The following is a 57,671-nucleotide window of genomic DNA, read 5'->3' as shown; positions in this document are numbered from 1 at the left end:
ACAATGTTGTTGTGTTGCGTGTGAGCAATTTTCAACAGATGTGCCAGCAAAACCACATACCGCGTTAAAACTTTGTTTGCTTGTTAATAAAGGCGCCTTTAAGTTTGGGAAGGAATATATAAACTGGGTGTAATGATTATTATCAACATGCACATCAGGAGCACAACCAATTAATCTAACAAGATCAGTAAGGGAACAGGAAGCATGAGGAGGAGGAAATGGGATATGTGTCTTTATTCTATCAGGTACGTGTAATTCGAAAAATATACTTTTATAGTGTACCTCTGAAAAGTTCTGTGGGTCTGGGGATATTATTGTGAAATCTAATTTGCATAATAGCTTTTCATTTTTACCTTTATAAGGTATTATAATGTTTGTATTACTAGTACACGCTAAGCTTTTTGTAGTTTCTGCTCTTTTAAATGTTATGATTATGTCTTTGGTAGTTGCTTTACTCATATCGATTTCTTGGTGTTCCTTAAAAACTAGTTTAAGAAATTTCAGAGGCATAGCACAACATCCTTCTTCAAGATTATAATGGTTAACTAGCGCATGTATTATACTTATATTAGGAATTAAAGACTGAGACTTATTAAATATATGTTCAAGGATTGCAGCTGTTGTTATTCTATTATGGAATATACGACAACATTCTTTATCCTGAATATTAAGTGTTGCTTTTATGCTTTCAATGTGGTTTTTTGCTATATTCATGATTGCCTTTTCATGATTGTTAAGTGATTGATATGAGTTGTCTGGTATTGAATTTGCTACTATTTGTGATAATTTACCATAATTCTTGAGTGATGGTGCTGGCACAACTACTATCTCATTAATTTTGAGGAGTGGAATATTTCTAAACTCTCTGTCAGGTGTAATATCTCTTATAATAGGAGCATTTAAGCTCTCGTTAGAAATGCCACACATTAATTCGAGTAATTCTGCCTGTGGCATCTTAATATTTGAATTAGTTGGTATAATATCATCGTATGGTGTAGCAGCAGATGATGGACTAGTAGTTTGTATAGCAGGGGGTACATCATCTAGTATAGGATAAATATTTTCTATATCTATTAATAAAGGCGCCTGTAAGTTTGGGAAGGAGTATGTAAGTTGTGTGCAATAATAATTACCATGCTTCACAAGAGTATGAGTAGTTAATCTAGCGGAATCAGCATTGGCTATACAGGAATTATTAGTAGAAGAAGGAGATGTAATATCTATATTCATTCTACTAGGTATGAATAATATTGAGCTTATATTTTCATAGCATACGCATGAAAAATTTTGTGAATCTGATGATGTTATTGTGAAATCTAATTTGCATGATAGTTTTTCATTTTTACCTTTATAAGGTATTATAATGTTTGTATTGATAGTACACGCTAAGCTTTTTGTAGTCTTTGCTCTTTTAAATGTTATGACTATGTCTTTGGTAGTTGCTTTACTGGTATCGATTTCTTGGCATTCCTTAAAAACTAGTTTGAGAAATTTCAGAGGCATATAACAACGTTGTCCTCCTGCGGGATTATAATGGTTAACTAGCTCATGTATTATACTTATATTAGGAGTTAAAGACTGAGACTTATTAAATATATGTTCAAGGATTGCAGCTGTTGTTATTCTATTATGGAATATACGACAACATTCTTTATCCTGAATATTAAGTGTTGCTTTTATGCTTTCAATGTGTTTTTTTGCTATATTCATGATTGTCTTTTCATGATTGTTAAGTGATTGATATGAGTTGTCTGGTATTGAATTTGCTACTATTTGTGATAATTTATCATAATTCTCGAGTGATGATGCTGGCACAACTGTTATCTCATTAATTTCGAGGAGTGGAATATTTCTAAACTCTCTGTCGGGTGTAATACCTCTTATAATAGGAGCATTTGAGCTCTCGTTAGAAATGCCACATATTAATTCGAGTAATTCTGCCTGTGGTAGGTTAATATTATTAATTGGTATAATATTATCGTGTGATGTAACATTGCCTTGTATAGCTGGAGGTTGTTCATCATCAGGTAGTGTAGCAGGAACTTGTTGTCTTTGTCGTAAATATTTAAATAAACTAAACGCTAGCAATATAATAAAGATTAATAGTAATGATACTAAGCTAGAAATTTTTATTGTAGAACTATGTGTCATGGCTATTACACCTAAGATTTTAATATAATATTAAGATTCTATTACAAAGAAGTAATCTTTATTAATAACAATGCATATTCTATAGAATTCTTACAAAGAAGTCCATAATATTTATTAATTATTTGTTAAAATAATTAAAGATTATTAAACTATAAATTAAGAAATATTGTATTAATTAATATTTTCCTATAGTATGCTTGAGATCTACTTATGCATCTGAGTAGGAATTTTTTTATTATGGTGATATGAAATATTGGAATAGCTGGCTTGTGTATAATGTCTTGTTAGATTATTAATATTGAAACTTGTGTTTAAGAAAATATATTCTAAAATTAAGGTATAATTGGTTATACTAATATCAGTGTTATGCTGATTTTAGTGTCTCCAATCTTAAATTGTAATAGTATCTATTTAAAAATTGTGACATATTAATTATTTGGCTTTATATAACATGTAAGATATTTTAATTTATTAAAAGAATATTACAGTAGTAAAAGTAAAAAAGCAACAAAATAACCCATTGTAGCTAATATAGGTATGTGAACAATATACAGAGTCTGATATCACCTAATGGAAGGAGCAATATATTATTTCTGTGCAACTTTAGACAACAATATTGATTAAGTTTATTAACAATGTTGTTGTGTTGTGTGCAAGTAATGTTGAATGGATGTACCAGAAGAATCATATACTGCCTTAAAATTTTGTTTATTTATTAATGAAGGTATCTGTGGTGAGTGTGGTAAGGAATATATAAGTGAGATTTTGTAATTATTATAATACTTATGAGTTAATGCAGCTGAATCAACACAAAATTTATCGGAATTAGCAGGGGAGAGAGGCGTGATATAATTGTCCATTGTATCAGGTACGCATAATTTTAAAGTCATATTTTTGTGGCATACGCCTGAAAAATTCTGTGAATCTGGTGATGTAATGGTAAAGTCTAAACTGCATAATAGTTTTTCATCTCTACCTTTATAAGGTATTATAACGTTTGCAGAAATATAATAATTTAAGCTTGTATACGTTGCTTTGTTAAGTGTTACCGATATATCTTCAATCTTTGCTTGATTCATATCGATTTCTTGGCATTTCTTAAAAATTTCTTTAACGAATCTTAAGGGCATAGAATAATATCCTGCAGAATTACAATAGCTGACTAACTCATGTATTATATTTGTGTTAGGGATTAAAGAATCAGAATTCTGAAACACATGTTCAAGGATTGCAGCTGTTGTTGCTCTGCCATAAAATAAATCATGACATTTTTCTGTATCATCTACATTAAGTGTTGCTTTTATACTTTTAATGTGTTTTTTTGCTAGAGTTAGGATTGTCTGTTCATATAGTGTAAGTGAGTCATATGATGTTGTTTGTGTGTCATTCTGTACCATTTTTGATAATCTATCATAGTCCTTGGAGAATGATTCTGGTATAATCTTAGTATGATTAACTATGAAACTTTTAACCTTTCCAAAATCTCCGTTGGATAGTATAGCACCTCTTATAATACCAGCATCTAGGTTCTCATTAGAAATGCCACACATTAATTTGGGTAATTTTTCCTGTGATATGTGAATATTTGTATCAAGTAGTACAGGTGGTTGCTGTTTTTTTAATAGTTGGTGTTTTTTTAATAAACGTCGTAAAGATACAAGGACTAGCGATGTAATAAGTATGAAGAATAAGGATACTAAAGTGAAAATTTGTATTGTAGGACCAAATGTCATGATTATTATACCTTATTAAAGTTTATTATAATATTAATATCTGTTAAAAATAAATATTAATATTATGATTAATGTCATGGTTTTTACAAGAAAAAAATTACGATATTTATATAAAAATTAACCATTTGTGTGAATCTTTGTTAATATTAGCTCAAAAATTACTGTAACTCTATTAACTATAAACTAGGATATAGTATGTCGATTCACTTATATAATAGTGTTTTTGTAGTAGCAAGAAATGGGATAGATTTACTACTACTTCTGATTGTTATATAGTAATTATATTGTATTATGTGGTGAGTATTAGGTGATTATTTTAGTAAACTAGCATAGCAAAATTACAACCTTTTGGTATGTCATTAATAACAGATCCTATACTAATTTCTTAGGAATAAAATATGTATTTTTAGATATAAGTTGTTATTTGCTTGGTTAAAGATAAAATAATCTTTCTAATATTATTAGATACATTGTATATGGACAGATTTTAACTATCTTGTGGATATTGTTTATTTTGTTACGTGTATTGAAGGTGAGGTTATAGAGTTTTTATTGGTACTTGTATAACATATGGATGTCAGTCTGTTATTAGTATATGATTGAGCATCTTATATTTTAATGCATTGTATCAATTTTTATAAAAAATATTTATGCTTCATGTGTTATTTATACGTAAGTTGTGCGAGACACATTTAAATGTTGTGCTATTTTAGAGAAATGTAAATACTATATAAGGGAACGTAGTGGAAACTTGATTCCATCATATTTGTATTTGTAGGTGTTAAGGTCATATGTATAATAGTTGTTGACGGTGTAAAGAGTGGTTTTTTATAGATCTGGTAATGTTTTCTATAGGCTTTTTTATAACGAATGTCGTGTATTGGATATTGAGTTTATTGAAATAATGAGGTAGTGTTTTCTTATTATAACATTTTTTTATTATGCTCTATTAAAAGAACATATTTTAATGAAATATGCTAATATATTTGGTATGTGTATACAAATATTATTCTATAGAACCTTATGGGTACTGAGATAAATGATAAGTGTTTGTCATCAATGCAGATAATGTAATGGCGGCAATGATTAGCAATTTTATTATTGTATGATTTGTCTAAATATTAATTAACGAGATATAAAAGAAATTTTTTTGTATACTTAAAATGTAATCATCAAATGCTAAAGTTTTATTGGATTGTTTTTTGATGTTTGACATATTTTGTAAGTACTTATTTGTCTGTAGTATGTATAATAAGGGTAGTGTGATATTACAGATATTTGTGGAAAAATATATGACACTCATAGTATGAATGCTATAAGCAATACTTGTGTTATTTGTAATATTGTAGACTTGTCAATTCTATGGGACAATAATTATATTTATAAAGTAGTATGCGTAAAGTTATGCAGGTGTCTTATAAGATTTGTATATTATTTTTTATTCTACCTTTAAATAGTGATCTGGCTTTTATGTCTGATAAGTAGTATTCTAGAACAGAGTATATCAGGGGTAATTTCGTCTTGATCGTTATAGTATAATGGCACAGTCAGGATCTTTTCTTATAAAAGAAGAACATGTATTTCTTATATTACATTTTTCTTTTGTAACATAATGTTTCATGCTATCAGGTAGAAATAAGGTAAAGCTTGTGTCGCTATATAATATAAATTTATCATTTGTTTTTTGGTTCTTTGCTGGTGCATATAAAAATGGAAGGCAATGTTAAAATGATGTACCTTATTAGGTTCTATGGTTGTACACAATGACATACTAGTAATCATGGTAATAGCCTATTAGGTTATAGTTGTATATTGTAAATTCTATCATGTGATCTATAGGTTTAATAATATGAGTAAGAGTTTGACCTGTATTCAAAATATAATCTAATATTTTAGCTCCTACCTGTTCAATATATCTCTTGGTGAAAGTGATTAACTATTTCATGTATGATATCTAGATTAATTATTGATTTGTTTAATACTTGAAACATATAATCTAAAGTTGCAGCTAAAGCGATTCTAGAATGCTGTGATTTAAGATTATTATATGTTGTTTGTGTGCCTAGCAATTGTAATATATATTGGAAATGTTTATTAATATATGTGTTAGATGTATTTTGTGATTGATAAAATGCTAGTATTTTAGGAAATTGTTTAAATAGGTTGTCATTTAAATTAGGCATAACTATAGCTAATTTATTGCTAAGAATCTTGTTTGATAAGCGTGTTGTGTTTAGTTGTTTATTGTTTGATGTATCAAATATTGTTTGTATAAAATCTCTAGAGATACTGGGTAATTCTGTGTCAAAAAATACTTCATGAGTTTTCTTTCGAATATTATGAAAGAATAAGAAGGCAATTATTAGTATTATTAATGCAATAATACCAATTATAATTAATACGTTATTCATGTTCTATGTTATGTGTGGTCTATACTTATTACAACATAATTATTTAAATAATTTAATCTTTTTCTATAAATTTTTATAATATAGAATTATCATAAGGTACATTTGTATGGTTAAGTAATGTTTTTATACAAGTAAAACTTGTTAATAAATGTTATATTATTAAGCTTAAACATACATCATTGATGGTTGAATATACTATAATTTTTACTATATTTATAGCTTTATAGATCTCTTATAGTATTTAGACCTTACTATAAGAGATATAATCAATGGTTCATTTGTATATGGAATTTTAAGTAAGATAATGAGGATGTAATATAGATCCTCATAAGTATCAAACTTTTGTTACAAAGAGCGGGATTCAGTTTGGGGTTGTATTTTTGTTTCATGTATTTCTGCAGAAACATTCAATGGCTTATTTTGTTGTTGTTTAGAATCTTTATTTGAATTGCCTGTGGGTTTGCGTATATCCTCCTCTGATGGGTGTGGGCGAATAAATGTGCTGCGAGTTTGGTATTGACTTTTCTGTTTTTGCTTATGCTTTTCTTTTTGATTTTCTATGTCAGGTATTGTTACTGGTGAACATTTATAATTTGGTAAACTATGTCCTATTATCAATGTATTATGGTTACGCGTTATTTTATACGGTGTTACTTTTTGAAAAGGAGTACCAGTACAAAATGCCCGTATTCTGTGGATGGCATTACTAATAGGAGCAAACATATTTGACAGTCTGATGGTGTTGATAGAAAACACCCTTGATGCTACATTTTGTGGTATTTCAAGTGATATTTTGGAGTTACTGTATGTTATTATATCTTCTTTTGAAGTAATGTCAAGGTATAGTGTTGTATTTACCGTAGATATGGGGGTGCCATTTTTCACACCTCTAAAGGTCAGTTGTTCTGTATGCACTAGTGCTAAATTTGATTCTGATATGATTTCAATTTTAGTCTCAAACGTGTCCATAGCTGGAACAATCGGACTATTAAGATGCATTCTGGCCTGTATATCTTTCCCCAGCAGCTGTAGTAGTTCTAGTGATGATCCATATAGAGATGCTTGATTTATCATCGTTACACATTCGTCTATAAGAGGTCCACTGATGTTTTGATTTGAGATCTCCTGAAATTTTAAAGCAAGTATTTCGTGTAAAGTTTTACGATACTCCTTGTCTTTCAGTGTTTCATTGGCATTAACCACCTGAGAAAACTTAGCATCTTGCCCGTTTATTACTATCTGATTTCTTGGAAGGTCTTTCCAAGCTGCGTGACCACTTGTGCAGTCAACATACTGTGTATTTCTGAACTGACTTACGTTAAAACTCCCTAGAGCTTTTATAAATGATGGGGTAGTAAACCTTTGAAAGCTGTTTCTTAGTTGAGTTAACATCTAAAGCTCTTATGTAATAACGAAATGTAAGTAGTATAAATATAATTCTTTAATGATTAATGAATTAGTACAACTTTCTAATTGTATTACATGCATTGAATATATGCAATACAAAATATATTGAAATAGTTTGTAATTATTCCTACTAATGTATATTATATAGTTTATATAATTTGTATACTGTTGAAGTTTAATACAATGCTGCTGATTATTCGTAGTGAATAATTAGGAAATAACTTGCCATTCTGTCGTGAGAATGTAAAACATGTATTGAAAATGGCTTTAAATATTAATTAATAATAGCTTGAAATGTTTTTTATGACTTGTACATGTTCTGCAGGTAATTCCTTGATAAATCTTGATATTTTCATTTGTTGACGCCAATTGTTGATGTCTCTTACTGCTACACATGATATGAATAGTTGCTGACGTGCTCGTGTAATTCCAACATAAGCTAATCTTCTTTCTTCTTCTAATGCATCTCCTGTCCTATCTTGTAAAGATTTTTCATGTGGGAATACTCCTTCTTCCCACCCAGGTAAAAAAACTACGGGAAATTCTAATCCTTTTGCTGCATGCAGTGTCATGATATAAGTGTAGTTATCATTGTAATTTAAAGAATCTGTTTCTGTAACAAGACTGATATGTTCTAAAAATTCGTTTACATCATTAAAACTTAATAATGCGGAAAAAAGTTCTTTTATATTTTCTACTCTTGCTAGGCCATTTTCACCTTCATTTTCTAACATATCTATGTACCCTGAATCATAGGCTATCATTTTAACAGTGTTTGATATTGAATCAGATGATAAAGATTCTTTCCAAGAGTTAATCTTACTTAGTAAATTAGTTAAGGATCTAGATGCTTTATCAGGCAATTGATTATCCGAGATTAAGATTTTTGCTGCATTTAAAAAATAGGTATTATTTTGTTTGGCACATAGATATATTTTATTGAGTGTTGATGCTCCTATATGTCGTTTAGGTTTGTTAATTATTCTTTCAAAGGCGATATCATTATTAGGATTGACCGTGATTTTTAAGTAAGCAATGATATCACGGATTTCTTTCTATAATATTATAGTTGATATGTTATTCATGTCCTTGTAGTCTGTGTTTGTTATAGCATAATTATTAAACAATTTAGTCTTTTTTATGAATTTTGACAATATAGAATTATCATGAGGTACATTTGTATGGTTAAGTAATGTTTTTATACAAGTAAAACTTGTTAATAAATGTTATATTATTAAGCTTAAACATACATCATTGATGGTTGAATATACTATAATTTTTACTATATTTATAGCTTTATAGATCTCTTATAGTATTTAGACCTTACTATAAGAGAGAGATATAATCAATGGTTCATTTGTATATGGAATTTTAAGTAAGATAATGAGGATGTAATATAGATCCTCATAAGTATCAAACTTTTGTTACAAAGAGCGGGATTCAGTATTAAATTGTTTTTGGGGTTGTATTTTTGTTTCATGTATTTCTGCAGAAACATTCAATGGCTTATTTTGTTGTTGTTTAGAATCTTTATTTGAATTGCCTGTGGGTTTGCGTATATCCTCCTCTGATGGGTGTGGGCGAATAAATGTGCTGCGAGTTTGGTATTGACTTTTCTGTTTTTGCTTATGCTTTTCTTTTTGATTTTCTATGTCAGGTATTGTTACTGGGATGCATCTGTAATGTGGTAACTTATGTGTTATTATCGATGCATTGTTAGTACGTATTATTTCATATGGTGTTATTTTCTGAAAAGGAACACCAGTAAACAATGACCGTATTCTGCTGACGGCATTACTCAAGGGAACAAGCATATTTGCCATTCTTATGCTATTGATAGGCAATAAAGTTGGTGCTACTTTTTGTGGTATTTCAAGTGATATTGTGGGGTTACTGTATGTTACTGTATTGTACTGATCTGAACTCATATTAAAGCATATCGTTGTGCTGAGTTTAGATATGGGGTAGCCAGTGCTCATGTCTCTAAGGGTCAGTTGTTCTGTATGCTCTACTGTTAAATTTGAGCCTGATATGGTTTCAATTTTAGTATTATACGCATGTACAACCGGAACAACCAGAGTATTAAGATGCATTCTGGCCTGCATATCTTTCCCCAGTAGCTGTAGTACTTTTATTGATGATCCATATAGAGATGCTTGATTTAGTATCGTTACACATTCGTCTATAAGAGGTCCACTGACGTTTTGATTTGAGATCTCCTGAAATTTTGAATTAAATATTTCGTGTAAAACTTTACGATACCTATTATTTTCCGGTGTTTTATAGGCATTAATTGCCTGAGCAAAATTAGCATCTTTCCCATTTATTTTTATCTGACTTCTTGGAAGGTCTGCCCAAGCTATCTGGCCGCTTTCACAGTCAGGATAATGTGTGTTTCTAGCATGATGCAGGTCAAAATTTCTTAAAGCTCTAATAAATGACGGGATCCTGAGTCTTTGCCAAGTGTTTCTTAGTTGAGTTAACATCTGAAGTTCTATGTAATAACGAAATGTAAGTAATATAAATATAATTCTTTAATGATTAATGAATTAGTACAACTTTCTAGTTGTATTACATGCATTGAATATATGCAATACAAAATATATTGAAATAGTTTGTAATTATTCCTACTAATGTATATTATATAGTTTATATAATTTGTATACTGTTGAAGTTTAATACAATGCTGCTGATTATTCGTAGTGAATAATTAGGAAATAACTTGCCATTCTGTCGTGAGAATGTAAAACATGTATTGAAAATGGCTTTAAATATTAATTAATAATAGCTTGAAATGTTTTTTATGACTTGTACATGTTCTGCAGGTAATTCCTTGATAAATCTTGATATTTTCATTTGTTGACGCCAATTGTTGATGTCTCTTACTGCTACACATGATATGAATAGTTGCTGACGTGCTCGTGTAATTCCAACATAAGCTAATCTTCTTTCTTCTTCTAATGCATCTCCTGTCCTATCTTGTAAAGATTTTTCATGTGGGAATACTCCTTCTTCCCACCCAGGTAAAAAAACTACGGGAAATTCTAATCCTTTTGCTGCATGCAGTGTCATGATATAAGTGTAGTTATCATTGTAATTTAAAGAATCTGTTTCTGTAACAAGACTGATATGTTCTAAAAATTCGTTTACATCATTAAAACTTAATAATGCGGAAAAAAGTTCTTTTATATTTTCTACTCTTGCTAGGCCATTTTCACCTTCATTTTCTAACATATCTATGTACCCTGAATCATAGGCTATCATTTTAACAGTGTTTGATATTGAATCAGATGATAAAGATTCTTTCCAAGAGTTAATCTTACTTAGTAAATTAGTTAAGGATCTAGATGCTTTATCAGGCAATTGATTATCCGAGATTAAGATTTTTGCTGCATTTAAAAAATAGGTATTATTTTGTTTGGCACATAGATATATTTTATTGAGTGTTGATGCTCCTATATGTCGTTTAGGTTTGTTAATTATTCTTTCAAAGGCGATATCATTATTAGGATTGACCGTGATTTTTAAGTAAGCAATGATATCACGGATTTCTTGCCTATCATAAAATCTTGTACCACCGATTATTTTATATGGTATGCTATACTTGATAAAGTATTCCTCAAATATTCTTGTTTGAAATCCTGCTCTTACTAAAACAGCTGTTTCATTGAATTGGTAATTATGTAAATTCTTAATATATTCACATATGTACTGTGCTTCTGCTTTACTATCCCAAAATTTCATCAAATTGACTTTTTGCCCCTTCTCATTTGTTGTCCATAACTTCTTTCCTAACCTTGATTTATTGTTATTTATTATTGCTGTGGCAACGTCTAGAATATGAGATGTTGATCTATAGTTGCACTCTAGTCGCACAATTTTTGCATTTGGAAAATCGTCAGAAAATTTTAAAATGTTTCCTACTTCTGCTCCACGCCAACTGTATATTGATTGGTCATCATCTCCAACACAGCATAAGTTTTTATATTTTTGAGCTAATAATCTTAACCATAAATATTGGATTGTATTTATATCTTGATATTCATCGACCATTATATATTTAAATTGTTCTTGGTAATGGGATAAGATATTATGTTGTGTGGTAAATATTTGAATGTTGTATAGTAGTAGATCTCCAAAATCGACACAATTTAAGAATTTTAATCTCTCTTGATAGATGTGATATGTGCTTAGTGCTACTGTATTAATGGGTTTATATAATTCTGTTTCAGTTATGTTACTTGGCATTAGGCCTCTATCTTTCCATCTTTGTATTTTGTTTAAGATGATTTTATAAGCGTCTGATGCATATTCAGGATGCATGTCATTGACAATATTTTTTATTACTTGTAATTGGTCATCTGTGTTAATGATTGTAAAATCATTTTTTAATCCAACTGTTTCAGCATGTTGTCTTAAAATTTTTGCTGCTATTGCATGAAAAGTTCCTAACCAGATGTTATATACAGGAGTTAACTCACTAATTCTAGCAAGCATTTCATTTGCTGCTTTATTAGTAAATGTTACTGCTAAAATTTGGCTAGGTAATGCAAAATTATTATTGATGATATATGCTATTCTTGAAGTGACAGTTCTAGTTTTTCCTGTACCTGCTCCAGCTAGTATTAAAATAGGACCATTTATATTAATAACAGCTTGCTTTTGGTCTTCATTAAGTGAAGTTATGTAATCTTCCATAATGCAATAAATTCATCATCATTTGGATTATATTATATTTTTTTTCTTATGCAGTCAAAGTAAGATCTTAATATTATATAATTTGAGAAACGATTTTCTAATGTAATAATGTAATGCAACAGTAGTGTATTGAAGTCTATTTGCTAAAAAATACTAATGGTGGAAATTTGATATTTTTAGTAGAAATTATATGTTTTAATTGTGGTATATGTGTTTTCCTAGATTAATTAATATTTTTATTGTGTAACTCTAGTTTGAACTAATAAGTTATTGTATCTACATTTAAATTTCAATTTTAGGTGGTGTACAACGTTACTGTGCGAACGAATGTTTGATGTGTTATATCTAAATTAGATTTGTTGTTGGAATAGCAATACTGGTTATTTGTTTTATAAACAATTACTTGACCTTGATATGCTTGAGAATTAAGATGTACAATGTGTTTGTTTTTAGGGTTAGTTAATAAATATTAGATGAGTGATGTCAATAATATCATACCAGTTTCTATAGAACAAGAATTAGAGGATTCTTATCTATCTTATGCGATGAGCGTTATAGTTAGTCGGGCAATTCCTGATATACGGGATGGATTAAAGCCTGTTCATAGAAGAATCTTATATTCTATGTATAAATCTGGTTATGATTATGGTAAGCCGTATAAAAAAGCAGCACGTGTTGTTGGTGATGTGATGGGGAAGTATCATCCTCATGCAGATGCAGCAATTTATGATTCATTAGTGAGAATGGCTCAAGACTTCTCATTATTATTGCCGTTGATCGATAGCCAAGGTAATTTTGGGTCGATAGACGGTGACCCTCCAGCTTCTATGCGTTATACAGAAGCTAGATTAGCAAAAGCTGCACACTTTTTATTGAATGATATAGATGAGGATACTGTAGATTTTGGGCCTAATTATGATGAAAATGAAGTAGAACCTGTAGTATTGCCGGCAGAATTTCCTAATATATTGGTCAATGGGGCTGGTGGGGTTGCTGTTGGTATGTCGACTAATATTCCTTCTCATAATTTAGGAGAAGTAGTAGATGCTTGTATAGCTTATATAGATAATCCTGAGATTACTTTTGATGAGTTAATTAATATAGTTCGTGGTCCTGATTTCCCTACTGGTGGTACTATTTTAGGAGATGCTGGTATACGTTCTGCGTTTATGACGGGGAAGGGAACAATTATTGTTCAAGGCAAAACTCATCTGGAAGAATTACCATCTGGCAAACAAGCAATAATTATTGATGAAATCCCATATCAGGTGAACAAGGCAAAGCTTATTGAGCGTATCCATGAATTAGTAAAAGAAAAAAAAATAGAAGGAATATTAGATTTAAGAGATGAATCTAATAAAATGGGGATACGAGTTGCAATTGAATTAAAAAAGCAGGTATCTCATCAGGTTATTTTAAATCAGATCTTAGGCTTAACTCCATTGAGAACGAGTTTTAGTATTAATACGCTCGTATTAGATAATAATAAGCCGAAGGTAATGTCTTTATTGGAGATCATATCGACATTTGTTGAGTATAGAAAGGAGGTTTTAACACGTCGTACCCAGTTTAGGTTAAGGAAAGTTCGAGAAAAAGCTCATTTATATATAGGCATGTACATTGCTGTATTAAATATTGATAAGGTTATTGCTATTATTAGATCATCTCGTGATACAGCAGAAGCTGCTAAGAAGTTACTTGAGTGTAAATGGGATGCTTTAGCATCTGTGAGGGAGATGATAGAACTTGTTGCTGATAGTAAAAGTATTGTGGTTGAGAATGTATGTCAGTTGACGGGTGTACAGGTAAAGTCAATCTTGGAAATGAAGTTACAACGTCTCACAAATTTAGAGAAAGAGAAGTTAGAACTTGACTTGAAGTCAATGGTATCATTGATTAGACAATATACTGAACTGCTTAAAAACAAAGAATCATTACTTGAACTGATTAAAGATGGGTTGAAGGAAGTCAAGGCAAAATTAGCTGTCCCTAGAAGGACTGCTATAGATTATTCACATTTTGAGACCGATATCGAAGATCTTATCCCAAAAGAAGATATGGTAGTCACAGTAACTATGAGTGGTTATATTAAACGGGCTAAACTTTCAAATTATCGTGCTCAAAAAAGGGGTGGAAAAGGAAGAATAGGACAAGCTATTAAGGAAGAAGATGTTATCACTAATCTCTTTGTAGTTAATACTCATACTAGTGTACTATTCTTTTCTAATATTGGTAAAGTATACAAGTTAAAAGTTTATAAACTTCCGTTAGGTGAACCTACATCACGTGGGAGGTCACTGGTAAATATTTTTCCGCTTAGTGAAAATGAGTCAATAACTAGTGTAATGCCTTTGCCTGATAATGTAGAAGATACGGAAACATTAAACATTGTTTTTGCAACTGCATCAGGGAATTTAAGACGTAATGCACTTTCAGATTTTCAATATGTACCTAGTAATGGTAAAATAGCTATGGTGCTTGATGAAGGAGATGCTTTAATATCTGTAAAAGTGTGTAAAGAAGAAGATCATGTTTTGTTGTCTACAAGGTTAGGAAAAAGTATTAGGTTTTCTGTAAGTAATGTTCGTCAGTTTAAGGGTAGGATGTCTGATGGGGTAAGAGCTATTAAGCTGTCTTCAGAGGATAATGTAATTTCCATGTCGATATTGTTAGCTATGGATATAGATTCTGAAAAGAAAGATACATATCTAAAAGTTCCTTTAGGAAAGCGTATGGCTGTTAAAGAAGAAGGTTTTGTTAATGCAGGTTTAGCTAAGGTATTAGATGATCTTGGGCTGGAACAAGATATCTTCATGACTATGGTACAAAATGAGCAATTTATTTTGACAGTAACTGAGAATGGTTTTGGAAAAAGGACTTCTGCATATGAGTATCGTACTACTTTAAGAGGTGGAGTAGGTGTTGTCAGTATCTTGACAACTACAAGAAATGGTAATGTAGTAGCTAGTTTTCCTGTAGAGTCTAATGATCATATAATGTTAATTACAGATAAGGGCAAGTTAATTCGTATTGCTGTGAGTGATATTAGAATTATTGGTAGGAGCACTCAAGGTGTTACTTTATTTAAAACTGAGAAACGTGAAAAAGTTGTTTCAGTGGCCAAGATAATTGATGCTAAAGATAGTTCTGATATTGATGACAATGTGTAAATTGTGTGTGCAGATTAAATGGATCAGGAGAAAATAAATTTACTCTTTACTAAATTTAAAGAGTATAATCCTTACCCGAAGATAGAATTAAGATATACTAACGATTTTACTTTGTTAGTAGCAATAATATTATCCGCACGTACTACTGATGTTAGTGTAAATAAAATTACAAATAAACTGTTTGAAATTGCTGATAGTCCGGGAAAAATGTTAAATCTTGGGGAAAAAGGTCTAAAAAGTTATATAAATACAATAGGATTGTATAATTCTAAATCTAGAAATATTATTGCACTTAGTGAAATTATTATAAATCAATATAATAGTAACGTGCCTTTAGATTTTGATACTCTTATTGCATTGCCAGGTGTGGGAAGAAAGAGTGCAAATGTTTTTTTAAACACATGGTTAAATTTACCAACTGTTGCTGTTGACACTCATGTATTTAGAGTAAGTAATAGGATAGGGTTAGTTAAGGAAGATAGTGTGTTAAAAACAGAGAGTGCATTGTTAAGTATAATACCAAAAGAATGGTTATTATATGCGCATCACTGGTTAGTGTTGCATGGTAGATATATATGTAAGTCAAGGAAGCCATTATGTAGTCAATGTATTGTTCAAGATTTATGTGAGTATAAAAATAAGAGTTTGTGAGTTTTAATGAAATGTGGTGCTCAATATTATAAATATATCATCGTGTAGATGTTATATAATCTATTCAGGGTTTGTATAAGTATGAAAGATTGTATGTATTAAGTAAATTTGTATTTATGTAAGATATGTCTATTATATTAGTACTTGTGATTCTTTCCTAAAATGCATTGACTATATACGTTTATTTTTTTACATTGATATCATCTTGTTAATTGGTTGGACAGTTTATGGAGTTAAATATAGTTAATGCTATTCCAAAATTGAAATGGATATGTTGTGTTGTGGTTGTTTTCTCAATAGTGTTTGCGGGAATGATTTCATGGGTAAGTAGTCGTCATGACAAGATATCGGAACACATGGGTGATATGATGTATGATGCTTTAATGGGTGAAATTAGTGATGATGAGATGATGCGGATGTTAAATGATGTTGCTAAAGTTGATGGTTCTAGCTATCAGTATTTGGCTAAGTTTAAGTTGGCAGGTATGTGTGGTGAAGATCAAGTAGAAAAAGCACAATTAATATATGCTGATTTGGCTGCTGATAAAAAGCTCATTCCTGAGTTAAGGGAATTAGCAGAATATTTAGAAATTATAACATTGCTTAAAGGGGAAAATTTGGATTTGTTAAAAAGTAAGATTCAGAAATTTGTATCTAACAAGTCTGAAGTTTACAAATCGTCTATTAAAGAGGCAATAGCAGTATCTATGCTTAAAAATAATGATATCAATGGTGCTATTGAAGTAATAAAAGAAATAGTTGGTGATGTAAATTCTGAGTCTATGGTATATAAGCATGCTATGGATTTACTGCAAATTTATGAAAATTAGTGATTTGAGAACTTGAAAATTGTTATTGTAGTTATTACTTATTTATTGATGTTAGTTTTAGAGGGTTAATATGCAAGATGTTATAAATTCTGAAAAATTAAAGTTTGATGCTGAAGTGGGGAAGGTATTGAAACTTGTTATACACTCTCTTTATACTAATAAAGATATTTTTTTAAGAGAATTAGTTTCTAATGCGTCAGATGCATGTGATAAATTACGTTATGAATCTTTATCTAACCAAGATTTAATAGATCAAGATTCTGATTTTAAAATAGTCATCAGTGTGGACCAAGATAAAAATAGATTATATATATCTGATAATGGTATTGGAATGAATAGACAAGAATTAATAGATAATTTAGGTACTATAGCACATTCTGGTACGCAGAGATTTTTAGAAGCAATAAACAGTGAAGCTTCTTCTTCTCAAGGTGTTGTTGAATTAATTGGTCAATTTGGTGTAGGTTTTTATTCTGCATTTATGGTAGCCAATGAAGTTATAGTTGAATCTCGTAAAGCTGGAGAATCTATAGGATATCAGTGGAGATCTTCTGGGGATGGAGAGTTTACTATTGCACAACTAGAAGGGGATCAAGTGCCTCGTGGAACTCGAATTACTTTAGTATTAAAACCCGAAGAATCTGAGTTTGTTGATAAATTTCGCATAGAGCATATTATTAGTACATATTCTTATCATATTAACTATCCAGTTTATTTCTTAAATGATAAAGGAGAGGAAGAAAAGTTAAATAGTGATGCTGCTATTTGGACAAAATCGAAAGATGAAATATCTGCGGAGGAGCATCAGAATTTTTTCCGTACCGTAGCTCATGTTGGTGGTGAACCTTGGATGATATTGCATAATAAAAATGAAGGAGTAATAGAGTATACTAATTTATTGTATGTACCATCTATTAAACCATTTGATTTATTCCATCCTGATAGAAAATGTTCAGTAAAATTGTACGTTAACAAGGTATTTATTACTGAAGATAATGTACAAATCATACCTCAATATTTAAGATTCTTAAAAGGTATAATAGATTCTTCAGATTTACCTTTAAATATTAGTCGTGAGACTCTACAGAATAATAAAATTATTGAAAAGATTAAACAATCTATAGTAAAGAGAGTATTGTCTGAACTTAAGAAAAAAGCTGAAAATGATATTAATGATTATAAAAAGTTTTGGGAAAATTTTGGTTCAGTATTGAAGGAAGGATTGTGTGAGTCAATGAACACAGAGTTCCGTGAGGAGTTAATATCAGCATGTCGTTTTTATAGTACACACAGTGATGATTTATTAATTAGCCTGGAAGATTATATTGAGAGAATGAAAACAGGACAGGATAATATTTATTATTTAACTGGTAATGATTTAGATTCTATAAAAAAGAGTCCCCAATTAGAAGGGTTTATAAGTCGTGGCATAGAAGTTATATTATTAGTTGATCCTGTGGATGATTTTTGGACAAATGTAGTCACTGATTATCAAAAGGTGCCATTAAAGTCAGTTATACGTGCAGATGAAGATTTAGAAAAGTTTGCTAATCTTGATAAAAATGAAGAAGTCAAAGAAAATGAAGATAAAAGTGCTGACTCTAAAGAAAAAATAGATATATTTGTTAAGTATGCTGTTCAGGTACTTGGTAAATTAGTCAGTGGTGTTAGAGTTTCGAAAAAATTGACAAATAGCCCAGTATGTTTAGCTGTGGCAGATGGTTCTATGGATATTAGAATGGAGAGATTTTTAAGAGAACAGAAGCAATTGAATTATAAAAGCACAAAGATTTTAGAAATTAATCCTAAGCATCCTATTATTAGTAAGATGATAGATGAGCATGCTAATGTTGGAGAAAATGCGACATTAGATGATATGTTACACTTGTTATTAAATCAAGCATGTATTCTTGAAGGGGAAGAGCTAGAAGATGTTAGTGGTTTTGCTGAGAGGATGAATAATGTGTTAGCTAAGATTTATTAGTGCGAGTGAAGATTTAGTCTACATGCTGTAGAAGATAGTATGAAGAGCATTATACTTGAATAACTTAAACGTGTGTTTCTAAGACTAAAGTATTTTAACTGAGGACTTATTAATATCGTAATTTTTAAGATGATAAATAAATATGTCAGTAGTAGGTAAATGCTTTTGTAGGAACTGTGTTACACTTGTTGTTGAGTTTAATGTTGGTTTTGTGGATAGAGAAAACCATTAATATTAGTGATTTACTGAGAAAGGGTAAAAACAGGGTATTAGTCGGTATTTACAGTAAATCATGTGAGGTAACAAATAGGTTTTTTCTTTATAATTACTTAATTTTTTGTGCTATAACTTTTAGTTGTGTAAAAATCACTTGCAATGCACTGCAGAAATGTATAGAATCAGGCATGTGTGTAGTTAAACTAGTTGTATCTAAAGTTTAGATGGAGGCCCTGCTTTACTTTGTAAGATAAAGTGTGTGTTACCTAATGGTTATGCATTGATAGTAAGGCAGGACCGTATTTATTAATCTTTTAAATTAATAATGATAGCATTGTAATCAGAAAATAATAAACAGTCAATAATAATTATTTATTATTTTAATATAAAATTATGTTATTAATATTTTATTTAATAAATATCTTATATTTTTAATATTAATACTTAAAAGCTAGTGATTTATTAATCTCATATATTAATCAATATTAAATTTTGATCTTAGATTAGTTATTTATTCTTTAAAAACTTTTTCAAATATTGCCTCTGTATGTTGTGTATAGTAATCAAAATTAAATAAGGATTCTAGACTTTGGCTATCTATGCACTTTAATATTTGTGGATCTTTTTTTAGTTCATCTAGAAAGTGACTATTGTTATTCCATGTTTCTAATGCTTTTTCTTGAATTATTTTGTAAGCTGTTTCTCTTTTTAAGCCGTATTTGACTAGTTCAAGAAGTACTCTCTGAGAAAACACTAAACCTTTTGATTGTATTAAATTCTTATCCATATTGTTAGGGTGTATAACCATGTTGTCGAGCAAATTTGATAATCTTACTAATGCAAAATCTGTGACAATACAAGCATCTGGTGCAATACATCTTTCGACAGAGGAATGTGATATATCTCTTTCATGCCATAAAGCAACATTTTCGAGGGCAGGAGTTACGTAACTGCGTATCATTCTGGCAAGACCTGTTAGATTTTCACTTAATATAGGATTTTTCTTGTGAGGCATTGCAGAGCTTCCTTTTTGTCCAGTTGAAAAATATTCTGTGACTTCTAACGTTTCAGTTTTTTGAAGATGACGAATTTCTATTGCTATATTCTCTATAGAAGATGCAATAACTCCTAGAGTCGCAAAAAACATAGCATGGCGATCTCTTGGTATCACCTGTGAAGATATAGATTCTGGTTTAAGATTTAAAGAATTTGCTACGTGATTTTCAACAAATGGGTCAATATTAGCAAAATTACCCATAGCTCCAGAAACCTTACATATTGATATTTCATCTTGAGCCATTTTTAGTCTTTTGTAATTTCGCTTAAATTCTGCATAGAATCTTGCCAGTTTTAAGCCAAATGTTATTGGTTCTGCATGTACGCCGTGACTACGTCCTATACATAATATATGTTTTGTTTCTATTGATTTTTGTTTTAAGATATTTAATATAACTTCTATATTATTTAATAGTAAATCACAAGATTGCTTTAATTGTACAGATAGACATGTATCTAATACATCAGAACTTGTCATACCATAGTGTAAATATCTTATATCTGAGTTTGTAGATTCTGCTACATATGTTAAAAACGCTATTACATCGTGTTTTACTACTGACTCGATTTCATTTATGCGATTGATGTCAAAATCTTCTATTTTGTTTTTTAAATTATCAAGTATATAGTGAGGTATCACACCTAATTTTACTTGTGCTTCACATGCATAGTACTCTATATCCATCCATATTTTAAATTTATTCTTGTCTTCCCAAATTGATGACATTTCAGGTCTGCTATAACGTTTTATCATTTATTTATCTCCGAGGTTTTAAGTATATTTTATTATAAATGCTGAGACATTATTGTAATAGCTATAAATATCCAACAACATTTGAAATGTGATAATGATGATATGTTATACAATTTTTACTTTTCATGCATTATTTTCTTTCTGATATTATTGATATTTAGACTTTCTTATCATTATAGGTTTTAAGTTTTTCTTGGATACATTATAGAAAAATTGTATAATTCCTCTTGCATTGTAACAGTTATTGTTTTAGCATTTAAAGCTTACAAGGAGTAACTTGAATGCGGGAGTAGCTCAGTTGGTAGAGCATTACCTTGCCAAGGTAAAGGTCGAGGGTTCGAGCCCCTTCTTCCGCTCCATTCTCTAGTAAGAAAGTTGCTTTGCATCATTAATTATGTTCCTAAAGTCTGGATTTTTTATGTTGGCAATTATGGAACTTAGTTCTTACTCTTATTGATTAGTGTGATTTAAAAGGGTTATTTTGTTTTCTATAATCATAGGTTTTTAAAAGTAAAATTTATTGATAAATCATATACATAATGGTAATCATTAGCGAATTTATTAACACATTGATAGATTTTAGAGGCTCATAAAAATCCTGAATCTTGATTTAGTACTTTATAACTTCACTTAGGTTTTTTTTAGTTATAACTAATACCTTTTATTGTATTGATGAAAGAATTTGGGGAATTTCTATGAGGAAGCTAAGTTTGTTAACCTAGCTTTCCTGTTACATTTTACTTAAGGAGTTCACAATTGAACTCCTTTTGTTATCTTGATACAAAAGAATCGGTAGATTTGCATAAGAAAAGCCTGAATTGTTTAGCTTAGTTTCCTGCTGCATTTTACTCAGGGGTTCTGATATCATCTGATATCAGAACCACCTTTTATTGTTTTGATAAGGAAGGAGAGCGTGATGAATGACCCATTAAAGAGATGTTAACCATTGTACTTGATACTTGTTCATTATCTTCATTTTCATCGGTTATATCTATAATGTGGCAATCAGGAGCATTCCTTCTATAAGATCTTAATTGTACTACTGGTGAAGGATCTTCTATATATACTTCTCCCGGTACCACATGTGATTGTCTAAGTGGTCTTTTATTATTGTGCTCAGAAGGTAGTAATGTTGAGGTTTCACATATGCTTTCATTATTTTGTGTTTCTGTTATTGATCTGCTATGTTGTCTTCTACCACTCTGAACTTGCTCTTCTTCTTGATTATCTTCTAGGATTTCAGTGATAGTTACATTGCTTCTTAAGCGTTGAAACCTCCTTTCAATCACTGGGGAAAATAATACTAAACTTGCTGCTATGTGATTTTGTGTAGCATTGCGTATTAGATCTTCAATTACAACTAATTGTTCTTCTATGGCACTAGCTTCAGATAAAATACGACCTGATATTGCATCAGCATTGACAGTTGCCAGTACATCAAGTGCTGTTAATAAACCCACGTAACGGATATGACTACCGATCTGATCAAAAGCTGGTAATATGGCAGGTGAAGTTGCTGTTCTTACCATGTTTACGAGTACAAACTTTTTGAACCTAGGAATGTAACATACCTTATTTCTGTTTGTGACTACTGGTATAATTACTGACAGAAGTCTTGTTCCTTTTAGAAGTGCTGAACAGATCAGATTTGGAAATCCTAAAGCTGCATCTACGTATTCAAGTGCTGTTGTTGATACAGCAGCAAGGAACATAATTCTGTGATTTACTAGGGTAGGGGTACTTTGACTGCGGTAGCAATGCCTATTAAGACAGTTATAAATATTTTGTAGTTTTAATGGTTCTTCTAATGGCGCAGATGGTGTGAAGAATCTAAAAACGCTCCATTTAAAAAATGTATCTTTATATACAGAATCTATGCAGTCAACAGGTTGTACAACAACATTACCGACCCAACGGAATATTAATGTGCTCATCAATATTGCATTGTTTTTTTGTTCTTCTGGTGTAGGTGAATATTTATCCAATGATCTGAGAACGAACTGTCTCTTACGTTGACTCAGAATCATGTTTGGTAATGTAAGAAATAGCTGTACTGTAGATATCGCAGTTGTCAGATAACCAGGAACTCCGTTTAGAACACCTTCATGTTCTGGGAAGTATTCAGAGGGGTGTCTGGGTGCATAAATTACTGTGCTATTGGTACTGTTATGGTAGTTTATATCAGGTCTATAGTAACGAGTATGATTAAAATTGATACTATGACCTGAAGCCGATAGTGCCTTTTGTACATCTTGTTCTGCTCTGTCACTAGCATATCCAGAGTATATACGTGTTACGAAGACTGAGAATATAGCACCAACATATACCCATGAAACAGTGTCACTAATATATTGATTAAAATAATTAGTTATTGCCAAGACTCTACTTTGGTATGGATGTTCACGAGCAAATGCTGCATTAACTGCACGCATAGTACTTTCTCTAGTAGTATGTGTTATGGCTGCTATATGTAATAAAGTGGCAGTTTTAGCTTCTATAGCAACATGTTCTTTATGAGATGTGGGATTAGGAGTTCGTTTGTTGAGAATTGCATGTGCTATACCTCTTATAAGTAGTACATGACAAGTAAGTGGACATATTATATTAAGCACCTTTTCTGCTTCTCTGAGTAGGACGTCTTGATTACTTTGATTTAAGATACCATTTATAAATTCTTCATAACATGCAATATCTCCTGGATTAAAATTATTATCTCCTAGTGGCATATTTGTGCTTAATATACCTTCAATCTCAGATATAGGGTGTGATGATATACCACTTGTTGCTAATTTACTGGAGATGTGTTTTATTAGAGGGGTGAGAAGATTACATAAAAATAATATACCATTATTATGACATTGTTCTTTAAAGTCTTTGTCGATATGTTTTGTTACTAATGTAAAACTTTCAAAATCTGCTGACTCTAGAATTAGATCAGAAGTAAATTCCTCACTTACCATGACACATTTTTCATGTGAAGTATTTTTGCTACCAAAAAATAAGGAGTTTACCTTATAAGAAAAATAACTTATTGGTGATGGTAGAAGACTTAAGTTTTTTGTAACTTGATTGTTTTTTATGTGTTGCTGTACTTTTGTGTAAAGTTTTAGCTGATTATTACTAAGCTCTGATTTACCTGGCATATTTTTGGCTCCATATTTATTGAAAACATGCTGCTAATAACTGTATATGTATTATAATAGGGTATGTAATTATTTAATTACAAGAATATAAGATTAGGTGCTTATACTTTTAAAGTAGGTATTTTAATTACTTAAATAGCAAGATAGTAGAGAAGTACACAACTTTACACACGCTAAAACACTTGCCTGGTAGATGGATAAAACTCACGATGTTATTACATATTCTTAAACAGTAACCAGTTTATAAAAATACCTAACCTAGCACTTAAATACTAAATCACCACGATAACATAACTAAATCACCACGATAACGTACTTCAGATCACAAATGTAATATTTGAATTCTACATTGAATATATTATTTAGTCAATGATGTTTTTATTTTTTGATGTACTTGATTATACATTTTTGTTGTTAGTAGAATGATATATTAATTTATGATGCATCCTTTGGTACTGTGTTTCATTATTATAGTTAATGTACTTTACTGGTTATTAAATAAATATTTTCTATAAGATTGTACGCAAGTAAAATTACTTAAGTGTTCATATTACTTGGTATATTATAACTTTATATTAAGCATAACTAGCTTGGTATTTTTTGTGTTATTAACGGTGTATTGCATATATGTCTTACTTATTAATGATATAGTCATATTCAAGTTATACTTGCCTTATGTGATATTAAATATTTCTCCTGAAGTAATACATATTGTTTTATCGTCTTGTTTCATGATCATATTACCTTTTATATCTATTGTAATAAATTGTCCTGTATAGGTATGGCTGTGGCTTTTAACAGTGATATGGCTATTTAAGTGGCATGTTTGTTTAAGCCATAAATCTCTTATGTTTGTAAACCCGTAGTGAATATAATGCTCTCTAAAATTGTTAAAGTTATTTATTACTTTTTCCAGTAACTCTAGATTAGATAAAGTGAAATTATGACTGTGTTGATTGATTGTTGTTGCATATGCTGGAGCTTTATACATATTAATGCCTATGCCAACTACTATCCATTTTTGTAATGTATTATTTGATGTTCTGCTTTCTAATAGTATGCCTGATATTTTTTTATTATTTACTAGTATATCATTGGGCCATTTATATTGCACTTTTGATATTATGTTGTCGTTATTTTTTAGTATTTCTTCAAGTGTTTTTCCGACAGATAATGCTGCAATAAATGATAAAGGAAATACTTCCACAAATTTTGTTATAATAACACTGAAATATAAATTACCTTTAGGAGAATGCCATATACGTTCATACCTTCCTCGTCCTTTAATTTGTTCGTCAGATATAATTATAGTACCGTCTTCAGCTCCACATTCTGCAAGCTTGATTGCTTCATAGTTTGTACTATATAAAATCTTATGATGTTCTAGAGTGTATCCATTTGGCAGGTTTATATTAGATGGGTTTGGTTTCATGTTAATAAAATTCTGTGATATTTGTGAAATATATAATTAACAGTATTGTATATAATAGATTTTATTTCGTAAATTATGAAAAAAATCTTTCAAAATTGAGGTTGTACGAAATAAATAATATAATTGTATGAGCTTGTAATGCCTATAACGACTAATGTACCTAACTTGTAAGTTGGACTAAGGGTGATATAACAAGCATGATTTAGAAATCTAGTTTATTATAGTGTACAGGAGGTATTATACCCGTTACTTTGTCGTTTAATATATCACTAAATGATGGTTTTGATTTTATTATAGAATACCATTCTTTTAATATAGCTGTTGAATGCCATGGAAAGATATTCATATAATCTAGCACTGATATATGTGCAGCTAATGTTATATCTGCTAGAGTAAATTCATTGCATGCAACCCAACTATTGGTATTAAGTAATCGTTCTATGTATCTGATATGAGGCAGCAAGTTTTGTCTTGCTGCTTGAATAAATCTGGAATCTGGACTTGCATTTTTTATATAATATTTTGATATTTTCTCGTTTATTATATATCTTGTAATTTCATGATAAAATTTATAGTCAATCCAATATATTAATTTACGTACTGTTGATCTTACATGTAGTGAATTTCCAAGTAAAGATACGCTATCATATAATTCTTCAATATATTCACAAATTGCTTGACTATCTGCAATTACATGCTGTCCACTGATTAATACAGGGACCTGACATACGGGATTGATCTTTATAAATCCTTCGCGCTTTTTCCAAGGATTTTCCTCTATTTGATGAAAGTTAAACTTTTTTTCTTTAAGAAAGATACGTACTTTTCTGGAAAAAGGGCAAAGTGGAAAATGATATAATGTATCCATACTGAATTTCATGTATACAAATACTTTAACTTATAGCAGACTTAATAGTCTCATGCAATGTAATATTTAGACCTATTTTATAGGATTACAGATTACAGATGGGTAATTTTCATATACACGTGTTTTGTTGTGCTGTATAGGAGTTGAGTTTGATTTAATAGTTATTGCCATGTGTGTTAGTGATGTAACTTGGTATATTTCATATTATTTGCATATTTGATCTGTGATTATTAACAAGGTTACTTGGTTTTCCAGAAATTAATTAACTGAATAGTTTCCTGATTTTGATAATTTTGTAAAAGTTGGTCCAATATAATTACCTTTTCTTGAGGAATACATATATCTTTGCATACTGCATATCTAATGCGCAAAGTTACTTGTAATTCTTTGTGTTGATTGTCTTTAAGTATCAATGATATGGGAAATACTACAAGATCTTTGTAGATGTTACTATGAAATGTATTGTTGCTTACAATATCTGTGTGCTGTAATGGTTTAGGCCAATGTACATGTGCGTCCTTAAAGATATGTTTTTGCCATTGAAAAACTGTTGGTAAACCAAGATCTCCAGGTATTTTGTAATAAATATGCCAACCATCCTGTATTGTTACTTTAACAGCTGCTTCAATCTTTTTGGTTTTCATGTCTACTGATCCTATAGTTAGTTTCATACGTACTGGATTTGAAACGTTTGTGGAGTAACATTTTGTATTGATAAGCAATGTTAGTAAAATTATGAATATGAATCTAAACATGACGCTTCCTAAAACTATATGCAAAATAATTAAGTAGTTTTACTATCTTATTCAGTATACATTTATATGGTATAAAATCATTAATTTTATTAGTTCATAATTTCTTGATATTAATTAATTATAAGTACCAAAGGGATTTTAGTAAAAGATTAGATATAATACCCTGTGTATTACTTGCATAGAAAATAAAAAAAGGTTAATATCTAACTGAAGTACTTGATGTTTATTTTATGGTATGTGCTTGGTTTGCATGGTTTACAGTCACATAATTTTTCTTATATGGCATTAAACTTGTTAAAGGTCTATTGATGGTAGGTTTGCAGTTAGAAAATGTCTTTTATAAATATAAAAAAGGTCAATTTTTACTACATAATGTTAGTATCAGTTGTAAACAAGGGGAAGTAATTTGTCTTCTTGGTCCTTCTGGGTGTGGTAAATCTACAGTGTTGAAGCTAATTGCTGGATTGGAGAATTTGCATTGTGGTTCTATATATATAAATGGTAAAGTTGTAGTTAATAGTAATTTTTGTATGCCAACTGAAGAACGTAATGTTGGCTTAATATTTCAACATCCTTCGCTATTCCCACATCAAACTGTTATTGAAAATGTAATGTTTGCTATTAAAAGCTTGTCTAAAATACAGAAGTTTAATGTTGCATTAGATATATTACAATCTATTAATATGATAGCATATAAAGATATGTATCCTGATATGCTTTCTGGAGGGCAACAGCAGTTAATTACAATTGCTCGGGCAATTGCTCAAAAACCAGAAGTGATATTATTAGATGAACCATTTTCTAGTCTTGATACGGCATTGCGAGTTAATATTAGAAGGCATGTTTTATCATTATTGAAAGCTAGAGAGATTACGGTATTACTTGTTACTCATGATCCAGAAGAAGCATTGGAAGTTGCAGATATAATATATGTTATGCGTGATGGATATATAGTTCAGCATGGTACTCCCTATGAAATATATTATAATCCTAAAGATCATATGTTGGCACAATTTTTTGGTGAGATTAATCATTTTGTTTGTACAGTAAAGGATTCTTATATAGAATTACCAATAGGGAAAATACCAGCACAGTCTTTTACTAATGGTGAAGAAGTAGTAGTTTGTATAAGGCCTGAGGCAATAATTCCTCATCCAGATAAAGGAATAAAAGCTGTAGTAAAGCAGATAAAGTTTTTTAATAATATGATCTGTGTCTGTGTAGATGATTGTTTGTGTTGGATGAGGTTTGCTAACATAGTTTTACCACAAGTTGGTGATACTATATTTATCTTGCTTGACTTAAATAAAATTTTATTATTTAAGATATAGTTTTATATTTTATAGGAGTTTCATTATGACTTTAGGTCCATGGCAAATTTTTTTAATTTTAATAATAATTTTAGTACTATTTGGGGCAGGCAAGTTACCAGATGTTATGAGTGACTTAGGTAAAGGTATTCGTAATTTGAAACAAGAATTAAAAGACAATAAACTTGTGTCAACAGAAGATGAGCCAAATCGTTAGCTGGGTTTGTAAATTTTTTTGTGTTATACATTAGATATTTTCTAAATATAGTTTGTTGTGTAAATTTTATATCCTTTAACTCTATGTAGGTGATAGTTTTTTTATTATTAGATAAATGAATCTTTATAAATATACAAAGTTAGCTGATATCATATGCATGTTATTTAGCTTATCAATTATTAAGGATGTGTCATGGATATTAATAAGTTAATTAGTATGTTTGCAAAGCTTCCTAATTTTGGGCCATCTTCTTCTAGAAGAATTGTACTTTATTTACTGCGCAACAAAGAAGAAGTGATGTTACCTTTAGCATCAGGGATTCAAGATTTAGCATTTCAGACTAAGGAATGTCCCATATGTTTTAATATAGATATTAAAGCGCCGTGTAGTATCTGTGCTGATGTTATGCGTGATCGTCAATTATTATGTATAGTGGAAGAGTTAGGAGATTTGTGGGCATTTGAAAAAGGAAAAATATATCAAGGTGTATACCATGTATTAGGAGGAACTTTATCTGCAATTTATGGAATAGGGCCTGATCAATTGAATTTAAATAGTATTGTAGAGAGAATAAAAAAATTTGATATAAAAGAAGTGATTATAGGTATAGGCAACACCATGGATGGTCAGGTAACTACTCATTATATAACTCAAATGATTAAGGAATTAGGGATTAAGGTAACTAGATTAGCTTGTGGTATACCTATGGGGGGAGAGATAGATTATTTGGATGAAGGAACTTTAAGTGCAGCTTTGTCTTCTCGGTATATTATATCTTGAATATTGATTATGTGAATAAAGAATATCTGCGAAGTTTTTTATCAGGAAAACTTTATAGGTTTTTTATATATTGCTTATGTTTAATTTGTTACTGAAAGATTAGGTAGGTTTAAGTGTGAGAATTTTTAGAATTCTGTATCTTGCGCTTTACATAGTAAAAAGAGAACGCAAGTCTTATATATTACATATCTAGTAGAATATAAGTATACCTTGTTAGATCAAGATTATTATATCCTTATAGTATATTCTGTATGAAGGTACTTGTGATTGAATTTAAATAATTTAAGATCTGCATAAGTATTAGATTGAGCCTCTGTTGCCTTTACACATTACGAATACATATTTTTATAATGTATTTTTCATGGTCTATAAAATTTATATTAAATAAATCTATTCCTGTGATAGACAATGTAGAAAATTATCAGCAATGTTCTGCATAATGTCAAAATATGCATTGTCTTTTGTTAAACTACTGCCTATGGGATCAAGTATTTGGAATTTTACCTGATATTTTAAAAATAAATTCTTAATCTTATCATTTGAAGACTCAGAAAAAATACATTTTATTTTATGTTGATTAATAATTTTTTTTATATGCATTAGCCTCTTTACGCTGATATTTGTGTCATGACTTGAAGAAAGAGCTGCTATAAAGTTTAATCCAAAGTATTTTTCAAAATATTGATATGCATCATGTGTGACTATGTAAGGTTTTGTTTTGACAAAATTCAACATATTTTTTATTTTTTCTGTTTGTTTAGTGATTTGTACTAATGTTAAATTTGCATTGTCAGTGTACTTTGTTGCATTTTCTGGGTCTGCTTGACATAGTACGTTTCTTATTTGATTGACTATATTTTTTGCATTTTCTGGACTTAACCAAATGTGTAGATCATTTTGTGTTGTATGAATTTTATAAGAAAAGTTAGAATCATATCTTGATGGTAATAATTCTACAACCTCTGAAAGTTTGACTAATGTTTTATTTTGTAGTTTATTTATAAAAGTTTCAAGGTGATCATCTACATAAAATATGATATTGCTATCTTTTAATTTCCTTTTATCTGATGGTTTTAATGTATAATCATGTATCGAAACTGGTTCGTTGATTAAAAGCACTGGTTTTGTTATACCATTAGTAACTGCATTAACTAATGAATATATTGGGTTTATAGTTGCTATAATTCTTGGTACAGAATATCCTATAGTAGGATGTAACAATAATATGTAGAAAAGGAAGAGAAAGACTTTATGTTTCATAAGTTATTAAACAAAAGGGGAATTGTTTCATATGATGATAGGTGTGTCAATGACTATATAATAAATGTTGAAAATCTCTCATTTTTTTATTCTAAAAAAAAGGTTATAGATGATGTTAGTTTTCAAGTGAAATTTGGTGAAATTGTTACAATTTTAGGGCCAAATGGAGGAGGTAAAACAACATTAATTCGTGTCTTAGTTGGGATATATAAAAATTATGTAGGGCTTGTAGAATATGCAAAAAATTTTACCATAGGATATTTACCTCAACATTTTAGTGTTAATTCTCTTATTCCAATGACAGTCGAATATTTTCTAAATTCTAGTTATACAAAAAGGAAAAGAAAATTAAAATTAAGTAATGTGTTAAAAGATATTAATATTGAAAAAATATTAGATCGACAAATGTCAGAGATATCTTATGGAGAGTTACAATTAGTTTTACTTGCAAGATGTTTGATGTTAAATCCTGATTTAATAATTTTGGATGAACCAGTGAGTTGCATGGATATTAATGCGAAAGATAGCTTTTACAAATTAATTAGCAAATTAATTACTATGTATAACTTAAGTGTAATCATGACCTCTCATGATTTACATTTTATAATGTCTAATTCTTATCGTGTTATATGTATTAATAGGAGTATTTACTGTGAAGGATCTCCAAGTGAGATTGTAAAAAATGAAAAATTCTTAACAATGTTTTCATCTTATGCTTAGTATCTTATTTAATATAATTTCTTTATTTAATATATTAAATATTTTAGTAAGATATAACATATTACCTTACACTTGTATTTTTGCTAAAAAGTCAGTTAAAGGAAAATCTCAAGGAGAAAAGGTTGCAATGGCTATGCAAAAGCTTGGTCCAATTTTTATTAAATTTGGTCAATCTATATCTTCTAGGGCTGATATTATTGGAGAAGAGATTGCAAATCATTTACTATGTTTATGTGATAAGCTACCAGCTTTTTCTTATATGGATGTTGTAAGAATTATAGAAGAAGATTTTAAATGCAAGATAAGTGAAATATTTTGTGAATTTGAACAGAATCCAGTTGCTGCTGCGTCTATTGCACAAGTGCATAAAGCCAAAGATATTAATGGAAATATAAGAGCTGTGAAAATTTTGAGACCACGAATTGAGAAAATTTTTGAAAGGGATATTAAATTAATGTTCTGGCTTGCAAGATTAGCACAGAATTTTCGAAGTTTGCAACGATTTCAATTATTGCAACTTGTACAAACATTTCATGAGATATGTAAGATGGAAATAGATTTGCGTTTTGAAGCAGCAAATGCTGAAGAGTTAAGAGCTAATATTCAAGATGATAAAGGGTGTTATGTACCAGAGGTCGATTGGACTAGAACTACAAGACGTGTGTTAACATTAGAATGGATAGATGCTGTACCAATATATAGTATTTACAAATCAGAGAATTGTGAAGTATTAGTGAAAAATTTGATATTTTGTTTTTGTAATCAAGTATATAGAGATAGATTCTTTCATGCAGATATGCATCCAGGAAATCTTATGGTGGATACAAAAGGAAGAATTGTAATTATAGATTTTGGAATTGTTGGAAGATTAGATAAGGCTACATGTATGTATGTTACAGAGATACTTGTAGGTTTTTTAAAAAGGGATTATCAATATGTTGCTGATGTCCATTATAGGGCTGGATATGTTGATGCAAAATATAGTAATTTTGTTACAGCTTGTCGTGCTATAGGTGAACCTATAGTTGGTAAGAATACAGAAAATATATCCATTTCAGCACTATTGACTCAGTTATTTAAGATTACTGGTGATTTCAATATGAAATTGCAGCCTCAGCTTTTTCTACTACAAAAAACTACAGTATTAGTAGAAGGTGTATGTAGGCAATTGTGTCCTGAAGTTAATATGTGGAAGATAGCGGAATTATGGATGGAAAAATATGCTATTGAAAAAAATAGATATATTAAAAAATTAAAGAGATCTTACTTATGTCAAACTGTACATGATATTCCTTTGTTTATGAAAAAGGTTGATAAAAGTTTAGATATAATCAGTAATTATCAAGAATTAAGTAAGGCAAAGACAAATATTGGTAGAGATATTATATGGGCATTAATAGTGATTAGTTTGATTGTAAAGCTCATTGTAGGATAGTTTCTGCCATAGATTTCAATGAATATAAATATTTTTAATTAAGTTAAAGTTTACGTATCTTGGACTGATAATAAATTGTATATTGGTATAGTATGTGTAGTGTTTAAAGTTGTAATATATATAAATTGCTTTAGTATTGTGTCTAAATAATTTTATAACTTATTATCTGTTAAATTGTGTAAGTTGATAGAAGTTTAGAGATATTAATAAATTTTTGCTAATTTTATAATACATTTGAATTAGTATATATTATATAGTTGCTATACTAGAAATTTTGGTTATGTAGATAATTATTAATCAACTCTAGGGAGTTTTCATTAATAATTTATTATAATGTTGGTAGATAGTACAAATGTGTTTTTATCCTATTCTAAATTGGATTATAGGAGTATTAGTACTTATTTGTGGGAGTAATTTTCAAATAGCCTATGCTGTGATAAATCCATATGTGAGTGAAGATTTAAATTTAAGTATTGCACAAACTGCATTAGCAGCATCAATACATATGTGGTGTTTTTCAATTTTTCAACTATTTACTGGATCAATACTAGATTGTTATAATGAAAAAAAAGTACTACCAGTATCTGTTGTGTTAACAATTATAGGTACTTTCTTATTTTTCCATGCTGAATATACTATTTGTTTTTTTGTATCGCAAATTTTCTTGGCATTGGGAGCATCTTTTGGTTTTGTAGGGACAGGTTATATTAGTTATAAATTTTTTTCTCCTTTAAAATCAGGGATTATGTTTGGATTAGTTCAAACAGTGTATAGTTTATCTTCTTTGTTTATGGAATATATCTATGCGTGTTTGACTTCATCAGGGTTACCTTGGAGAGATATAATTAGGTATATAGAATACATTGAAATTGTTGTACTTATTGCAACATTATTCCTACTAGGGAATAAAGAGTCAGTATGTTTAAAAAGTGGTGATACAAATATCATTAAGTTGTTATTACAAGTATTTAAACATATTGTTGGAATAATACGAGTAAGGAAGATATGGCTATTTACAATAGTTGGTAGCTCTATGTTTGGGGTATTTTTATCAATAGCTGTATTTTGGGGACAAAAGTTATTAATAGCTATGAATTTAAGAGATGACAATGTTACTCTTATACATTCTATAATATGGATGGGTTTTTCTATAGGTTGTCCTTTAGTCAATATAATTTCTAATATATTAAAAAATAGGAAATATGTGCTTATGGGGTTCTGTTTATTACAATGTAGTAGCCTTAGTTTGTTATTATGTGGTAGCAATTTATACTGTTTATGTGTTTATATGTTTATATTTGGATTTGCATCTGGTGGACATATGTTAAACTTTTCTATTGGCACAGATGTTATAGATGAAGGAAAAATAGGAACTGTTTGTTCAGTTATTAATGGATTGATGTGTATTGTAGGTGGCGTAATTATGTTTTTAGTAGCGCTTGTACTAGAATATCAGGATAAATATGATGTAATACACGTAAGTTTTTTTATGCCGGTGCTTATTTTCCTATCATTTGTTTTATTGTTTTTTTGTCGTGATACTTTTTGTATGAAATAATGTCTTGTAGGGGGAGGGGGTGAGGATTTTTTCTTAAATTATATATTAATGTAGTGTGTAAAGTTATTGATTTGTGTATTGGCATAGATCAAGTTGTAAATTTACTCTATGTGTATCCATTAGGAGGGTATTGTTTATCTGAAAATGTATGGACTTTATTATTAATGAAGTATTGTTGTGTACTAAAATAAGTAAATATATTCAGAATTTAGTATGGTGGTGTTGTAGGATTTTATGTATGAGGTATAAAAAGCTATTCTAGTTTTAGGTAAATTTTAGATTGCTTGCTAAAAAATTTTTTAAATAGAGTTTATATATAAAATGCTATTAATGATAGGGATGTTCTATTTGTCAGTTAATAACTACAACATGTTAGATATGTGTTCATGATTTATCATATATTAATACTGTTTGTAAAGTTGTTGAATGGGCTCTAAAAAATTCTACTATGAACAAAACTGTATTAGTGGTTTAATAGGATTACACGATTGTAAAGCTATTGTGGTATCTTTAAAAAGTTTTACTGCATGAGCTATATTGGGCATCAGAATATTGACTCATGTTGGTAATTGAAAGCTATGGGATATAATAAATCTAATGTGTGAATGCATTGATTGTGTGTGTATCTTTGGGGAGCTTTCTTATATGTAAAGCGTATATTGGTAGCAGAATATGATTTATATTAGCACTTGAAACTGCTGGACTATTAATATGTGAATACATGTGGAAAGCTGTCTTGCGTATAAAGCTATATTAGCGAGAAAATATTGTATCAGTTGATAACTATGCCAGTTAAGCTATTTTGGTGTGCATCTATTATTTTAATAGATAAGATGCTATTGTGAAATTGGGTTGGATTATCTGTATTAATGTAACATGATTGCATATATGGAGTTTTACCTATGATTTGATTATCAAATTTTCCTTTCTTATTACTAAATAATACAGGACAAGTTTGACCAATCATGTTTCTATTAAAAGCAATCTGTTGTTCTCGTAATATTTCTTGTAACCTGAGAATACGCTGAGATTTTACCTCTTCTGGTGTTTGATTTGCATATTCTGCACTAGGTGTTCCTGGTCTTGGACTATATTTAAAACTATATGCTTGTGAAAATTTTACTTCTTTTACTAATTGTATTGTGTGTTCAAAATCTTCTTCTGTTTCCCCTGGAAATCCAACTATAAAATCAGATGAGAAAGCAATGTCAGCCCGTTGTTTTCTTAGATTATTGATTATATTTATATACTCTTCAGCAGTGTGCTTTCTATTCATTTTCTTTAGTATTTTATCTGATCCTGATTGTACTGGTAAGTGAATAAATGGCATTAATTTTTCTTCAAGTCCATGTGCTTCATATAAGGATTGGTGCATATCGCGTGGATGTGATGTTGTATATCTTATACGTTCTATGCTTGGTATTTTTGCAAGATACTGAATTAATTTTCCTAAGTCCCATTCACATCCTTTATACGTTCCATGATATGCATTTACATTTTGTCCAATTAGGGTTATTTCTTTTATTCCGGAGTCCGATAAGGCAAGTGCTTCATTAAATATTGCTTCTACTGTCCTTGAGTATTCTTCTCCTCGTGTGTATGGAACTACGCAAAATGTACAAAACTTGTTACACCCTTCCTGTACTGAAATAAACGCAGAGGTTTCTTGATTTTTTGTGTACTCTTCTACAGGTATTGCATCAAATTTTGAAATTACGGGAAAATCAATGTTGATAACTTGTTTTTTTATTCGACGGGCTTTTACAATAAGTTCAGGAAGTGTATGTATACTCTGAGGACCTACCACTACATCAACAAATGGAGCTCTTTCAAATATTTCTTCTCCTTCAGCTTGTGCTACACATCCAGCAACTACTATAGTTAAGTCTTTATTTTCTTGTATTTTTCTTATTCTGCCTAATTCTGAATATAGTTTTTCAGAAGCTTTCTCTCTAATGTGGCAGGTATTTAATATTACAATGTCTGCCTCTGATGGTTCATTTACCACAGTGAATCCAAGAGGTTTGATTATGTTTTCCATAATTAAAGAGTCATAAACGTTCATTTGACAACCATATGACTTGATATATAGACCTTGCATTAACCTTATAAATAACTGCTTTTATTCTGCTAATCATATAATGATTAATGAATTAACACAATAATTTTTATTATGTTAAACTACTGAATATTTATCACAGTCAATTGATTATAGATTGCATGTATGTATAAGGATTTAATTTAGTAAAAAAACATATTTAATTATATAGTTTAGCTGTTAGAAACATTGTTTTGTTTATAAATTCAATATTTTTGCCGTATTGAAATCTTATTACTCAAAAACATATAAAATTTTCATGCAATGATAAGTGTTTTAGATCATGAGATTGTCGAGTAGAGTTTTAAGAATAAATATCTATAGGGTTGATAAATTTTAAGTATTTTTCTTTTATATAAACGAATAATATTTGTATAAGTTGTTGTAATGTGAATTATATATATAATAGTGGTTACTGAAATTTATAAAGTAGTTTTGTAAGCTGTACCTCTGCCTATTACACTAGAGTTTTGATATATTATAACATTAATTTTTTCTTGTATTACATTGAAATCTATTTTCTGTTGTTCGGCAGAGTATACAAATGTTGTACTATCATCTTTTACTGTAATTGTGCGAGTTACTATATCCTGGTTGTCTAAGATCTCAATATCATAACTTTCGAACTCTTCATCTATAGGTGTATCAGTATTATCGTTCCATTCTCCGTTGATACGTGCTCTTCTTGTCCAAGTAATTGTTAGATTATTGTATATATCACGTTTGCCTTTTACATGTGTTACAGGTAATGGTTTCAAATTATTTGCATAGTATACATATGTAAATTGTTTAGTATAAGAGACGGATTTTTTCGATATTACCTTGTATATCAAGGATTTATTAATTAGTGATTGGTTAATTTTTAAGGAAGGAAGATTATCTAATAATGTGAAAAATTCTTCTTTTTGATGTTGATCAATGTATCTTTCTGTCCCAAATCTGCCTCTAAGCAGGTAGCTTAGTTGATATGTATTTTCTCTGATTTTTTTAACATTTTGAAATTGAATTATTTCGTTTCCAACTAATGCTAGATTACTATTGTTATTTATAAATAAAGATTCAGTTGAGTATAATTGTCCTGTTTTCAAAAGAATAGTTATTTTACTTGCTTGATCTGGTATAGCTATTGGACCTGTATTTACGCTATTAATAGTAATTCCAGTAGTTGCTTCTGTATCTACGGGTAAAACATCTTTATAGTGCTCATCTCCTTCTTCATATGAATAAAGAATGCTTTCTTCCCAATTTGTTGTGATCCTAGTGATCGCAAAATATAGTATATTGTCTATATTGTGAATACATGGTAAATCGAAGATATGTACTGGATCTTCTATGTTATCTTTGTCAAGATGGTTAAAATTTTTGTTTGGAGTAAAATGTTGAGTACTGAATGAACTGTTATAGATTACTCCTTCTATACTAATTGAAATATTTTGTAGGTAAATATCTGTAATTTTTATCTTGTATAAAGCATTATTATATTGTACTTGAATTATATCGCTAATGTTAAGCCAAGCATATTTTATTGGTAGTGTAAGATAGAAATTGTATTTATTATTTGATTTTTTATTCAAGATATTTTCAGCTATGGTTTTTGCTTGCTTGTCGTTTAATACAATTGGAACTTGAATAGTTTGTATTGTTGTGTCTTGGGAATAAGGTATCTTGATACGCTGTGAACTTACGTTGTACTCATGATTTTTGTTAATATACATAAAGTTGATGCTATTAATTAAATTTGATGAGTTCGTTTTGGTAATTTTTTGTGTATTGCTTTTATTGTTGAATAGAATGTCATCCAATGGAATGTCGTATTGAACTAGTCGATTTTTCTCAATAATATCTAATTTATTATCTTGTTCTACTATTTCAAAGTCATATAAGTCTTTTAGTACATTTAATATGGATTTTACAGATTGTCTTTCGGTAATTATATATCCATCTATTGCATTATTTAGGTCTTGTATTTTTATTTGATTATTCTGTAACCCTATGCTTTTTAATAAATCGTAAATTATATGAGATATTTCAAGTAATGATAGTTTTTCTTGTATCCAATAGCCGATTTGCCAATTTTTTGAATCTTCCCAGGTAGTGTTTAATTGAGGGAAATAAGGGTAGGGTCTTATATCCCATCCCCAAAGAAACATTTGTTCTACTATGTCAGAATTGTCCCATGTTTTGATAGTGCCATTTATTGCAATTTTTTGTGCACGAAAATCCACATATCCTTTTGAAAATATCGGATTTTTGTTATATTGATAATCTATAGATATACTAGGTTGACTTGTACAATTATCTATACTTTGAAATCCATATTGGGTAAACCATATCTTTTTTGATTTTGGGATCCAAGAAGTAGTAGTATTGTCTAGATTAATGTGGTGTTGTGTCCACCATTTTTCTATATTTTTCCAAGAATATTGATACTTATTTTCAATATATGGAGTTTTGCCTTGTTTTATTTCTGGGTTAGTATACAGGTAATCATATCCTTCTCCTGAATGCCATCCGTTGATTATATCTTGTTCTGTGAATCCATCAATAGGCTGAGGAATATCTGTGAGTGGGAAATATGCGTTTATGCCTATTACATCAATATCTTGTGATGACCATAGTGTATCCATATTATAATATCCGTTATGAGAATGATATTCTCTCCAATCTGCTGCATATGTTACAATAATGTTATTACCTGTTTGATTTTTTACATAATTTGCTAATTTAGTCAATTCATCTACTGCTGGATAATGGTTATATTTGTCTTTTATTCTTGTTAAACCAATAAAACTTGAGCCAATTACAAAAGCATCTATTATGTCTTTAGTTAAATTATAATAGTGCTTAATAAATGGATTATATTGCCTATTAAAAAATGTGCTTATGTATTCTATATCTCCAGTGAGATTACCTATCCATGGAGTATCTTGAATGTCCGCTAGGAGCATAGGATATAGTAATACTTTGTAGCCTCGTGTTTTCAATTCATTAATATATCTAACTAAAGATTTATCATTAATAGTTCCTTTATATGTAGTGTTATACCTAGAAGTTTGTCTTGCTGTCTCTCTGTTCATTCCTGCTACATACCAATTGTCAGGTGTTGTAGTGGCATCAAATTTGAATTCAACAGCTGGATAAATATGGCAATCTTTGATATTTAAACTATCTGTGTACCAATTTACAATAACAGATATCCACTGTATGTTTGGTAAAGTTTCTTGTAATTGATCTAGGGAAATTAAAGCATCTGCTTTTTGATGATTGCTGTGGTTATTAATTTGTTGTGCTTCTCCATAGGGAATGTATTGCTTGCCAATTTTTTGTTGGGGAACTTTCATTTGTATTTTCGTATCGTATGCGAATTCTCCGGATCCTGGTATAATATGTACACTTTTAATTTTTTGTGTTATGTGTTCTTGATAGTGATAATTGGTAGGTTGTGCTGTTACTTCGAATGTAAAGTTAGGAATTTTATAATCTGCTAGTAAAAAATCCTCTATTACTATATATGATAGCCCACGATATGCTGGGATATCCCCCATTAGTTTTAGTATTAGTGGATCGGGTTCTTGATCTTCTGTACCTTGATAAAATCTATATGTTAATGTGTTTAAGTCTAATAGTTGTGAGTTAGCCCATATTTTTGAGAGTTTTTTAACGTATCCTGTACATATTGCTATAGCCAAGCTTGTATGGTAGGTATACTCTGTAGAGCTGTGACTGGTAGATTTTCTGTTTGGATTGTTCTTTATAACTATATCTTTGTCTGTAGTGACTTTGAATTTATCTATCCATATTATGTTGCCTGCGATGCGCATTGTTCCATATAGTATGGGAATCATTTTTCCATATATAGATGTTTGAATCTTTAAATTATTGATTTTTGGTATGTGTTTAGTTTGAATATTGTTATCTAAAAAATGGTGATGTGTGTTTTGATTTGTTATATTGGTTAGTTCTGCTGAAAGGAATTTTTCTATGGATTCTTTTACACTATTAACAATGGTTGATAATATAATTAATGACATAAGTATAACTCCTATAAAAAGTTAAGAATTGACTAAAGAAAGTATTGATTAGGTATGTGATATTTTTTGGACTGTTTGTAATATAAGAGTGAGTACTTACTTAATGTTATGTATTGAGTCATTAAATATTAAGAAGTATAACACTATAAGTGATTTAAAGTTATTTTTTGTTATGTATAACTGTTCTGTATGATAGTGTAAGCGTATTAAGTATTTGATTGTACGTATATTTATATGTATTTCTCAAAGTTTCTGTCATGAGTAAATTGTCACCACTGTTTTTATGATATCTGTTTAATATTTATTATTGCTTAAAAATGTATTTCAGGAATATGTGGTTCTCCTCGGAAGTTTTTACTGTTATTAAATCTGTTACTGCATGTAGTGAAGTTTTTGTCACAACCAGCAACTATGGAAAACCTATCATTGATTGAGATTTTGTATGGTGTAGTATTGTAAAATTTTATATACGACTTATTGTGAGACTTAATTTCCAGTGTAAAATTATTATTTTGTCCTGTAATAAATGTAAGTAATCCATATGTGTAGTAGTTATCAATGTTAATCAAGTTAATACACTCAAATTCTTGATTGCTTATTACTCTACTAATACTGTGTATATTAGTAAATGCTTCTTTGTTTAGCTTGCACTTGTTATCACAGAACTGTGCTCGACATGAAGATGAAAAGAAATCTCCGACATTTTTCGATAAAGTGTTAAATATACTACTAACTTCTGCTATGAGTTTATCGTCGATTACAGTGATTTTATTAATATTCCCATAAAATAATGTCACATTACCTTGAGTGAGATCTGTGTAATTTACAAAAAATATTTTTACTTGAGCAAAATCATATAACCCAGATAGTACTTCTTCTTCTTTTATTGTGTTACTGTTTATAATGGTTTCTATTTTTGTGCTATTACCAGAAATAGAATTGTATCTTAATATATCTATGTTTAGTTCAGCTGTTGTTTCATAAGTTATGTTGTCTATAACTAAGTTTTGATCAAAATTGGTCAATCCTATTATTTTTTTATTTTGCAAAGTAATTTGTAAACAGTGTGCAATAGTAAGAACTTCAGATGATAAATGTTGTATTAATTTAGGATTGATGTTTCTCATATGTTTTGTCTTTAAAAGTAGTGAAAGAGTGCTGTTATGGGATTAACATTGAATAGTGTTAAACAAATATTATTTGTTATTGTTTTAATAACTTGAAAGTTACAAAAGATCAGAAGGAAAGCTTTTATATTAAAAAATCAAGCACATTAAACCACAATCTGTAGAAAGAAATATAAACAAATGTATGATTCTAAGATGTGAATAACTGATTGGATCAATAGGAAATAACTCTTTTTAAATATAGCAGAAGTAGATTGATCCATCAAGCATATTTTAATAATTTAGGATGTGAGCGAAGATTGGATCAATAGGAAATAACTCTTTTTAAATATAGCAGAAGTAGATTGATCCATCAAGCATATTTTAATAATTTAGGATGTGAGCGAATTTATTACTTTATATTTAATATCAAATGCTTAAACTATTTTTGTAGTGTTGCAACATAACTGATTGTAGTGTGTTACAATTAGTATTTTAATGGTTTTTTAACTTTAAATTATTCTGTATTTAAGCGATAATAAGTGTCATGAGTAAATTTTAGTGAAAATCTCATAATTTCAGAGTGAGAGGTGTATTGTGTTTTGTTATTATACAATAGTGTTCTATAACCCTAATGAAGGGGGATGATAGTTCTACTATTATGAGTAATTTGTAAATTGGAAAGAATGTTTGTAGTCTAGTCGGAAGTTTAAAATTAATAATGTGAGGATTAATGTCTGTAATACAATAAATAAATATACTGTTGAATTTTATAGTGCTACAGAATTGTATTTTGTAGTACTGTATATGGTTGATAGTTTTTTTAATTATCAATAGGTACTTTGTTTAAGTGATATGAACTCTTGTAATAGCTTTAAATTTGTTAAAATTTAAAAATGGTGAAAACATGAAAAACGTAACTTGTTTATTTGGTGATAATCTAGATGTTATAGAAGATATTTATAAGCGTTATCAAAAGGATAGTAATTCTGTTTCTCTAGAATGGCGTAATTTTTTTTCTAATGACTTATATTCTTCAGAAAGTATTGATGCTGTTAATCAGTCAAATAGTGTTAATGTCATTGATAGCTATAATGCTAAAGTTGTAGAATTGTTGAATTTTTTTAGGTCTTATGGGCATACTGTTGCTGATTTAGATCCTTTAAAATTACATGTAACTGGTGATTTAGATTATAATAAATATATTGACTTAAATGATATAAAGCCTTCTTCTACATTTTGTTCTGTCTTAGGATTAAATAATCCTACTATAGGTGATATAATTAATGCTTTGAAATCTATTTATTGTAATAAACTTGGCTATGAGTTTATGCATATTAGGAATCATGAAGAAAGGATGTGGTTACAGGACAAAATTGAGGGTTTTTATAGCAGTGTATCAAATGATGAAAAGAAGAAAATATTACACCACCTGATGGAAGTGGAGTGTTTTGAACAGTTTCTACATACTAAATATCCAGGATACAAAAGATTTTCTATAGAAGGTGGAGATTCTCTAGTTGTTGCTATGGAGAAAATAATTGACTTATCAACTGTGTTTAATTTTCGTGAGATAGTTATTGGTATGTCTCATCGTGGCAGATTAAGCGTATTAACAAAAATCATGAAGAAGCCATATAAAGCTATGATATATGAATTTAAAGGGGGAACTGCATATCCAAAAAATGTAGATGTTTCTGGTGATGTTAAATATCATTTAGGTTATTCTTCTGATCGTCAATTATCTCCTGATAAAACTGTACATTTATCTTTATGTCCTAATCCTTCCCACTTAGAGTCTGTCGATCCAGTTGTTATGGGAAAAATTAGAGCAAAGCAGGATGTATTGGAAGAATGTGATAAATCTTCTATACTTGGGGTGTTAGTACATGGAGATGCTTCTGTTATTGGTCAAGGTGTTGTTGCAGAGACATTAACTTTGAGTAATTTGGAAGGATATGAAGTTCGTGGTGTGATTCATATAATAGTCAATAATCAAATAGGTTTCACAACAAATCCAAAAGATTCTAGATCTTCTTTTTATTGCTCAGATGTCACAAAGTTAATAGATGCTCCAGTTTTTCATGTAAATGGTGATTCTCCTGAAGATATATTAACCGCTATTAATTTAGCTGTAGAGTATAGGCAAAAGTTTAATAAGGATGTGGTAATTGATATAGTATGCTATCGCCGTTATGGACATAATGAAGGTGATGAGCCTTTATTTACTCAACCTATCATGTATGATCGTGTTATGAAGCATAAGACTCCTATGAAGCTTTATAAAGAGCAATTAATTAATGAAAATGTCATTACAGAAGAAGAATTCAAAATTTTGCAAGCTAGATTTAATAGTATACTTAATAAAGAATTTGCGCAGTCAGAAAGTTATGTTCCTGATCAAGCTGATTGGTTGAAAGGAAATTGGGCAAATTTCAGGAGACCTGTTCCTGGGAATTTTGTGGATTATTTATCTGATACAGGAGTAGATGAACAAAACTTGTTAAAATTAGCTCGTGCTTTAATTGATATTCCTAAAGAGTTTAATGGTAATAAAAAAATATTGAGGATATTGTCTACACGTTTTGATATGGTATCTTCTGGTAAAGATATTGATTGGGCGACTGGTGAAGCTTTAGCCTTTGCATCTTTATTATCAGAAAATGTTAAAGTTAGATTATCTGGTCAAGATTGTGCTAGAGGTACATTTTCGCATAGGCATGCAGTGTTAATAGATCAAATAACAGGAAATTCTTATGTTCCTTTAAATAATTTAGGGGTGCCACAGGCAAACTTTGAAGTGATTAATAGTCCATTATCAGAATATGCAGTTATGGGATTTGAGTATGGATATAGTACTGATTCTCCATCAACTTTAGTTCTGTGGGAAGGTCAGTTTGGTGATTTTGCAAATGGTGCACAGATTATAGTTGATCAATTTATTTCTTCTGCAGAAACTAAATGGTTACGCTGCAGTGGATTGGTGTTATTACTCCCTCATGGATATGAAGGTCAAGGACCAGAACACAGTTCAGCGAGAATAGAAAGATATTTACAATTATGTGCAGAAGATAATATGCAAGTTGTAAACTGTACAACTCCTGCAAATTATTTTCATGTATTACGTAGACAAATGTGCAGGGATTTTCGTAAGCCTCTTGTTGTGTTTACTCCTAAGTCTTTATTACGTCATAAGATGGCAGTATCTAAGTTATATGATTTTTCTGGATCTTTTGTTCCTGTGATTGGTGAAGTATCTTCATTATGTAGTAGTGATAAGATCCGTAAAGTTGTAGTATGTAGTGGTAAAGTGTATTTTGATATCATTGAGGCTCGAGATCAACGAAAAGTAGATGATATAGCAGTAATACGTTTAGAGCAGTACTATCCTTTTCCAGAGGAGCAATTAGCAAGTGAGTTAAAAAATTATCAAAATGCAGAAGTAGTTTGGTGTCAAGAAGAGCCAATGAATATGGGAGCGTGGGTATTTGTTCGTAATTATATTGAAAAAGTTTTAATGACAATTAATGTAAAATCTAAGCAAGCAATATGTATTTCTCGTCCTGCTTCTGCTGCTACTGCAGCTGGATATATAAGTATGCATAATATAGAACATAATGATATCTTATTACATGTATTAAGTTAAAATATAAAATTATATCAAAAATCACATTGCATGAAAATCATACTTAATATGGGTCATAATACAAGGGATCTCTTTTGACTAACAATACATAATGTTCTACATTGATTAGGGATCTGTAATGCGCGGGGGGGCTATAATTAATGACAATGTATTGTACGTGGTAGTATTTGAGTTGTATGATAGATATATTAAGTTTCAGTATATACATTTATGTAATATAGAATATTGGGTTATTGTTAGTCAATTGAAGTATAGATAGAAATTGTTTTTGATAATATAGTAGCGAGTGGAGGGAACAGTTTTGTTGTGTATTGTTTTACTGTAATAAGTGACATAATGTGTGGGAAGGTGTCGTATTAGAGTTATTATAATGTGTATAAATTATTATGGGAAATCTTTGTTGTACTACTACTATTATTATGCATATATAATAACCCTAATACTAAAAGGTTATTGTTAGCAGTTGAATGTCATATATTTGGAAGTGAATATTTAAATTCAAATGATATGTTGTATATAAATCTACATTATGTATTCTGTTATGGCATGAATGTAATATGTTACATGCTTTTACTGTTAATTGTAGAAATTTAAAAGTATTATATGTTTTTATATTTTATATGCTAATAAGAAGATAGTGAGACAATATTTTCTATAAGATAAGCACTATGTTTTTGTTGGGTCAATTGTTAAATATCTTATAGCATTTTTGTTAATAACTGCTCCTCCTACTCGTTTTGTTGTGTAAAATTTAACAAAGGATTTACTTGTAAAAGGATCTCTTAATGTCTTTATGGAACGATTTTCTACTATCTTATATGCATTTGTAAAGTCTGCAAGTGCTATAATTGGTAGTATTTTATTATCTAATTGAGGCATGTCAGATGTTTGATATACAGGTAGTCCCATTAATGTATCAGGGCTTCCTGAAGTTAGACCTGGATGCCAGATGTATTGTCCAGATGCTAACTTTAAAGATCTAATTTCTTGTAGTACACTCCTGTGCATTATAAATGCTGCTTTTCTGGAAAAATATTCATCAAGTGAATAATAAAGTTTGATAATTATATCACTGCTTAATGTTGGGGATGTTATTAGGTTATTTTCTGTATCTGAAGCATATGTTAATATCCCATATGGTTTATTGTTTCCATCGCCAGATATAAAAGCGGTGTTTTCTGCTCTGCTAAAATCATCAACTAGGTGATTAATCAACCAACTAGCTACATCTATAGTAGAATCTTCCAATAATTTTTTTGTAATTTTTGGTTGAGCATATAATTCGTGTAAAGTAATGATAATTTTATCAATCTTTGGTGATTCTGTATCTTCTACATTACTGTCTGTTCTCCAGTTTACAGATTTTTCATTGTTGTTTGTAATGAAGCAATCTAAATTATCACCTGATATTTTCTCTATAGAACATAGTTGGCGCATTACTGAGTTCTTGGTTAGATTTTTTTCTATATAAGATGATATGTTATGTGGTATAAAATATGATTCATCTAAGGGCTGTGTTACAGTACTTTGATCTGTAATGTTATTGCCTTTACACAAATATTGAGTAAATATTTTGTAGTTATGATCTTCATTGTAGTGTTTATTGTCATAAATAATAGGGCGTTGTGATGATATTTCCAGTTGATCTAATCTCTCATTTTGTGTTTCAAGCATACTTTCTGTTTTTTCTAGCTTTTCTAATATAGATGGATATGTCGAACTTTTTTTTCTGATATCTGATAATTTTTTTTCGTTTAGAGTTTTGAATTCTTCCCATGAAGATATAAGATTACTTAAGGATTCTTGGATTGCTGGCATTGATGTTGGCATAGTTGCTCCATTTAGTATTAATTTTGATTGTATAAATATAGATCACAGCGTAGAAAAGATACTTATAATAGGAAATTTTTAGAAGAGCTGTGTAACTTATATTAAGTATATTCTATGATAATATACTATGTCAAGCATATTAGGTAACATAGAAGACTACTACTTAATCATGTGACTAACTTAAGTTAATAGATATAAACAATTTTAAATTAATTTTAACTCTTCTAATGTTTCTTTAACTTTTAATTTATTCTCTTGAGTAAGCTCTACTAATGGTAACCTTACTACTGGAGATATGTTTTTAATTAGGCTCATTGCGTACTTTGCTGGTGAAGGACTTGATTGACAAAACAGTACTTTGGCTAATTTAAATACTGATAAATTTGCAATCATAGCTTCTTTTAGGTTATTAGCAAGAAATGCATTATGCATATCAGAATATATTTTAGGTATTACATTTGAAACAACAGAAATAGAACCAGCAGCACTACCACTCTGAGCATAAAACCCTAAACATGTAAAATCATCACCTGTAAATAGAGCTATTTCTTTATCTATTAGTAACTTTAAATTAAGAGGCCTACTTAAATCTCCAGTTGCATCTTTGATGCCTACGATTCTAGGCAAAGATAAAATCCGTGCAAGTAATTCATCACTTGCATCAACGGCAGCCCTTTTAGGTATATTATATGCAATAATTGGGATATTAGTTGCGTCATGTATTGCCTTAAAATGTTGATATATTCCTTCATCACTTGGTCTACTATAATATGGTACAACCACTAGAGCTGCTTCTACGTTTTGAGACTGAACATATAATGTACGTCTAATAGCTTCCTGCGTAGAATTTGATCCTGATCCAGCTATTATTGGAACACGTTTATTTGTAGTCTTAACACATAACTCAATTATTCTGCAGTATTCTTCAAAGTTTAAGGTAGTGTACTCCCCGGTACTGCCACATGGTACTAAACCATGAATGTTATTATTGATTTGGTATTCAATTAAGTCACAAAATGCATCTTCATCTATAGAGAAGTCATTCTTAAATGGCGTAATCAGTGCTGTAAAAACACCGGTTAGGTCTACTCTGGACATATAAAGCAATTCAAGTACTGTAATAGTAATAACGAACCTAATGTAGCTATTGAGCATTTTATTGTCAAATGAATTTTATGAGGTTAAATGTAAAATAAGTTAAATAATTGTATGCTTGTTTTTTTTAGATATTCATTGTAAAGAGCTTTAGTAGTATATGTTTGTATAAATCTATTTTTATTGAAGCACATTATGTGTCAGTTAGTTGTGTAAGAGTTTCCAGTAAGTGTATATATGCATATTACATTTTGATGGTATTGGATTGCTATTAGTGGAAATATATAAATGATGATGGTTATTCTTTTATTTACAAATGTGTACATAAATTTTGTATTTCTTGTTTTCCATGATTTGTAATGATTCTATTATGTATTGTTAGGATATTGAAGAGTAATGAAATTTATGAGATATGATGTATATCTTTACATATAGTGAGAGATATATAATGATTATAGCTGTTTCCCACCTAAGATATGCACATGAAAGTGTGGAACAATCTGTCCTCCTTGTTTTCCATGATTTATAACAATTCTATATCCAGTTTTATGTAATTGGAATTCGTGAGTAATCTTCTTTACGATAGAAAAAAAATGTCCAATGTCTGCTGAAGACTCACTAAAATCATTAAATGATGTATACTCACCTTTTGGAATAACTAAAATGTGTATAGGAGCTTGGGGATATATATCATGAAATGCCAATACAAACTCATCTTCATATACTACGTTACATGGAAGTTCTTTTTTTAGGATTTTTGCAAAAACATTATTATTATCATAAAAATTATTATCTTGCATGTGTTTTTCCTGAATTAGGATTGGTTAATTGTCTGTCCATCTTACTTGAAGTGCTTTGTATTTGATCTTCACTTAAACCTTGTGATAAATCTTTTACTATTCCATTAATTTCTTTCTGTACAGTAGTAGGTATGCTCTGTAAAGACATTTTGTCAGATTTTTGTTGCATTAGTATTTGATTTTGCAACTGCTGTAACATCTGTGAACTCTGTAGAGGATGTTTTGGATAAGGCATATCCTTAGGGTTTGTCAGTGAAAAATCACTACTTTGTATCTTAGGATTGGTAGTTTGTTGACCTTCATTGCTTTGTTCTTGTGTTGGTGATAATACATCTTCTTCAGTGCACGAGCCTTCTATGCTGTCAGTATTATGTTTGGTTTTTTTATCTTGAATGTCGGCTGAACTCATTTTTGGGTCGGTACATGATTTGTATAACCGTTGAGAGAAGGTTTTTACTAATTTTCTATCATATATACCCAAACTTTCTAAGACTAATTTTGTATCTTTTTCTATATCCTCTATTGATTTTCCAGAAACATCTAGTTCTATAGTTAACCCTTGTTTATATCTACCTGGAGTAGAGTCTACTGTAACTTTTCCTCCTAATTTGCTAAGCTGATTATCAAGTGCTTTTAATTGTTCAAAATGCTGATCTGCAATTTTTCTCTTGAATAATTCTTTAGCTGTCGATAGGGGAGTAATCAATGATGCTGAGGTATCTTTTCTGGTTTCTTCAACATCTCCTTGTTTATCTTGTTCTTGCCATGCTGCAAATTTTTGTATAGCTTGATATGGTAGCTTATAGGATGGTATCTTTATGGCTACTTCAGATTCATGACCAGCTGTTCTTGTACTTCCTGGTAGCTCTACCCCTAATTTATAGGTTCGATTATGCATTTTTAAGTCGAAATTTCTTTCGGCAGGTGTTTGTTGACCTGGGATAATGCTTTTTATCATACCTCCAAGGTATTTACCTACACTTTCTTGGTGAGGTAATTTACTAGTAGTGGGTGTTATAGCTGCTTTTATAAAAACATCTGCACCTTTCTTTAAGAAAGCAAGCATTTGGATACCATAATTAATATTAGACCAAGCTACATATTTGTTAATTATAAAATATAATTAGTAATATGTCATTATATATTATTAAAATATTTATTATTCACTTTAGTCATTATCTTTTTTCCATTACTGCATATAATATACTGTAAGATAAAGATTAACAATAGGTAAAAAGTGAATCGTGATAGCAAAATAACTCCTATAATGCAGCAATACATGATGCTGAAGAACCAATATAAAGAATATTTATTATTTTATAGATTAGGTGATTTTTATGAGTTATTTTTTGATGATGCAATAGAAGCATCTAAGATATTAAGCATTGTGTTAACTAAGAAAGGAAGTGTACCTATGTGTGGGGTACCTTTTCATAGTAGTGAATCTTATTTAAATAAGTTGGTAAAATTGGGGTATAAAATAGCAATTTGTGAACAATTGGAAACTCCAGAGGAAGCTAAGAAAAGAGGGTATAAGGCTTTAGTAAAACGTGATGTTGTAAGAATAGTTACTCCAGGTACTATATTAGAAGATTCTTTGCTTGAAGCGAAAGAAAATAATTATTTATCTTGTCTAGTTAATATTAATAATAATTATGCTATTGCATGGTTAGAGTTATCTACTGGTTTGTTTTATTATCATGTAACAGAGCTACATAAGCTTGATAGTGATTTATTCAGAATTAATCCTAAGGAAATTTTAATTTCTGATAAGTTAGTGGAGTTAGATTTTATATACTCTATTTTAAGAAAATATAAATTTTCTGTGACTCAGTATTCAAGTAGCTTTTTTGATGTTAGTAGATCTTATAATACTTTATGTAGTGTTTATGGAATATCTACTTTGAAAGGATTGGGTGATTTAAAAAATGAAGAAATAGCTGTATGTGGTTCCTTATTGGAATATGTTAAGGCTACACAAAAAGGGAATCTGCCTAAATTGGAATTTCCAAAAGCTTATTTAAAACATGATTTTATGTTTATAGATGCTGCAGCATTAAGAAATCTTGAATTGTTTTATACACAATCTGGAGATTTAGAAGGATCTCTGATTTCTTCTATAGACTATACTGTGACAGCATGTGGTGGCAGATTGTTGAAACGATGTTTAGCAGCACCTTTAGCATGCTCTTGTGCAATAAATCGTAGATTAGATATAGTTGAATTTTTTGTGAATAATAGATCGTTATGTAGAGACATTAGGGAGACATTACGAGGTGTTGCAGATATCGAACGTATTTTAACAAGAATTAAAGTTGGTAAATGTTCACCTAAGGATTTATATGCCTTAAAGTTAACTTTAGATAAGACTGTTGTATTATTAGATTTATTACATAAATTTGACTCTAGTATTGTAAGTGATTTCTGTGTAGGACTAGGGAGGTATGATGATTTGCGTAAAACTCTTAATAATGTGCTAATACCAAATAATGTTAATAATGTTAAAGATGGAGGATTTATTAATCCTGATTACGATGCACAATTGTCAGAATATATATATATTCAAAGTTATAGTAATGATTTAATTCAACAATTGCGAGATAAATATCGTAGTATTACTAATATTCAGAGTTTGAAAATATTGTATAATAACATTTTAGGATATTATGTTGAAATTTCATCAAACTATTTAATTAGTGATAAAGACTTTATTCATAGACAGACTCTAGCTAATAGTATTAGATACACAACAAGTGAATTGAAAGCATTGGAAAGCAAAATAATTTCTGCTAGAGATGCAGCAATTAATTTGGAAATAAAAATTTTTGGTCAGTTATGTACGTGTATTATTGAAGATGCAGGTAAAATAACTATGACTGCACATGTTATTGCTGAGATTGATATGTTAACTTCCTTTGCTGAGTTAGCAATACAATATTCTTATACTAAACCTATAGTTGATGATAGTTATGAGTTTAATATTCAAAAGGGTAGGCACCCTGTAGTTGAGCGTAATGGTAAATTTGTAGCTAATGATATTGATCTTTCATCAGTACAAAGAGTGCATTTGATAACTGGGCCTAATATGGCTGGTAAAAGTACTTTCTTAAGACAGAACGCGTTAATAGGTATTTTAGCTCATATTGGGTCATTTGTTCCTGCTCAGCATGCTCATATAGGAGTTATTGATAAAGTATTTAGTAGAGTAGGAGCTTCTGACAATATTGCATCCGGGCATTCTACGTTTATGGTAGAAATGACAGAAACTGCTGCAATAATTAACCAAGCTACAGATAAGTCTTTTGTAATACTTGATGAAATTGGTAGAGGTACAGGAACATATGATGGATTGTCAATTGCATGGTCAGTTATCGAACAAATTCATAATGTTAATAAAAGTAGAGCGGTTTTTGCAACTCATTATCATGAATTATCAAGGTTAGAAGGGTATTTACAGAATATAAAGTGTTTTTGTATGAAAGTAGAAGAATGGAATGGGAAAGTAGTGTTCTTGCATGAAATTATACCTGGATCAACTGATAAATCTTATGGAATACATGTTGCAAAGTTAGCAGGATTTCCACAATCGGTTTTAGATAGAGCAGAAGATTTAATGAATAAGTTAAAGGAAAATGAAGATTTGTTAACTTAGTTATTTTTTAATACAGTTTTTTGTTAGTTTGATGATATTTTTTATAAATATTAGACTAATTAGCTATTGTATTAGTTATGGTACTGGTAAGTGGAGGTTAGCTAGGAATAACTTATTTATTAATTATATAGTTATAAAGAATTATATGGAAATCTGTAGTATTTGTGAATGGGAAGGGGTAGCATTAGGGTATTTCTTGTATATTATAACTAGATGTATTACATTGTATAAGGTTAGTTTGTAAAATTAGTTTTTACCATGTATTAAAAGATAATAAGCTTTAATAAGTTAGCGTTTTCATATCAATTAATTGATAAGTAGTCCAATAGAAGCTTGTTCTCTTTTAAATTGAGACTTTTGTATTAAGTGCACTGGTTACATCTTGAATGCTATACCACTTTTTTATTATATCTTCTGTAGAATGGTTTTGTTTGATTAAGTACTGCAAATGCTGAATCTAATGTTGTGTAATTAAAAGAGTTGTTGGTTTTGTTGTCTGACACTGAAAATAATAACTTTGATATGTTAGTATTTTGTGTATCAGTTAGTTAATGAGTGGTCCAGTAGAAGCTTGTTCTCTTTTAAATTGAGATTTTTGTATTAAGTGTACTATATATTTAACGTCTTGAATATCATATCCTTTTTTTATTACATCCTCTATAGAATAGTTTTGGTCGATAAGTAATGTAAGTACTGAATCTAATGTTGTGTAGTCAGGTAAAGTATCTTGATCTTTTTGATTATAACGTAGTTCAGCGGATGGATGTTTTTCTATAATTTGAGAGGGAATAACATCAATTTTCTGGCATAAACTGTTTACTGGTATGTTTTTGTTTCTCCATCTACTGAGCTCATATACTTTAGTTTTATATATGTCTTTTATTGGGGCAAATCCTCCACACATATCTCCATATAATGTTGCATAACCAATGAATAGTTCTGATTTGTTACCTGTTGATAATAACATAAACTTAAATTTATTGCTAAATGCCATTAATATAGTACCTCTAATCCTAGCTTGTAAATTTTCTTCTGTAATATCTTCTTCAGTATTTATAAAAGTATTGTGTAAGGTTGCGAGTGAAGTTTGAAATATTTTCTCTATCGATAGTATATTATAAGAAATTCCTAATCTCATAGCACATTCTTTAGAATCAGTGATACTCATTTGAGATGTATATTTTGTTGGTAACATAAGCGAATGTACATTATTAGATCCAAGAGCATCTGCTGCAATTGAAGCTACAAGTGCAGAGTCTATACCTCCCGATAGTCCCATAATTACACTGGTCATAGAATTTTTATGTATGTAATCCCTTAATGCTAACATTAGTGCTTGATAATCTGATTCAATGTTATTGCGTATTATGTTAGGATTAGTTTGTTTTGCTAAGTCTGTTTTACAAATCTTGCTATCTTCTTTCCACATATTTAAGAAATAATATTTGTTATTGAAAGTAAAGAAAGATTTTCCGTGAAAGACTAAATTACCATATCCTCCTATTTGGTTAATATATACTGCGTATTTATTAAATGTTAATCTTAAAATTAGATCATCTCTTGAACTTGTATCTTGTGTGTATTGAGTGCTATCCATAATTAGCAATAATGTATCGTTATTATAGATAGGTAATTTGGGTGTTCTTGATATAAGGAGTAATATTATGTTTATATTATCAATTGTAAATGTTACTGAGATATCAGAAGACTGAGAACCTGCTGGGAATTCTATTAATTCTGTGATTTTTCCATTTTTTATTAGGTAAATTGTTTCAAATATTACATTATCTTTCTCTTTAATACTGCCAATAATTATTGTTGTATTCTTATTATTGGTTTGTAGCGTTAATTTATTTATTGCACTGGTACACTGATTGAAAAAATCTTTATATAAGGTTGGAATTTTTTGTATATATCCTGATACTGCATACCTTGAAAATATAACTATATCAGCTGCTTGATCTACTGATTCTTGATATGATTTTGTAATCTTATTGTAATTATGATCAATATTTTCAGGATTGTAATTTAGTTGAGAGATAAAGATTGATGGTTGATACATGGTATTTTGTTTTTTAGCCTATTACTATATTTATCACATTAACTCTATATGAGCCATCATACATTTCTATTCCTATTATACCTATAAGCACTGAAGTGAGTATCTTAATTTTTATGGATATAGGCTACTAAAAATGATGTTTTTAGCATGTATTACATCCTATTTTTTATGAGCATGGTTGCTACATCTATTGCAGCATAAGTAATTATACTTTTTGCACCTGCGCGTTTAAATCCTAATAGAGATTCATAGATAGCTGAGTCATAATCTAATAAGTGATTTTGTGAAGCAGCTTTAATCATTGCATATTCTCCACTAACTTGATATGCAAATACTGGTGTCTTATACCTGCTGCTAATGCACTTAATTACATCCAGATATGGCATTCCTGGTTTTATCATTACAATATCTGCGCTTTCATCAATATCCATTTGTACCTCAAGTATTGCTTCATTTATGTTTGCAATATCTACTTGGTATGTGCTTTTATCGATTGTTTCAGATCTTGAGCGAGACCCTACAGCTTCGCGAAATGGTTTGTAGAAGCTAGAACAATATTTTACAGAATAAGATAATATGCATACATTCTGAAAGTTACAATTGTCTAAAGAATTTCTTATTCTTTTAATTCTTCCATCCATCATATCTGATGGAGCTACAATATCGCAACCCGCTGCTGCTAATACTAAAGCTTGCTTATATAAAACGTCTAAAGTTGAGTCATTGTCAACTTGCTGATTTACTATAATTCCGTCATGTCCTGAAATTGTGTAAGGATCTAATGCAACGTCAGCTATTATGCCAATTGTTGGGATATGTTTTTTGATTTCTCTTATTGCTCTGCATACTAAGTTGTCAGGATTAAATGCTTCTTCTGCATTTTCAGATTTTAAGTGATTCTCTACTACCGGAAACAATGCTACAGCATTTATTCCTAAGCTTGCAGCTTGCTCTACTATTTTTAACAATTCAGAGATAGGATACCTTTTTATGTCAGGTAATTGTTTTATAGGTTCTGATATTTCATTACGATCATGTACAAATAGTGGTAGTATTAGGTCATTTGTAGATAAATTGGTTTCTCTTACTAGATTGCGTAACCAGTCGTTCAAACGCTTGCGTCTTAATCTAGTACTAGGAAATTGCATGGTATTAACTTGTTACATTGCATGCGTATATTATTTATTGTTTTACTAGTAATTATCAACTTATTTTTTTATTAGTAACATAGAGTATTTATTGATTAGTGAGTATGATAAGAAATATATAAAGAACGTTTCACCGTCCACTTTGTAATGTTCGCAAGCTATAATTATAAATGTTGTAAAAACTGATTTAATTTGTTAAGGCTATTATGTTTGTGATTGTTTCTATAATTCTTTGGTCTAATGTAATTTAATGGGAAAAATTTTTTCAGTTCATTGTTCAGAATCATTTTTAGCTGTAGTAGCAAAATTTGCATTTGATATCTTTAATGATAATTCTAAAACTTCTTCTAATATGATAATTATAGTACCGAACCAAGAAGATGTGAAGTTGCTATATGATGAATTGAAACTTCACTTTCATGCTACTATTCCTGATCAAGTAAGAATTATATCGTTGTTGAATATAGATCAAGATTTACTAACGAATGAGCATAGTTCTGTCAAGATTATGACTCCAACAAGGAAACTTTTGTTATTGATGGAATTTATCAAGTTATGGAATTCTGAAAATAATGATAATTATCCACTATCTTTAGGTTATGAATTGTCTTCATTGTTGAATGAAATGCATGTGCATTGTATTCCGCTATCTGATTTAGAGTATTTGTTTGATTGTGATTTGCCAGTACATTGTCAAAAGGCTGCTAAGCTCCTTGCTGAATTATCTAAAAAATGGAGAGAAGTTTTAAATAAAGAAAAAGTGCTGGATATATTGGAACATAGAAGTTTATATGTGAGTGACTTAGTAAAATATTTACAAGATGAAGCATTAAATTGCACTATAATTTTTGCTGGTATGATGTTTGATAATTTTTTTATTAATTTTGTTCAAGCTTTATATAAATTACCTAATAGTACAATAATATTTCCGTATATAGATATGAGTATTGATGATGAAAATTGGCAGTTATTGGAAGAATGTCATTATCAGTATTATATAAAGAGTTTGTTAGATATTTTAAAAGTTAATAGAAATGATATCATTTTTTTAGGGCATCCAAATCATTTGGTATTTGTAAGTAGTGTGTTTAATTTTAATTTATTTTTAGAAAAATATCATCAAAATGACATTCAAAAGTATGATGATTATAATCGTGTTAAATTGATTACTTGTGTTTCAGATGAAGAGGAAGCTCAAGTTGTATCCATGCTTATAAAAGAAAATGTTTGTAGTGATCTTATTGTATTTACAAATAATTTGCTGTTGACTAAAAGAATAAATTCTATTGTAAATTCAGAAAAGTTATTAGACCAGTCTAATATTGATTATCTTATATTGTCTTTTATATTGCATATATTAGAAGTTGTAATGAGCAAATGGAATCCTATCCCATTATTATCATTACTTAAACATCCTTTTGTGACTTTGGGATATGCTAAGGAAGATTATGAAGTTTTGATGTCAAGTTTTGAATTAAAAGTTGTCAGGTCTTATTCTTGCCATGATTTCTTTAGCATAGAAAATAATATAAAAGAAAAAGTGCCAGATTTGTTACATTTTTGGGAAAAGATAACAGGTGTTATACTGCCTTTAATGAAAGTAAAACATGATATTATATCTTCTATAGTAGAAGCTCATATTGTATGCATACAGGATTTATTGA

The 57,671-nt window shown here is 29.7% G+C and carries 34 protein-coding genes, 1 tRNA gene and 1 pseudogene (2 of these 36 only partly in view); 14 read left to right on the top strand and 22 right to left on the bottom strand.

Annotated elements, in window-relative coordinates:
* From PVA18_RS03445 to PVA18_RS03415, 7 genes and pseudogenes are all read right to left on the bottom strand, one after another.
* Positions 1 to 2,151: the 5' portion of a hypothetical protein gene (locus tag PVA18_RS03445; protein ID WP_086375103.1), read on the bottom strand. 3 nt of this gene lie to the left of the window's left edge; 2,151 of the gene's 2,154 nt are visible here — the first part of the coding sequence; its start codon is at positions 2,149 to 2,151; the stop codon falls past the left edge of the window.
* Between the two features lie 629 nt (positions 2,152 to 2,780).
* Entirely contained in the window at positions 2,781 to 3,884 is a 1,104-nt protein-coding gene (locus PVA18_RS03440; protein WP_045804451.1) for a hypothetical protein, read from the bottom strand.
* Positions 3,885 to 5,791: 1,907 nt separating this feature from the next.
* Positions 5,792 to 6,295: a hypothetical protein gene (locus PVA18_RS03435; RefSeq protein ID WP_231568482.1), complete on the bottom strand. Its 504-nt coding sequence runs from the start codon at positions 6,293 to 6,295 to the stop codon at positions 5,792 to 5,794.
* Between the two features lie 345 nt (positions 6,296 to 6,640).
* Positions 6,641 to 7,687 carry a hypothetical protein gene (locus PVA18_RS03430; RefSeq protein ID WP_052692767.1) on the bottom strand — a complete coding sequence of 349 codons (1,047 nt, stop codon included), beginning with the start codon at positions 7,685 to 7,687 and terminating at the stop codon, positions 6,641 to 6,643.
* Between the two features lie 293 nt (positions 7,688 to 7,980).
* Positions 7,981 to 8,757: pseudogene (locus PVA18_RS03425) on the bottom strand (ATP-dependent helicase); the annotation flags it as partial.
* A 369-nt stretch (positions 8,758 to 9,126) separates the two neighbouring features.
* Entirely contained in the window at positions 9,127 to 10,188 is a 1,062-nt protein-coding gene (locus PVA18_RS03420) for a hypothetical protein (RefSeq protein ID WP_045804452.1), read from the bottom strand.
* 292 nt (positions 10,189 to 10,480) lie between these two features.
* A complete protein-coding gene (locus PVA18_RS03415) occupies positions 10,481 to 12,400 on the bottom strand; it encodes an ATP-dependent helicase (RefSeq protein WP_045804453.1) in 1,920 nt (639 codons plus the stop codon).
* Positions 12,401 to 12,873: 473 nt separating this feature from the next.
* Between PVA18_RS03415 and gyrA the strand changes: the two genes are divergently transcribed.
* The 4 genes from gyrA (at position 12,874) to htpG (ending at position 19,035) form a co-directional block, all read left to right on the top strand.
* A complete protein-coding gene (gyrA, locus tag PVA18_RS03410; RefSeq protein WP_045804454.1) occupies positions 12,874 to 15,570 on the top strand; it encodes a DNA topoisomerase (ATP-hydrolyzing) subunit A in 2,697 nt (898 codons plus the stop codon).
* Between the two features lie 18 nt (positions 15,571 to 15,588).
* Positions 15,589 to 16,221, top strand: coding sequence for an endonuclease III (gene nth, locus PVA18_RS03405; RefSeq protein WP_045804455.1), 633 nt, complete (start codon positions 15,589 to 15,591; stop codon positions 16,219 to 16,221).
* A 227-nt stretch (positions 16,222 to 16,448) separates the two neighbouring features.
* Positions 16,449 to 17,051, top strand: a complete 603-nt coding sequence (locus PVA18_RS03400) for a hypothetical protein (protein WP_045804456.1) — start codon at positions 16,449 to 16,451, stop codon at positions 17,049 to 17,051.
* 70 nt (positions 17,052 to 17,121) lie between these two features.
* Positions 17,122 to 19,035 (top strand): molecular chaperone HtpG, encoded by a 1,914-nt coding sequence (htpG, locus tag PVA18_RS03395; protein WP_045804457.1) that lies wholly within the window; start codon positions 17,122 to 17,124, stop codon positions 19,033 to 19,035.
* A gap of 727 nt (positions 19,036 to 19,762) precedes the next feature.
* Here the strand turns inward: htpG and purB are convergent.
* The gene (gene purB, locus PVA18_RS03390) at positions 19,763 to 21,061 is read right to left on the bottom strand and encodes an adenylosuccinate lyase (RefSeq protein WP_045804459.1); all 1,299 of its coding nucleotides are present in this window, start codon (positions 21,059 to 21,061) and stop codon (positions 19,763 to 19,765) included.
* A 283-nt stretch (positions 21,062 to 21,344) separates the two neighbouring features.
* On the opposite strand from purB, the gene PVA18_RS03385 reads away from it, so the two are divergent.
* Positions 21,345 to 21,420, top strand: a tRNA-Gly gene (locus tag PVA18_RS03385).
* Between the two features lie 528 nt (positions 21,421 to 21,948).
* Here PVA18_RS03385 and cpg1 read toward each other — a convergent pair.
* From cpg1 to PVA18_RS03365, 4 genes are all read right to left on the bottom strand, one after another.
* Positions 21,949 to 24,204 carry a Cpg1 family polymorphic protein gene (cpg1, locus tag PVA18_RS03380; RefSeq protein ID WP_045804460.1) on the bottom strand — a complete coding sequence of 752 codons (2,256 nt, stop codon included), beginning with the start codon at positions 24,202 to 24,204 and terminating at the stop codon, positions 21,949 to 21,951.
* Positions 24,205 to 24,877: 673 nt separating this feature from the next.
* A complete protein-coding gene (locus PVA18_RS03375) occupies positions 24,878 to 25,636 on the bottom strand; it encodes a biotin--[acetyl-CoA-carboxylase] ligase (protein ID WP_045804461.1) in 759 nt (252 codons plus the stop codon).
* A 202-nt stretch (positions 25,637 to 25,838) separates the two neighbouring features.
* Complete coding sequence (locus PVA18_RS03370) at positions 25,839 to 26,516, bottom strand: glutathione S-transferase family protein (protein WP_082058902.1); 678 nt, start codon at positions 26,514 to 26,516, stop codon at positions 25,839 to 25,841.
* Positions 26,517 to 26,743: 227 nt separating this feature from the next.
* Positions 26,744 to 27,148: a protein-disulfide reductase DsbD domain-containing protein gene (locus PVA18_RS03365; protein ID WP_231568483.1), complete on the bottom strand. Its 405-nt coding sequence runs from the start codon at positions 27,146 to 27,148 to the stop codon at positions 26,744 to 26,746.
* 419 nt (positions 27,149 to 27,567) lie between these two features.
* Between PVA18_RS03365 and PVA18_RS03360 the strand changes: the two genes are divergently transcribed.
* The 3 genes from PVA18_RS03360 to recR all read left to right on the top strand — a co-directional run bounded on the left by PVA18_RS03360 (position 27,568) and on the right by recR (position 29,566).
* Positions 27,568 to 28,590 carry an ABC transporter ATP-binding protein gene (locus tag PVA18_RS03360; RefSeq protein ID WP_045804462.1) on the top strand — a complete coding sequence of 341 codons (1,023 nt, stop codon included), beginning with the start codon at positions 27,568 to 27,570 and terminating at the stop codon, positions 28,588 to 28,590.
* A 25-nt stretch (positions 28,591 to 28,615) separates the two neighbouring features.
* Positions 28,616 to 28,786: a twin-arginine translocase TatA gene (gene tatA / locus PVA18_RS03355; protein WP_045804463.1), complete on the top strand. Its 171-nt coding sequence runs from the start codon at positions 28,616 to 28,618 to the stop codon at positions 28,784 to 28,786.
* A 192-nt stretch (positions 28,787 to 28,978) separates the two neighbouring features.
* Positions 28,979 to 29,566, top strand: coding sequence for a recombination mediator RecR (recR, locus tag PVA18_RS03350; protein WP_024071878.1), 588 nt, complete (start codon positions 28,979 to 28,981; stop codon positions 29,564 to 29,566).
* Between the two features lie 390 nt (positions 29,567 to 29,956).
* Here recR and PVA18_RS03345 read toward each other — a convergent pair whose 3' ends face one another.
* A complete protein-coding gene (locus PVA18_RS03345) occupies positions 29,957 to 30,826 on the bottom strand; it encodes a zinc ABC transporter substrate-binding protein (RefSeq protein ID WP_045804464.1) in 870 nt (289 codons plus the stop codon).
* Between PVA18_RS03345 and PVA18_RS03340 the strand changes: the two genes are divergently transcribed.
* The 3 genes from PVA18_RS03340 to PVA18_RS03330 all read left to right on the top strand — a co-directional run bounded on the left by PVA18_RS03340 (position 30,818) and on the right by PVA18_RS03330 (position 34,539).
* Positions 30,818 to 31,546 carry a metal ABC transporter ATP-binding protein gene (locus PVA18_RS03340; protein ID WP_045804465.1) on the top strand — a complete coding sequence of 243 codons (729 nt, stop codon included), beginning with the start codon at positions 30,818 to 30,820 and terminating at the stop codon, positions 31,544 to 31,546. The genes PVA18_RS03345 and PVA18_RS03340 overlap by 9 nt on opposite strands.
* Positions 31,539 to 32,981: a 2-polyprenylphenol 6-hydroxylase gene (gene ubiB / locus PVA18_RS03335; RefSeq protein ID WP_045804466.1), complete on the top strand. Its 1,443-nt coding sequence runs from the start codon at positions 31,539 to 31,541 to the stop codon at positions 32,979 to 32,981. The genes PVA18_RS03340 and ubiB overlap by 8 nt, the downstream gene beginning before the upstream one ends.
* Before the next feature lie 352 nt (positions 32,982 to 33,333).
* Positions 33,334 to 34,539: an MFS transporter gene (locus PVA18_RS03330; RefSeq protein WP_045804467.1), complete on the top strand. Its 1,206-nt coding sequence runs from the start codon at positions 33,334 to 33,336 to the stop codon at positions 34,537 to 34,539.
* Between the two features lie 772 nt (positions 34,540 to 35,311).
* Here PVA18_RS03330 and miaB read toward each other — a convergent pair.
* The 3 genes from miaB to PVA18_RS03315 form a co-directional block, all read right to left on the bottom strand.
* Positions 35,312 to 36,640 (bottom strand): tRNA (N6-isopentenyl adenosine(37)-C2)-methylthiotransferase MiaB, encoded by a 1,329-nt coding sequence (miaB, locus tag PVA18_RS03325; RefSeq protein ID WP_045804468.1) that lies wholly within the window; start codon positions 36,638 to 36,640, stop codon positions 35,312 to 35,314.
* A 419-nt stretch (positions 36,641 to 37,059) separates the two neighbouring features.
* Positions 37,060 to 40,668 (bottom strand): glycoside hydrolase/phage tail family protein, encoded by a 3,609-nt coding sequence (locus tag PVA18_RS03320; protein ID WP_045804469.1) that lies wholly within the window; start codon positions 40,666 to 40,668, stop codon positions 37,060 to 37,062.
* Positions 40,669 to 40,979: 311 nt separating this feature from the next.
* Positions 40,980 to 41,795 (bottom strand): DUF2163 domain-containing protein, encoded by an 816-nt coding sequence (locus tag PVA18_RS03315; RefSeq protein WP_045804470.1) that lies wholly within the window; start codon positions 41,793 to 41,795, stop codon positions 40,980 to 40,982.
* Positions 41,796 to 42,681: 886 nt separating this feature from the next.
* Here PVA18_RS03315 and PVA18_RS03310 point away from each other — a divergent pair.
* Entirely contained in the window at positions 42,682 to 45,420 is a 2,739-nt protein-coding gene (locus PVA18_RS03310) for a 2-oxoglutarate dehydrogenase E1 component (RefSeq protein WP_045804471.1), read from the top strand.
* Positions 45,421 to 46,086: 666 nt separating this feature from the next.
* Here the strand turns inward: PVA18_RS03310 and PVA18_RS03305 are convergent.
* The 4 genes from PVA18_RS03305 to PVA18_RS03290 form a co-directional block, all read right to left on the bottom strand.
* Entirely contained in the window at positions 46,087 to 47,250 is a 1,164-nt protein-coding gene (locus PVA18_RS03305; protein ID WP_045804473.1) for a phage major capsid protein, read from the bottom strand.
* Between the two features lie 204 nt (positions 47,251 to 47,454).
* Complete coding sequence (dapA, locus tag PVA18_RS03300; RefSeq protein ID WP_045804474.1) at positions 47,455 to 48,348, bottom strand: 4-hydroxy-tetrahydrodipicolinate synthase; 894 nt, start codon at positions 48,346 to 48,348, stop codon at positions 47,455 to 47,457.
* 449 nt (positions 48,349 to 48,797) lie between these two features.
* Positions 48,798 to 49,145 carry a histidine triad nucleotide-binding protein gene (locus PVA18_RS03295; RefSeq protein ID WP_045804475.1) on the bottom strand — a complete coding sequence of 116 codons (348 nt, stop codon included), beginning with the start codon at positions 49,143 to 49,145 and terminating at the stop codon, positions 48,798 to 48,800.
* A complete protein-coding gene (locus PVA18_RS03290; RefSeq protein WP_045804476.1) occupies positions 49,135 to 50,211 on the bottom strand; it encodes a hypothetical protein in 1,077 nt (358 codons plus the stop codon). The genes PVA18_RS03295 and PVA18_RS03290 overlap by 11 nt, the downstream gene beginning before the upstream one ends.
* 171 nt (positions 50,212 to 50,382) lie before the next feature.
* On the opposite strand from PVA18_RS03290, the gene mutS reads away from it, so the two are divergent.
* Entirely contained in the window at positions 50,383 to 52,797 is a 2,415-nt protein-coding gene (gene mutS, locus PVA18_RS03285; protein WP_045804477.1) for a DNA mismatch repair protein MutS, read from the top strand.
* A 544-nt stretch (positions 52,798 to 53,341) separates the two neighbouring features.
* On the opposite strand, the gene nadE is transcribed toward mutS, so the two are convergent.
* The gene (gene nadE, locus PVA18_RS03280) at positions 53,342 to 54,859 is read right to left on the bottom strand and encodes an NAD(+) synthase (protein WP_045804479.1); all 1,518 of its coding nucleotides are present in this window, start codon (positions 54,857 to 54,859) and stop codon (positions 53,342 to 53,344) included.
* A 152-nt stretch (positions 54,860 to 55,011) separates the two neighbouring features.
* Positions 55,012 to 56,007, bottom strand: coding sequence for a porphobilinogen synthase (gene hemB / locus PVA18_RS03275; protein ID WP_045804480.1), 996 nt, complete (start codon positions 56,005 to 56,007; stop codon positions 55,012 to 55,014).
* Positions 56,008 to 56,257: 250 nt separating this feature from the next.
* Here hemB and PVA18_RS03270 point away from each other — a divergent pair, with 250 nt between their 5' ends.
* Positions 56,258 to 57,671: the 5' portion of a PD-(D/E)XK nuclease family protein gene (locus tag PVA18_RS03270; RefSeq protein ID WP_045804481.1), read on the top strand. 1,331 nt of this gene lie beyond the right edge of the window; 1,414 of the gene's 2,745 nt are visible here — the first part of the coding sequence; its start codon is at positions 56,258 to 56,260; its stop codon lies off the right edge, out of view.

The organism is Ehrlichia muris subsp. eauclairensis, from assembly GCF_051097115.1.
GTDB lineage: Bacteria > Pseudomonadota > Alphaproteobacteria > Rickettsiales > Anaplasmataceae > Ehrlichia > Ehrlichia muris.
Note: the sequence above shows the minus strand (reverse complement) of the source record. Positions and strands in the feature narration are given on the sequence as shown.

What these genes read in the sequence shown, in the direction of transcription:
- ubiB (WP_045804466.1), top strand. Translation starts at nt 31,539, where the DNA reads ATGCTTAGTATCTTATTTAATATAATTTCTTTATTTAATATATTAAAT.
- PVA18_RS03400 (WP_045804456.1), top strand. Translation starts at nt 16,449, where the DNA reads ATGGAGTTAAATATAGTTAATGCTATTCCAAAATTGAAATGGATATGT.
- PVA18_RS03315 (WP_045804470.1), bottom strand. Translation starts at nt 41,795, where the DNA reads ATGAGAAACATCAATCCTAAATTAATACAACATTTATCATCTGAAGTT.
- PVA18_RS03415 (WP_045804453.1), bottom strand. Translation starts at nt 12,400, where the DNA reads ATGGAAGATTACATAACTTCACTTAATGAAGACCAAAAGCAAGCTGTT.
- miaB (WP_045804468.1), bottom strand. Translation starts at nt 36,640, where the DNA reads ATGCAAGGTCTATATATCAAGTCATATGGTTGTCAAATGAACGTTTAT.
- PVA18_RS03430 (WP_052692767.1), bottom strand. Translation starts at nt 7,687, where the DNA reads ATGTTAACTCAACTAAGAAACAGCTTTCAAAGGTTTACTACCCCATCA.
- hemB (WP_045804480.1), bottom strand. Translation starts at nt 56,007, where the DNA reads ATGCAATTTCCTAGTACTAGATTAAGACGCAAGCGTTTGAACGACTGG.
- PVA18_RS03310 (WP_045804471.1), top strand. Translation starts at nt 42,682, where the DNA reads ATGAAAAACGTAACTTGTTTATTTGGTGATAATCTAGATGTTATAGAA.
- PVA18_RS03435 (WP_231568482.1), bottom strand. Translation starts at nt 6,295, where the DNA reads ATGAATAACGTATTAATTATAATTGGTATTATTGCATTAATAATACTA.
- PVA18_RS03305 (WP_045804473.1), bottom strand. Translation starts at nt 47,250, where the DNA reads ATGCCAACATCAATGCCAGCAATCCAAGAATCCTTAAGTAATCTTATA.
- htpG (WP_045804457.1), top strand. Translation starts at nt 17,122, where the DNA reads ATGCAAGATGTTATAAATTCTGAAAAATTAAAGTTTGATGCTGAAGTG.
- recR (WP_024071878.1), top strand. Translation starts at nt 28,979, where the DNA reads ATGGATATTAATAAGTTAATTAGTATGTTTGCAAAGCTTCCTAATTTT.
- nadE (WP_045804479.1), bottom strand. Translation starts at nt 54,859, where the DNA reads ATGTATCAACCATCAATCTTTATCTCTCAACTAAATTACAATCCTGAA.
- PVA18_RS03360 (WP_045804462.1), top strand. Translation starts at nt 27,568, where the DNA reads ATGGTAGGTTTGCAGTTAGAAAATGTCTTTTATAAATATAAAAAAGGT.
- purB (WP_045804459.1), bottom strand. Translation starts at nt 21,061, where the DNA reads ATGATAAAACGTTATAGCAGACCTGAAATGTCATCAATTTGGGAAGAC.
- PVA18_RS03370 (WP_082058902.1), bottom strand. Translation starts at nt 26,516, where the DNA reads ATGAAATTCAGTATGGATACATTATATCATTTTCCACTTTGCCCTTTT.
- gyrA (WP_045804454.1), top strand. Translation starts at nt 12,874, where the DNA reads ATGAGTGATGTCAATAATATCATACCAGTTTCTATAGAACAAGAATTA.
- tatA (WP_045804463.1), top strand. Translation starts at nt 28,616, where the DNA reads ATGACTTTAGGTCCATGGCAAATTTTTTTAATTTTAATAATAATTTTA.
- PVA18_RS03345 (WP_045804464.1), bottom strand. Translation starts at nt 30,826, where the DNA reads ATGAAACATAAAGTCTTTCTCTTCCTTTTCTACATATTATTGTTACAT.
- PVA18_RS03375 (WP_045804461.1), bottom strand. Translation starts at nt 25,636, where the DNA reads ATGAAACCAAACCCATCTAATATAAACCTGCCAAATGGATACACTCTA.
- PVA18_RS03295 (WP_045804475.1), bottom strand. Translation starts at nt 49,145, where the DNA reads ATGCAAGATAATAATTTTTATGATAATAATAATGTTTTTGCAAAAATC.
- PVA18_RS03365 (WP_231568483.1), bottom strand. Translation starts at nt 27,148, where the DNA reads ATGAAAACCAAAAAGATTGAAGCAGCTGTTAAAGTAACAATACAGGAT.
- PVA18_RS03320 (WP_045804469.1), bottom strand. Translation starts at nt 40,668, where the DNA reads ATGTCATTAATTATATTATCAACCATTGTTAATAGTGTAAAAGAATCC.
- PVA18_RS03290 (WP_045804476.1), bottom strand. Translation starts at nt 50,211, where the DNA reads ATGCTTGCTTTCTTAAAGAAAGGTGCAGATGTTTTTATAAAAGCAGCT.
- dapA (WP_045804474.1), bottom strand. Translation starts at nt 48,348, where the DNA reads ATGTCCAGAGTAGACCTAACCGGTGTTTTTACAGCACTGATTACGCCA.
- PVA18_RS03330 (WP_045804467.1), top strand. Translation starts at nt 33,334, where the DNA reads ATGTGTTTTTATCCTATTCTAAATTGGATTATAGGAGTATTAGTACTT.
- cpg1 (WP_045804460.1), bottom strand. Translation starts at nt 24,204, where the DNA reads ATGCCAGGTAAATCAGAGCTTAGTAATAATCAGCTAAAACTTTACACA.
- PVA18_RS03420 (WP_045804452.1), bottom strand. Translation starts at nt 10,188, where the DNA reads ATGTTAACTCAACTAAGAAACACTTGGCAAAGACTCAGGATCCCGTCA.
- nth (WP_045804455.1), top strand. Translation starts at nt 15,589, where the DNA reads ATGGATCAGGAGAAAATAAATTTACTCTTTACTAAATTTAAAGAGTAT.
- PVA18_RS03340 (WP_045804465.1), top strand. Translation starts at nt 30,818, where the DNA reads ATGTTTCATAAGTTATTAAACAAAAGGGGAATTGTTTCATATGATGAT.
- PVA18_RS03440 (WP_045804451.1), bottom strand. Translation starts at nt 3,884, where the DNA reads ATGACATTTGGTCCTACAATACAAATTTTCACTTTAGTATCCTTATTC.